The following is a 55,653-nucleotide window of genomic DNA, read 5'->3' on the forward strand; positions in this document are numbered from 1 at the left end:
GGGCGCCGGAACACCGGATCGTCTGACCGGTTCCATGGTTTCCGATTGACTGGATGGCGGCCGCAATGGAGCGGCCGCCTTTTTTGTGCCTTGAAGATATAAAAATGCGCAGGCAGCCATAAAATCATGCAGAAGCTTCCACGCCTATGCGAAATCGTATACGGCCTTAACGGAAAGGTTGGGCGTTAAAGCAATTCGCTTAATTAATTATTATGTTTTGCGCTGCAGCATTGTCCGATCACCTTCGGCCCATCCCATGAAGTCCGCCTCTGGCGGATTTTCCATTTGGATACGCAGATCATGATCCGGCTTCATCTCAGCCTTTCGGCCCGTATTGTTGTTCTTTCCATCCTGTCCATGGCTTTGCTGGCGGCGACATTGCTGCTGGTCAGCCATCGGCTGGTGGATGATTACGCACGGGCCGCAGGGGCCGAACAGCAGGATCAGGCCATGCGCGTCGCCTGGCAGGTGCTGCAAGGGGTGGGTGCCCCCTATCGCCGCGACGGCAATGTGCTTTACGCCGGGGACAAGGCCCTGAACGGCTTTTTCGAGCCGGTGGACAATGTCAGCCGCATCGCCGGCAGCACCGCCACCATCTTCGTGATCGACAAGGGCGAGGCCACGCGCATCGCCACCAATGTGAAGAAGCCGGACGGCAGCCGCGCCGTGGGCACCAATCTGGCCCGCAACCCGGCCTATGAGGCTGTCGTCAATCAGGCGAAGACCTATCGCGGCGAGGCGGAGGTCCTGGGCGTCACCTATCTGACCGCCTATGACCCGATCAAGGACGCACAGGGTACCGTCATCGGCGTGCTTTACACGGGCGTGGAAAAGGCGCGCTTCATGGCACCGGTGGAGGCGCTGAAGCGTACCCTGCTGCTGATCTCCGTCGGTATCGCTGTCCTGTTGGGTGCTGTCTGCTGGTGGCTGATGCGCCGCTGGGCCGGCCGGCCGCTGCTGGCCCTGTCCGACCTGCTGGAGAAGCTGGCGGGGGGTGATGCCGACGCCGTGCCGCCGGAAGCCGGCAACCGCCAGGACGAGATCGGCCGCATGCAGCGCGCCGCCCTGGATTTGCGCACCGCCGTGGTCGAGGCTTTCCGCCTGAAGCAGGTGGTGGATGACATGCCGCTGAATGTCATGCTGGCCGACGCGTCCAAGGATTTCACCATCGTCTATGCCAACAACGCCACGATGGAAGCCCTGCCGACACTGTCCGCATCGCTGCCGGGCAACATCACCGATCCGGTCGGCCGCCATCTCAACATCTTCCAGGCCGACCGGGGTGAGATCGGCCAGGTCGTTACCCGGCCGGAACAGCTGCCATGGCGCGGCCAGATGCAGCTGGGTACCGAATGGCTGGATATCCGCATCGCCGCCGTCCGCGACAATCGCGGCCGCTATCTGGGCCCGATGCTGACCTGGAGCCTGATCACCGCCCAGCGCCGTCTGGCCGACACGTTCGAGGCGGATGTACGCGCACTCGCCACCCGCCTGGGCAAGGCATCACAGGATATGCTGGACGCGTCCGACGCCATGCGCCACACGGCGGAGGATTCCGGCGCCAAGTCCCGCCATGTCGCCACGATGGTGGAACGGGCCACGGCCAGCGTGCAGACCATGGCCGCCGCGGCGGAGGAACTGGCCGCCAGCGTGGCCGAGGTCGACCGTCAGGTGGGCCAGTCCGCCACCATTGCCGGCCGCGCCCGCCAGGAAGCCGACGAGACCGGCCGTTCCATGGCCGAACTGGCCGAAGCCGCCGGCCGCATCGGCAAGGTGGTGGAACTGATCAACGCCATTGCCAGCCAGACCAACCTGCTGGCCCTGAACGCCACGATCGAGGCGGCGCGGGCAGGGGATGCCGGCAAGGGTTTCGCCGTTGTCGCTTCGGAAGTGAAGGCACTGGCCGGCCAGACCGCCAAGGCCACCGAAGAGATCAGCACCCAGATCGGCGCCATCCAGGTCCGCACCGAAAAGGGCGTGGAGGCCATGAACCGGATCGGCGCCACCATCCGCGAGATCAGCGAAGTGTCGGAAATGATCCTGGCCGCCGTGTCCCAGCAGGGCCAGGCCACGCATGAGATCGCCCGCAGCGCGTCAGATGCCGCCCGCAGCACGCAGGAAGTGGCGGACACCATCACTGGCGTGACCCAGGCGGCGGGTGAGACCGGCGGTGCCGCCACCCAGGTGGGCGCCACGGCCGGTGCCCTGGACAGCGATGCCGACCAGCTGGGGCAGGCCATCGACGGCTTCCTGACCCGCCTGCGCGCAGCGTGATTTTTGTTCCCTCAGGCGCCGGGCGCCGCCATCCGGCGGCTTGGCTCGCGCGCCACTTGGCGCAGGCCGGCGGTCGCCGGCCAGTGTCCTTGTTTTCTCAAGCGCCGGGCAGCCGCCGGCCTTGACGTGTCTCCGGGCCGTTCGTGCGCGGTTAACAAAATCTTCCGCCTTCCCCCGGCTTCGATCTATAATCGTGCCGGTGGCCGGGATGGTCGCCGGAGACCGTCAAGCATGCTCGAAAAACTGACCGAAGCCGTGATCGCCTTTTTCGTGATCTCCGGCATCGCCTATCTGTTGGGTTCCGGTATCGCCAGTGCCGCGGAAAGTGCGGTTCGCAACCGGCAGCAGGGTGCGGGCCTGGACGGGCGCATGCAGAAGCTGAACATCCTGGCCCAGCGTCTGCAAGCGCGGAAGGACAAGATGCTGCCCAAGCTGGTGAAGCTGGATGCCGAGGTGAAGTCGGCCCGCCGCCGCCACTACATGGTCAACAAGAAGATCATGGACCTGAAGGTCGCCCGCTCGCAGCTGATGCGCGCGCTGGGGGAGGAGGAGGCATTCCTGCGGGCTGAACGGCCGGCCCGCAAGTTCGTTGCCCAGATCGTGAATCGCCATGTGCAGCGGGCCCAGATGGAGCAGAAGGAACATCCCTTCCTGTCGCGCGGCTGGTCGCGCACGCAGCAGGCCGTGATCTGGGCCCCCACCATCGGCGATGCCAAGATCCTGGCGGAGAAGGCGTTCCCGCCCGCCACCGGCTTTTTCATCGCCGAGATATCCGAACCGCATAGCGGCGGGGAAGAGGATTTGACGGCGCTGGAAAGTGCGGAACTGCATGCCGCCGCGCAGGAACGGGGGCTCACCTGATGCTGGCCAATCTCTTCGACAGTCTGCCACTGTGGTTCGGCGTCCTGGGCGGTGGGGTCGTGGCCCTGCAGATGACCGCCCATACCCGCAAGCGCATGCACCGCGCCCGCAAGATGCATGAGGGTCAGCAGAGCCGGGTGGGCAATGCCAGCAAGGCCGTGCGCGAACGGGCGGCCGCGACCCTGGCGCTGCGGCGCGAGGAGCGGCAGATGCAGGAGGAGTTGGCCCGCCTGAACGGCCAGATCGACGAGGGCGAGGTCCAGGCCGAGCATGACAAGGCCGCCGAGACCCAGATCTATGTGTTCGATGAGCGCAAGAATGTCGGCGACATGGCCTTCGTCATGGCCATCAGCCATCCCGACTTCAACAGCCTAGCCCGCAACGCGCCCGAAGAGGTAACACAGTCCTGGAAATCCGGCCGGCGCTACATGGTCTGGGCGGCCAGTGAGAAGATGGCCATGGCCAAGGCCGGCATGCGGTTCAACCAGGACAAGGGCTATCGCGTCGGCATGCCCGCCCCGTTCGAGGGCGATCCGGAGGCCTTTTGAACAGGCTGCGCAATGTAACGCGGTTACAGAAATCGATACAGGATCGATTTACCGTTACAACATGACCACGCATCGTCAAAATCGGTAACCATCACGGATTTATCGCGGTTGCGGGCTTGTGGGCGGTGGTGGGCATGCTATCAATCGCAGGCAGACCCTCACGCTTCGGCCGGAGAGAACCCCATGTCCGCCCTGACCCGTTCCCCCGCATGGCAGGCCCTGGCCGCCCACCGCAGCGCCCTGGAAGGCACCGCGATGCGCGATCTGTTCGCCACCGATCCCGGCCGCTTCGACCGCTATCGCATCACTGTCGAGGGCATGCTGCTGGATTATGCCAAGAACCGGGTGACGGACGAGACGCTGTCGCTGCTGACCGGTCTGGCCCGGCAGCAGAAGCTGGAAGAGATGCGCGACGCCATGTTCGCCGGCCAGCGCATCAACATCACCGAGGATCGCGCCGTCCTGCATGTGGCCCTGCGCAACCGCATCGACCGCCCCATCCTGGTGGACGGACAGGATGTGATGACGGGCGTGCATGAGGTGCTGGCCCGGCTCTATTCCTTCTGCCACAAGGTGCGCGACGGCGAATGGCGCGGCCATGACGGGCAGCCGATCACCGACATCGTCAATATCGGCATCGGCGGGTCCGACCTGGGTCCGGTGATGGTGACCCAGGCACTGACGCCCTGGCACCACCCGCATCTCCAGGCGCATTTCGTCTCCAACGTCGATGGCACGCATATCGCCGAGGTGCTGCGCCGCGTCGATCCGGCCACCACCCTGTTCATCATCGCGTCCAAGACCTTCACGACACAGGAAACGCTGGCCAACGCCCACACGGCGCGCGACTGGTTCCTGGCCAACGGTGGGGACGAGGCCGGGGTAGCCAGGCATTTCGTGGCCGTGTCCACCAATGCTGTGGAAGTGTCGAAGTTCGGCATTGATACCGACAACATGTTCGGCTTCTGGGATTGGGTTGGCGGACGCTACAGCCTGTGGTCCTCCATCGGCCTGCCCATCGCGCTGATGGTGGGGCCGGAGAAGTTCGGGGAACTGCTGGCCGGCGCCCATGCCATGGACGAGCATTTCCGCACCGCTCCGCTGGCGCAGAACATGCCGGTGATCATGGGCCTGCTGGGCGTGTGGTACGGCAATTTCTGGGGATCGGCGGCCCATGCCGTCCTGCCCTATGACCAATATCTGGCCCGCCTGCCGGCCTATCTCCAGCAGCTGGACATGGAGAGCAACGGCAAGTCGGTCGATCGCGACGGCAACGAAGTGGATTACGCCACCGGCCCCATCATCTTCGGTGAGCCGGGCACCAACGGCCAGCACGCCTTCTACCAGCTGATCCACCAGGGCACGCACCTGATCCCCTGCGATTTCATCGCGCCGGTCAACAGCCAGAACCCGACCGGCCGGCACCATGCCATGCTGCTGTCCAACACGCTGGCCCAGACCGAAGCCCTGATGCGCGGCAAGAACGCAACCGAAGTGCGGGCGGAGCTGGAGAAGGAGGGCAAGGCGGGTGCCGCCCTGGACGCCCTGGCCCCGCACAAGGTGTTCACCGGTAACCGGCCGACCAATACGATCCTGGTCGACCAGCTGGACCCGTACCGCCTGGGCATGCTGGTGGCGCTCTATGAGCACAAGGTGTTCGTGCAGGGCATCGTCTGGAACATCAACAGCTTCGACCAGTGGGGTGTGGAGCTGGGCAAGCAGCTGGCCAAGGTCATTCTGCCGGAACTGGAAGGCGAGGCCCCCAAACCGCACGATGCCAGCACGGCCGGACTGGTCGGCATCGTGAATGCGGGCAAGGTGGGGTGATACCAGTGGCATGAGGCGTGCCGCCGGCTGGACAGGGACGATCCTTGCCCGGCCGGCGGCACGGGAAGCCTGATTATTCCAGCGCATCACCGGCGAGGATCAGGCTCACGATCGCCGGATTGGAGCTGTTGTAGGAAACGCTGTGCTGCGAGGGTGCGTTGCTGATGACCTCCACTTCATATGTATCGCCAGTCGCATCCGTGCTGGTGATATGAAGTGATCCGACAATCTTGAAGGCACCCGCATAGGCATTGATCTGGTACTTGTAGATGACACCATTGATCTGGGTGACACGGTAATTGATCAGTGAGGCCCCGTCCTGGCTGTTCGGGTTGTACCAGAGCGTCAGGTTGGTGGCGCCGTTGACGGACATGAGTGTGCCATCGGGGGAAAGTTTCCCCCCGCCCGCCGACATCATCTGGTTGGGGGCGAACGGGTTGGGCTGGTAGCCGCCGACCGCGACATTGAACGCCCCTCGGCGCGCCGTGCCGCCGCCCGCCAGGATGGCCACCGTCAGCGGGTTGACGTCCAGCTTCTCCCATCCGGAAATGGGCGGCGAGGTATAGATCCAGATCGATCCGTCATTATGCAACTGATAGACGGAGCCGCCGCCGGCGGTGATCGAAACCACGATCGGGTTGTTATCGATCTCCAGCCAGCTGCTGGAGGCACCGGGTGTATATTGCCAGATGCTTCCATTCTGTGCGTAGAGCGGCCCCTTGTTGATGTTCTGCAACTGATAGAGCTGCCCGTTCGACTGGTCGACCGCGATCCCCACGCTGCTGATGGACGTGCCGCTCTGGATGGTGGCCCAGCTGGTGGAACCGGGCCCGCCATTCACCATCACGTCGCCGGTGCCCGTCAGGATATGAACCAGTCCTGACCCGGCCGTCACCGCGAATGCCGGATTGTCCGGGTTCAGCTTGGTCCAGCCGGTCAGCGGCGTTCCATCATACAGCCAGACACTGCCATCATTGTGCTGCTGATACAGATTGCCGTTCGATTGATCGACGGTGATGACGACGGTCAGCGGGTTCGTGTCGATCACGGTCCAGCCGGTACCGTTATAGGACAAGATCATGCCAGTGGTTTGCAGCTGGTAGAGCCCGCCCTTGCCGGCGGTGATGGCAACAGCACCGTTGCTGGCCAGCTGCTTCCAGCCGGTCAGGGGTGTCCCCTCGTAAATGGAAATCGTGCCGTCATTGCCCAGCTGGTACAGCGCCCCGCTGGACTCATCGGTGGCGATCTGCACCGTCTGCGGATTGTCGCCTAGCTTCGTCCATCCGGTGATGGCCGGACCCACATATCCCCAGATCGAACCGTCACTATGCAGCTGATAAAGGTTATAAGTCATGACACCACCTAAAGTTTATAAGCGGATAGGCTGCTATGCTTTGTAAAGTTTATGCGTCTTGTCAATAAAACAATCTAAAGTTTTCAATAAATGTAGGCTCCCCTCCGTACGCCCCCCGTCAGCGCCATCTTTCCGCCGCGCCCGTCTGTCACAAAGCCGCCTCCCTCTTTCCCGACCGGTCCGCCCATGCTGAAACCCCACCCGCCCAGCGGCACAAGCGACTGGCCCCTGCTATCCCGGTTCATCACGCGCGAGGCGGCACTGGGGGATGCCGCCAAGGCGCGGGGACCATGGGTCGCCGGGCTTTATGAATTCCTGCGTTTCGGGGTGAAGCAGGCCTGGGCCTGTCTTTATGGCGGGCTGATGCTGGCGTTGCTGCTGGCCACATACATGTTCTATCCGCGCGACGCGGCTTTGCCCCGGTATGATTTCCTGACCATCGCGGCGCTGGCGCTGCAGGTGGCGCTGATCCGGTTCAGGCTGGAGACCAGGGACGAGGCGCTGGTCATCCTGATCTTCCATCTGGTCGGCACCGGCATGGAAATCTTCAAGACCACCATGGGCTCCTGGGTCTATCCGGAGGACAGTTTACTGCGGATCGGCGGTGTGCCGCTGTTCACCGGCTTCATGTATGCCGCCGTCGGCTCCTACATCGCCCGGGCCTGGCGCCTGTTCGATTTCCGCTTCAGCCACCATCCGCCGCTATGGGCCGTTCTGGCATTTGCCGCCGCCATCTATGCGAACTTCTTCCTGCATCATTTCTGGTGGGATTTGCGCTGGGGCCTGTTCGCGCTGGCGGGGCTGATCTTCGGGCGCTGCTGGATCTATTTCCGGGTGTGGGAGCAGGACCGGCGCATGCCGCTGCTGGTCGGGTTCGCCCTGGTGGCCCTGTTCATCTGGTTCGCGGAAAACCTGGGCACCTTTGCCGGCGCCTGGATCTATCCCAGCCAGAAACAGGGATGGGCGATGGTATCCTTCGCGAAGTTCGGATCCTGGTTCCTGCTGATGCTTATCTCATACGCCCTGGTGGCCCTGGTCCGGCGGCCCGCCGACAGGCAGGTGTGACAAAGCCAAGCCGCACCCCGGATTCACTATTCCTTTGCAACGACCGGCACAGAATGGCTCATGATTGAAACAGAAGAAGCCGGGAGAAGCGGAATTGGCCGATCAGAGGGCCCATTACAAGGCGACACAGGAACAGCTGGATGCCATCCTGAAACGGCATGAGATGTTCCGGAACGCCCGCATGGGCGGGGCCCGCGCCGTGCTGGCCAATTACGACCTGTCCGGACTGAACCTGTCGGGCCGCGATCTCGCCCATGCCGACCTGACCGGCTGCATCCTGCGCCGGGCCAATCTCTCCAATGCCAACCTGGATTGCTGCACCCTGTTCGCCGCCGATCTGCGGGAGGCGAACATGACCGGTGCCTCGCTGGTGAAGGTCGATCTGCGCGGGGCCAGCCTGCGCGGGGCCGATCTGACCGGGGCCAACCTTGTCAGCGCCGATCTGCGCGACGGGTCGCTGGCCGAACGCGCCGCCGATGGCAGCCTGAAGATCGTGGTGGTGGAAAGCGACGCCAGCCCCGCCGACATGCAGGGTGCCAAGCTGGCCAATGCCAACCTGTCCCAGGCCAAGCTGTCGGGGGCGGTGGCCATGCATACCGACTTCACCGACGCTGTAATGCGCGGGACCAAGCTGGTGCGCGCCAATCTGCGCAACGCCACCCTGGATGGCGCCATCCTGGAAGGGGCCGACATGTCGGGCGCCGATGTGCGCGGCGCCAGCCTGAAAGGGGCGGTGCTGACCGGTGCCGTGCTGGTAATGACGGAACTGGCCAATGCCGATATGGCAGGCGCGCTTACCGACAAGCCGGCCGGCAAACCCGCCAGCGCCTTGCCCCGCCCCCTGGACCAGATGCTGAAGCTGCATGCCGAATGGGTGGGCACGGCGGGACAGGCGGGATTGGCCCTGGACCTGACCGGCTATGACCTGCGTGATGCGGGCAGCCTGTCGCATGCCTGCCTGACGCGTCTGCACGCACCGGGCGTCATCCTGTACGGCATGGACCTGTCGGCAGCGCAAATCCAGGTGGGCAATCTGGCTGGTGCCGATCTGCGTGGGGCCAACTTGTCGGGCTGCGACCTGCGCGGCATCAACCTGACCGACGCCATGCTGGGCAATGCCAACCTGTCGGAGGCCAATCTGGGTTTCCTGAAGATCGACGCCACCCGCTTCGTGCGCAGCGAACTGGCCGGCGCCAAGCTGCGCTATGCCAACCTGTCGGGCGCGCGGCTGGTGAAGGCCAATTTCGCCGGTGCCGACCTGTCCTTCGCCAACCTGCTGCTGGCGGATCTGAAGGAGATGGACCTGACCGGGGCGCGGCTGGCCGGCACCAAGGTGCGGCGGGAGCAAATGGCAGAAGTCGTCGGCATTAAGCTGCCCGGTTAGACCCATAACTTGTGGCCGGCTTGGCGGTGGCACCCCATCGGTGCTATGACCGTCCCATGCCGATCATCCGTCGCCTTCCCGATAATCTCGTCAACCAGATCGCCGCCGGCGAGGTGGTGGAGCGTCCTGCCGCTGCCGTGAAGGAGCTGGTGGAGAATGCGCTGGATGCCGGTGCGCGCCGCATCGACGTCACGCTCCGCGATGGCGGCAAGGCGCTGCTGTCCGTGGCCGATGATGGTTGCGGGATGGAGCCGGAACAGCTGGCTTTGTCGGTGGAACGGCATGCCACGTCGAAGCTGCCCGATGGCGACCTGACCGATATCCGTACCCTGGGCTTCCGGGGGGAGGCGCTGCCCAGCATCGGCGCCGTCAGCCGCCTGACCATCACCAGCCGTACCGACGCCGCCGACCATGCCAGCGCCATCCTGGTGGAGGGTGGCACCGTCCATCCGGTGGGTCCGGCGCCGGGTGGGCTGGGCACGCGGGTGGAGGTGCGCGACCTGTTCTTCGCCACGCCGGCCCGCCTGAAATTCCTGAAGGGCAGCCGCACCGAAAGCCAGCATGCCGTCGATGTGGTGGAGCGCCTCGCCATGGCCCATCCCCATGTCGCCTTCACCGTGACGGATGAGGGGCGCACGCCCGTGCGCCTGACATCCTGCACGGGTGAGGAGGAGGTGGCGCGGCTGGGCCGGCTGGGCGCGGTGCTGGGGCGCGAGTTCCAGGAGAATGCCATTCCCGTCGATGCCGAACGCGCCGGCGTGCGGCTGGTCGGGCACATCGGCCTGCCCACCTATAACAAGCCGACATCGGCCGGCCAGTATCTGTTCGTCAATGGGCGGCCGGTGAAGGACCGGCTGATGGTGGGGGCGGTGCGCGGTGCCTATGCCGATTTCCTGGCGCGCGACCGGCATCCGGTGCTGGCCCTGTTCCTGACGCTGAACCCGCATGACGTGGATGTGAATGTCCATCCCGCCAAGACGGAGGTGCGGTTCCGCGATCAGGCGCTGATCCGCGGCCTGATCGTCGGTGCCCTGAAGCACGCCCTGGCCGCCGCCGGCCACCGCGCCAGCACCACGGTGGCCGCCGACACGCTGGCCAGCCTGACCCCGCGCGTGGCGCCGCAGACCAGCCTGTTCTGGGAACCGCAGCGCCCGACGGCACCGCCGCCCTATGCCCAGCAGCACCATGCCCCGCCGCCGGTGAACCGGGAGATGGCGGAGGCCGCCTGGCAGTTCCAGGCGCCGCAGATGCGCACCGCCTCAGCCCCCGCCGATTTCGCCCCGGCGGCGCGGATGGAGGAAGCCGATGCTATCGCGGCCACCGCGCCCAGCTTCCCCTTAGGCGCGGCGCGGGCGCAGCTGCACGCTACCTATATCGTCGCCCAGACCGACAATGGCATCGTCATCGTCGACCAGCACGCCGCCCATGAACGGCTGGTCTATGAGCGGATGAAGAAGGAGATGCTGGGCGATGGGGTGAAGCGCCAGGGGCTGCTGATCCCCGAAGTGGTGGAACTGGACCCCGCCGATGCCGAACGGGTGGGTGAGCGGTCGCACGAGCTGGCGGAAATGGGCCTGGTGCTGGAAAGCTTCGGGTCGGGTGCGGTCGTGGTGCGCGAGGTGCCGGCCATGCTGGGCGCGCGGGCCGATGTGCGCGGCCTGGTGCGCGACATCGCCGACGAACTGGCGGAGATGGGCGATGCCCATGCGCTGAAGGAGAAGCTGGACGCCATCTGCTCCCGCATGGCCTGCCACGGCTCCGTCCGGGCCGGCCGGCCGATGAATGTGGAGGAGATGAATGCGCTGCTGCGCCAGATGGAGGCCACGCCCCATTCCGGCCAGTGCAACCATGGCCGCCCCACCTATGTCGAGTTGAAGCTGGGCGATATCGAGCGGCTGTTCGGCCGGCGGTAGCCTTTTTCAGGTTCCCGTGCCGGTCGGAAATGGCTGAACCGTGCGAAGGCTTTGCCATTGGCGTGTGATCCCACCGGTCGAAATATTCGACCGGTGGGACTTTCCGGGGAAGTTACTTCGGCTGACCCTGCTGCGGCACCATGGCTAGGCAGTTCTCGACGATGCGGTAGCATTGGCCCAGCCGGGCCGACTGTCCGTCGCTGGCGCTGTTATAGACGATGCGCTGCACGACGCCGTCCTTCAGGGTGAAGGTGGCCTGGCAGTCGCGGGTCTCCGTTTCCGGATAATCGTCGAAGCCCATGCCCCAGCCATACCAGGGCGACCAGGGCCGGTAATAGCCGAAGGCGGCGCTGAAGCGCGGGCCGGGGGACGGCGTGGTGACCAGCCGTTCCGACGTGTAGGTGTAATAGTCGACATTGTCGACCGTGGCGCTGCGCGTCGGTACGCCGGCGCAGGTCAGCAGAAACTGCTTGGGCATGCCCACAAAGGCGTTCTGCGCATAGAGCGCCTGATCGGCCTGGGGGTTGGCGCAGGCGGAAAGCCCCAGCAGCGCACCGGCGGCGATCAGGCCCCGGATGGTCGTTTTCGATGTGAACTTCATGACCAACGCTCCTTGACACTTTGCATCACCGGCCCGTCAACGTGCCGCCGGCCGCACCGCCCCTGCATCCTTATACGGTGGCCAAGGGGAAACCCTTCGCCACCGGAACAATGTTCACCGATAAAAATGGCGGATCGGGGGCGATGTTTCAATGCACCTGTGGGTGCGCCATAGCGCCGCTCGGTATTTATGCCGGTTCCCGGTGATCATGGGTGATCACCGGGCGTCAATCGCCGGCGCCGCGTCCGCGGCTTGGCTACGCCGCACGTGCGGCGCGGCGGCGGTCGCCGCCGTACCCGCTCCCGATGAGTTGAACTCAACGGGAGCGGGTCTGAGATGACCTCAGTGGCTCAGCACCTGGCCCAGGAAGGTGCGGGTGCGGTCGTTCTGGGGATTGTCGAAGAACTGGTCGGGCGGTGCGACCTCCACGATCTCGCCCTTGTCCATGAACACCACCCGGTCGGCCATGCGGCGGGCAAAGCCCATCTCGTGCGTGACGACCAGCATGGTCATGCCGGATGCCGCCAGATCGCTCATCACGTCCAGCACCTCCTTGACCATTTCGGGGTCCAAGGCACTGGTCGGCTCGTCGAACAGCATGATGGACGGGTCCATGCACAGCGCCCGGGCGATGGCCACGCGCTGCTGCTGGCCGCCCGACAGCTGGCCCGGGTATTTCAGGGCCTGATCGGGGATGCGCACGCGTTCCAGCAGCTGGCGGGCCTTGGCCTCGGCTTCGGCACGCGGCAGCTTCTTCACCCACATCGGCGCCAAGATGCAGTTCTCCAGCACGGTCAGGTGCGGGAACAGGTTGAACTGCTGGAACACCATGCCGACATCGCGGCGGATGCTTTCCACATGGCGGACGTCATCATCCAGCGGCACGCCCTTGACGATGATCTCACCGGCCTGATGTTCCTCCAGCCGGTTGATGCAGCGGATGGTCGTGGACTTGCCGGACCCCGACGGGCCGCAGATCACGATCCGCTCCCCCTTGTTCACCTGGAGGTTCACGTCGCGCAGCACATGGAAGGCGCCGTACCACTTGTTCAGGCCGCGCAGTTCGATGATGGGCTCAGCGGTCATTCAGAAAACTCCGTGTCGGTATGGCGCGCGGCGTAACGTTCCCGGGCCTTGACGAGCATCTCTTCCAGATTGAGGGGACCGGCGCTGCCACTATCAACCCCTGCCTGAATTGCGCGGCGAAGCGCTTCGAGGCGTTCGTGATCGGTTGCGTGCTGCATATAACCAAGCGCCGCCTGAACGACCCCGCTTTCTGACGGGTATTCCCCGGTTTCCACCTTTTGGCGGATAAACTCTTGCAGAGCGGGAGGGAGCGTGATTTTCACCGCCGCCTCCCCTGCCCAAGGACGGTCTCCAGGTACCGGCTGTAGCGGGACAGGGCGTAGCAGAAGGCCAGATAGATCAGGCCCACGAACAGGTAGGCCTCCTTGTAGAAGCCGCGCCAGGCGGGATCGGTCAGGGCCGACTTGGCGGTGGACAGCAGGTCCAGCAGGCCGATGACGATGACCAGGCTGGTATCCTTGAAGCTGGCGATGAAGGAATTCACCAGCGGCGGGATCACCAGCGACAGGGCTTGGGGCAGGATGATCAGGCGCTGGCGCTGCCAATAGCCCAGGCCCAAAGCTTGTGCCGCCTCCACCTGTCCCTTGGGGATGGCCTGCAAACCCGCACGCACCACCTCCGCCACATAAGCAGCGGAGAACAGGCAGATGCCGATGAGTGCCCGCAGCACCTTGTCGATGGACACGCCCGCCGGCAGGAACAGCGGCAGCATGACGGACGCCATGAACAGGATGGAGATCAGCGGAACGCCGCGCACCAGCTCGATATAGACGACCGACAGGCCGCGCATCACCGGCAGGTCGGATGTGCGGCCCAGGGCCAGCAGCACGCCCAGCGGAAAGCTGGCCACCAGCCCGACGATGGACAGCGTCAAGGTCAGCGGCAGGCCACCCCACAGTTCGGTCGGCACATAATCCATGCCCAGCACGCCGCCGAACATCAGCAGGGCCGACAGACCCAGACCCACGCCCCAGATATAGAGCAGCGGCCGGCCCCACATGCGCCGGTCGGCCGACACGACCAGGGTGGCGATCATCGCCAGGATGGCCAGGGTCGGGCGCCAATGCTGGTCATCCGGAAAGGTGCCGAACAGGATGAAGCGCCATTTCTCCGCCAGGAAAGCCCAGCAGGCACCACCGGCCTCTCGGCACGCCGCCGCGTCGCCCGACCAGCTGGCCTTGACCAGGGCCCAGTCGATGAGACCCGGAATGGCCCGCGCCAGCAGCCAGACGATCGCCAGGGTCAACAGGGCATTGTACCAGGTGGAGAACAGGTTGGCGCGCAGCCACGCGATCAGCCCCTGGTTGGGGCGGATGGGGGCGGCGCGTTCGGTGGGGGTCTCTGTCATGCTCATCTCACCGCTCCACCAGCGCCACGCGGCTGTTGTACCAGTTCATCAGGAAGGACAGGCTGAGGCTGATGATCAGATAGGCCGCCATGATCGACAGCACGCCCTCCACCGCCTGACCGGTCTGGTTGATGGTGGTATTGGCGATGGAGACGAAGTCGGGATAGCCGATGGCGACCGCCAGCGAGCTGTTCTTCGTCAGGTTCAGATACTGGCTGGTGGTGGGCGGGATGATGACGCGCAGCGCCTGCGGCAGGATCACGAGGCGCAGCAGTTGCGCCCTTGTCAGGCCCAGCGCCGTCGCCGCCTCCGTCTGGCCCCTGGGCACGGCCAGGATGCCCGACCGCACGATCTCGCCGATGAAGGCGGCGGTATAGATCACCAGGCCGAACAGCAAGGCGGCGAATTCCGGCGACAGGGTCATGCCGCCGCGGAAATTGAACCCCTGCAGAACCGGCATATCGATGGCCCCGCCGCCACCGGCCAGCAGCACCAGCAGCGGCAGGCCCACGATCAGGCCGGACCCGATGGGCAGCATGGGCAGGCGCTTGCCGGTGGTCGCCTGACGCTTGTTGTTCCAGGCGGCGATGACCAGGGTCAGGATGATGCCCAGGCCGAAGATGGCCGCCACCCAGGCCCAGATCGGATCATCGGCCGGCGCCGGCAGCTTCAGCCCGCGGTTGGACAGGAAGATGCCGGGCAGCGGTTCGAACGCCTGACGCGGGCCCGGCAGCCCCTCGGTCAGCAGCGCGTACCAGAGGAACAACTGCAACAGCAGTGGGACGTTGCGCACCGTTTCCACATAGAAGGATGCGATGCGCGCCACCAGCCAGTTGGACGACAGCCGCGCCACACCCAGCACCACGCCCAGCACCGTGGCCAGCACGATGCCGATGCCGGAGATTTTCAGGGTGTTGAGGATGCCGACCAGGAAGGCCGTGGAATAATGGTCCTGCGGCCCGAATTCGACCAGGCTTTCGCCGATCTGGAATCCGGCCTCCCGGTCCAGGAAGCCGAAGCCCGATGCGATGGACAGGCGGGCCAGATTGTCCATGGTGTTGCCCACCAGGAACCAGCCGACCAGCACCACGGCCAGGCCCAGCACGATCTGCCACAGGATGGCGCGGACCACGGGATTGTTGATGGACAGGTGAAAGGCCGCAGGCCCGGGGGGGGCTGCGGCCTTGGTGGATGCGGGCGCCTGGCGGTCCGTCATATGGGGGCGGGTTCCGGCAGGATCAGCGGACGGGCGGGGCGTACATCAGCCCGCCATTGGTCCACAGCGCGTTCAGGCCGCGGTCCAGCTTCAGCGGCGTCTTCTTGCCGATATTGCGCTCGAAAATCTCGCCATAATTGCCCACGGCCTTGATGGCGCGATAGGCCCAGGCCTTGTCCAGCCCCAGACCCGGCCCCAGGTCGCCCTGCGCGCCCAGCAGGCGCTGCACCGACGGGTCCACGTCCTTCAGCTTGGCATCGACATTGGCCTGGGTAATGCCCTTCTCCTCCGCCTCGATCAGGGCGTAGATGGTCCAAGCCACGATATCGCGCCACTGGTTGTCGCCATGGCGTACCACGGGGGCCAGCGGCTCCTTCGACATCACCTCCGGCAGGATGATGAAATCGTCGGGGTTGGAAGCGACCGACGCACGCACGCCGGCCAGGCCGGAAATATCGGTGGTCAGCACATCGCAGCGACCGGAGAAGAAGGCGGCGTTCACCTCGTCCAGCGCCTCGATCACCACGGGCTTGAAGGACAGGTTGTGGGCGCGGAACCAGTCGGCCAGGTTCAGTTCGGTGGTGGTGCCCGGCTGCACGCAGACGGTGGCGCCGTCCAACTGTTTGGCGCTGGTCACGCCCAGGCTCTTCGCCACCATCAGGCCCTGGCCGTCATAATAGACGACGGGGGCGAAATCCAGTCCCTGGGCATCGCGGGTCAGCGACCAGGTGGTGTTGCGCACCAGCAGATCGATCTCGCCCGATTGCAGGGCGGTCAGGCGCTGCTGCGCCGAGAGCGGTGTGTAGCGGATCTTGCTGGTGTCGTTCAGGATGGCGGCGGCCACGGCCTTGCACACATCCACGTCCAGGCCGGTCCACTTGCCCTGGCTGTCGGGGCTGGAGAATCCTGGAAGGCCGGTATTCACGCCGCAGGTGAGCTGTCCCTTGCTCTTGACCGCGTCCAATGTCGGGCCGGCAATAGCCGGGGCGGCGGTAAAGGCAAGGAGTGCGGCGGCCATGGCGGCCGCCCCCTGGAGGCGAAGGCTCATCGTCTGTAATTCCCCTGTTCAACCAAGGCCGGTGGTCCGAAACCGGCCCCTTTCATGTCAAGCAGTTAAGCATTCATTACCGCGTTGAAACAACCCCGTAAGGGGCACAATCGCGACAATTTTCGAAGATGCCGTAAGGATAGGCAATCCGGTCACAAAACGTCCCGTGCCAGCTGTTCCAGCTGCGTCTCCAGCTTGCCCGACAAGGCCTTGAATTGGGCCAGTTCCCCCTCGTCCAGGCAGTTCAGCCAGCGCTGCTGCCACTCCAACGCCAGGGGGGCGATCCTGTCGTAAAGTGTCCGCCCGGCCGGGGTGAAGGACAGGCGCAGCAGCCGCTGGTCCGACGGGTGCGTGTCGCGCGACAGGAGGCCCGCCTCCACCAGCGAGGTGACGGCCCGGCTGACCTTGGCCTTGTCCATGGCGGAGCGTTCGACGATGTCGTTGGACGACAGGGGCTGTTCGCGCCCCAGGATCGCCATCACGCGCCATTCGGGGATGGAAATGCCGAACTGCGCCTCGTACCGGCGCGCCAGCTCGCGGCTGACGCGCTTGGCCAGGACATTCAGGCGATAGGGCAGGAAATCGTCAAGGTCGAGCATGGCCCAAGGGTGGCCTGTGCAAAGCGGACTTGCAAGGGGCTCTGTGATCAGCCATATTCGTTTCATATGAAACGGTATTCGAACAGAGTGGAGGACGCGCATGCGCCGGTACATCTCTTTCCCCCGGATCGAGGGCGATGCCTCGCGCCAGGCCCATGCCGACCTGCCGCCCGGCACGTTCGAACGCGAACTGGGCCGTGAAGGCTTCTTCGGCCCCGCTACCCACATGTACCATCGCAACGCCCCCACCGGCTGGACCAGCTGGGAAGGCCCGCTGCGCCCCCGCGCCTTCGACCTGAACCAGCTGATCGAGGGCCTGTCGGGGGGACCATGGGCGGCGAAGGAGGTTTTGTTCAACGCCCATTGCCGCATGCGCATGTGGCGGTGTGACAAGCCCATGGACCATCTGGCCCGCAATGGCGACGGCGACGACCTGATCTTCGTGCATGAGGGCGAGGGCGAGCTGTTCTGTGACTATGGCCACCTGAGCGTGACGGCGGGCGATTACGTCGTGCTGCCGCGCGGCAGCATGTGGCGTCTGGTCCCCAGCCGGCCGGTAACGGCGTTGCTGATCGAAGCCACGGGGTCGGTCTATCAGCTGCCCGACCGCGGCATCGTCGGCCCGCATGCGGTGTTCGACCCCGCCATCCTGGACACGCCGAAGATCGACCAAGCCTTCCTGGACCAGCAGACCGACACCGGTCCCGGTGGTTCCTGGCGCGTGCTGGTCAAGCGGCGGGGCGCCATCAGCACGGTGACATATCCATTCAATCCGCTGGACGCCGTGGGCTGGAAGGGTGACTTGGCGCCGGTGCGGCTGAACGTCAAGGATGTGCGGCCGCTGATGAGCCACCGCTATCACCTGCCGCCCAGCGCCCATACGACGTTTGTCGCCAACCGCTTCGTCGTCTGCACCTTCGCCCCGCGCCCGTTCGAGACGGACGAGGGCGCCATCAAGATCCCGTTCTTCCACAATAACGACGATTATGACGAGGTGCTGTTCTACCATGCCGGCGACTTTTTCAGCCGCGACAACATCAAGGCCGGCATGATGACCTTCCACCCGTCGGGCTTCACCCATGGCCCCCACCCCAAGGCGCTGGGCAAGATGCTGGTGCAGCCCAAGGCCGCCACCGACGAGTACGCCGTGATGGTCGATACCCGCGACGCGCTGGAGGTGGCGGGTATGCCCGAAGGCGTGGAAAACCATGCCTATGCCGACAGCTGGCGGGTGAAGCCTTAGGTTTGGTGTTCCTCAAACGCCGGCGCCGCCATCCGGCGGCAGTCGCCGCCGGAGCGTTTCCCTGAAACGCTCTAATCGGCGATGGCGCCAAGCCCGGTGAGCCGCAAGGGTTGCTTGCCGGGGAACTCCACCCGGATTTCCAACGTCCCGCCTGCGGCCTCCACAAAGCGGCGCAGGGTGGACAGGTAGAGATCGGTTTGGCGTTCGATCTTGGAGACGGAAGGTTGGCTGATGCCCAGGGAATCCGCGATCTGCTCCTGCGTCTGGTCCGCCAGCCGCCGCAATTCGCCCAGGCTTTCGACCTCGGCCAGCAGTTCCTCGGCGCGGGCTTCCACACGGGCGCGCTCATCGGGCGGAAGGGCGACCATAATGTCTTCTAACGTCCTTGCCATGGATCGCTCCTGTCTTTCTCTCAATGCCGCTTCAGGCGCTGCAGATGATCATCGAACCGGGCATCCGCCCTGCGGATCAGCCCGGTATAGAACCGGCCCGACACGACACCGGACTTGTCCCCTGCGACAAGCAGGATGGCCTTGCGTTCCGGATCGAATGCGAAGGCCACACGCCAGACCCCATCGCCCGCCCGGAACAGGAGCTCCTTCATGTTCGCGTGCCTGGACCCTTCCAGCGTATCGACCTGCGGACGCCCCAGTTGGGGACCGAACCGTCCAGCAGGCTTACCAACGCCAGGAGTTCGCGGCGGACCACGATTTCCAGCGCATCGAATTCCGGATCGAAATCCGGATGCAGAATGATCGTCCATTCCATCCAGGCTATATAGCCTGAAACGCATATCGCCGCAACCGGCGCCGCTTCAAACCGGAGATCCAGCCCCATGAAACTCGCCTCCCTGCAACAGGGCCGTGACGGCCGCTTGGTCGTGGTGTCCGACGACCTGTCCCGCTATGTGGCCGTGCCTGAGATCGCAACGACCCTGCAACAGGCGCTCGACCATTGGGACAGCGTGGCCCCGGCCTTGGCTGCCGTCGCGGCCAAGCTGAACGGCAATGGGATCGACGGTCAGCCGTTCGATGAGACCGACTGCGCCAGCCCGCTGCCGCGCGCCTATCAATGGGCGGATGGATCGGCCTATGTGAACCATGTCGAGCTGGTGCGGAAGGCCCGCAATGCCGAGATGCCGCCCAGCTTCTGGACTGACCCGCTGATGTACCAGGGCGGGTCCGACAGTTTCCTGTCACCCCACGACCCGATCCTGATGGCGGACGAGGCCTATGGCATCGACCTGGAAGGCGAAGTGGCCGTCATCACCGGCGACGTGCCCATGGGCGTGACGCCGGAACAGGCCAGGGCGCATATCCGGCTGGTGATGCTGGTCAACGATGTGTCGCTTCGCGGCCTGATCCCCAACGAGCTGGGCAAGGGCTTCGGCTTCTTCCAGTCCAAACCCAGCAGCGCCTTCAGCCCCGTGGCGGTGACGCCCGACAGCCTGGGCGACGCCTGGGATGGCGGCAAGCTGCACCTGGCGCTGCTGTCGTCGATCAATGGCCAGCCCTTCGGCCGCCCCAATGCCGGGGTCGACATGACCTTCGATTTCCCCACCCTGGTGGCGCACGCGGCCAAGACGCGCCCCTTGTCGGCCGGCACCATCATCGGGTCGGGGACCGTGTCCAACAAGGACCCGGATGGCGGTGCCGGCCGGCCCGTGGCGGAAGGCGGCCTGGGATACAGCTGCATCGCGGAGATCCGCACCATCGAGACCATCCGCGACGGCAAGCCCGGCACGCCGTTCCTGCGCTTCGGCGACCGGGTGCGGATCGAGATGCAGGACAAGGACGGCCGCTCCGTGTTCGGCGCCATCGATCAGGTGGTGCAGAAATACGAAGGCTAAAGCCCCCGCAACCCGCCGCTGGCCCGAATCACCTCGCCCGTGATCCAGGCCGCGTCGGGGCCGGCCAGCCAAGCCACCACGGCGGCGATATCCTCGGGCTCCCCGATCCGGCGCAGGGCGGTGCGGCTTGTGATCTCCCCCTCACGGGACCGGTCGCCGGACTTGAACCGGTCGGTGGCGGTCACGCCGGGGGCGACCGTGTTGATATTGATGCCCAGCGGCCCCAATTCCTGGGCCAGCACGCCGGTCATGGCATGCACGGCCCCCTTGGACGCGGCATAGACCGCTCGCTGCCCCACGGGCATGTCGGTGATGACGCTGCCGATATTGATGATGCGCCCACCCGGCTTCATCGCCTTCGCCGCTTCGCGCGCCAGCAGCAGCGGCGTGGCGGCGTTTACGGCCAGGACCTGGGCCAGTTCCTGGGCCTTGATCTCCTGGATGGGCGCGAAGCGGCCGGTGCCGGCATTGTTGACGACGATGTCGGGCACGCCCAGCGCCGCCGTGACCGCGGCGAACAGGGCGACGGCCCCGCCCGCATCCGACAGGTCGGCCAGATCCGCCTGGAAGGCCTGGCCCCGTACGCCATGGTCGGTGCGGCAGCGTTCGGCCAGATCTTCCGCCGACTGCCGGTGTGATCCGTAATGCACGGCCACATCCGCCCCGTCACGGGCCAGCCGTTCGGCGATGGCGGAACCGATGCCGCGCGAGGCACCGGTGACCAATGCTATCCTGCCTTCCAACGGACGGGCCATCGCCCACCTCCCCTCGCAAACTCAAGGCTGGTGATACCACGATGATGCAGCTCCACACCTATTTCCGATCATCCGCCGCCTATCGCGTCCGCATCGCGCTGGCGCTGAAGGGCATCCAATGGGACCCGGCCTATGTCCATCTGCTGAAGGATGGCGGGCAGCAGCGCCACGAGGCGTATCGCGACCTGAACCCGCAGGGGCTGGTGCCGACGCTGGTTGATGGCGACGCGGTGATCCCGCAATCGCTGGCGATCCTGGAATATCTGGAGGAGAGGCAGCCGACACCGCCCTTGCTGCCGGCCGATCCGGCAGGTCGCGCCAAGGTGCGGGCCATGGCGCTGGCCGTGGTGGCCGATATCCACCCGTTGAACAATCTGCGGGTGCTGAATTATCTGCGCGGGTCCCTGGGTCTGGGCGATGAGGCGGTGAAGGCCTGGATCGCACATTGGGTCGCGGAAGGGTTCACGGCCCTGGAACAGATGGTGGAAGGGCCGGATTTCTGCCTGGGGCACGCGCCCAGCTTCGCCGACCTGTGTCTGGTTCCGCAGATGTTCAATGCACGGCGATTCGGCGTGGACCTGACGGCCTATCCGAAGCTGGTTGCCATCGATGCCCATTGCCAGACGCTGGACGCGTTCCAGGTGGCGGCACCGGGGCACCAGGGGGATGCGGAGTAGGGAGAACCCTCTCCCTCCCTCTCCCGCAAGCGGGCGAGGGAGGGAAATTTTGGCTGCGAGGTCCTTGTCCTGCCCTCTCCCTCCCACCCGCTAACGCGGGTGGGAGGGAGAGGGTAAACCCCCTCCTCACCGCACCGGCTCGTCCGAGACCTGCAGGGCCAGCTTGCCGGTATTGCCGCCATTGAACAGCTTGGCGAAGGAGGTGAGCGTGTTCTCCAGACCCTGGTCCAGTTCCACCTTCCACTTGATCTGCCCGGCGGCCAGCCAGGGGCCCATCTCGGCATACATCTCCGCCATGCGCGGGGCGTAATCCATCACCAGGAAGCCCTCCATCCGCGCCCGGCGGCTGACCAGGACGGACAGGTTGCGCAGGCCGGTGGGCGGCTCGGTGGCGTTGTACTGGCTGATGGCGCCGCAGAACGGGATGCGGCCGCGCAGGTTCAACAGGCTCAGCGCCGTTTCCGCGATCTCACCGCCGACATTCTCGAAATAGATGTCGATGCCGTTCGGCACAGCATTCTTCAGGGCCTTCTGCCAGCCCTTTTCCTTGTAATTGACGGCGGCGTCATAGCCCAGTTCACCCGTCAGCCAGGCGCATTTATCGGCCGATCCGGCGATGCCGACGGCGCGGCAGCCCTTCAGCTTGGCGATCTGCCCGACCAGGGAGCCCACGGCCCCGGCGGCGGCGGAAACCACGACCGTCTCCCCCTCCTTCGGCCGGCCTACATCCAGCAGGCCGAAATAGGCGGTGGCGCCGGTCATGCCCAGCGGGCCCATATAGGCCAGCAGCGGCAGGCCCGGGATGTTGGGCACCCGCCCGAAGGATGCCCCATCGGCCACGGTGTAATCGGCCCAGCCACCCATGCCGGTGACGATGTCGCCGACCTTGAACTTGGCGTGGTTGGACTGATCCACCACGCCCAGCACCAGGCCGCGCATGATGCTGTTCAGCGGCACGGCCGGCAGATAGCTGTCATACTGCATCCACACCGCATTGGTCGGGTCCAGCGACAGATAGACCGTGCGCACCCGGATCTGGCCCTCGCCGGCATTGGGCGCCGGCGCCTCGCGCAGCGACAGGACCTCGCTGAAATTGCCGCCCTTGGGGCGGTCCAGCAGCAGCCAGTGGCGGTTGATCGCGTCGGACATGTCATCCTCCCTTGAAACGCTTTGGATCGTTGGCGGCCAGCATCATTCAAACGCGCGTTCGATTCAACGGTGATTTTCGAACGATCGGACGAAAATGTTGGGTCGGGATGGCCCTGCAACGGGTTGTCAACCCAAGGGTGTTGGCGCAACATTATCCTACCAGAGAGAAACTGCGAGAAGCCCTTTCAAAGAAGGGCCGGGTGGGGGGATGGGTTTCCTTTTACCGAGTTTCGATGAGGCCACGGAAAAGCGTTTCGACGTTTGGCGGGCCTCGCGCCTGAACGATGCCCTGCTGGCGCCCGTCGCCATCGGCGCGCTGGCCATGTTCAGCTTCCTGCTCTGGGACTGGCTGCTGGACCCCACGCAGTTCCTGGCCTGCCTGACCATCCGCGGCACCGGCACCATCATCATGCTGTGGTGCGCCTGGAAGCTTTTGCGCACAAGGTCGACGCCCGCGGAACTGCGATGGATCGGCATGCTGGCCGTGTCGTCCGGCACCGTCTCCATCGCGCTCAGCCAGTATCTGCTAAAGGACGGGTTCCTTTACGGCCCGGCCGGGCTGGCCCTGTTTCCCACCGTGTCGGCCGTGGTGGTGACGCGGGCGCGGCAGGTGCCTTTGTTGAACCTGCCGGGCTTCACCGTGGTCGTGGCCTTGTTGCTGCTGAAGGGGGTCGAGGGGTTTGCGCTGTTCAATGTGCTGGCCTTCGTCGGCACCGGCGTCTTCGCCTCCTGCATCCTGGCCTTGGCGCTGGAGCGCACGGCCCGGTATGGCTTCCAGCTGGAACTGAAGCTGGAGGAACAGGCGCATGTCGATCCGCTGACCGGTGTCGCCAACCGCCGCCGGCTGGAGGACGAGGCCAAGGGGGAGGTGGAGCGCGCCCGGCGGTTCAACCGGCCCTTGTCGCTGATGATCCTGGACCTGGACCATTTCAAGGGCATCAACGACCGGTATGGTCACCCGTTCGGCGACAAGGTACTGCGCGCGCTGGCCGATCTGGGGCGCACCAGCCTGCGCCAGACCGACCTGTTCGCCCGGGTGGGGGGCGAGGAATTCGTGGTGCTGATGCCGGAAACCAACGCCTATGCCGCCGCCCAGCTGGCCGAACGGCTGCGCGCGCTGCTGGCCGCGACACCGGTGACGGAGGGCGAGCTGTCGGTGACGGCCACCGTCAGTGTCGGCATCGCCACCCACGGGCCGGAGGCGCCGAGTGTGGAGGCGATGATGTCGCTCGCCGACAAGGCGCTTTATGTCGCCAAGGCGCAGGGCCGCGACCGTGTGGTGATCGGTCGCTCCACCATGGACAGGGGAACGGAACCGGCTACTCTCTAGGCCCCTCAACCCGAGCCCGGAGTATCGAACGATGGATTTCGCTACCGCCGATCTGGTCGATGCACATGAAGCCGTGATCGCCAGCTGTTCCCTGCAATTGCGCAATCTGGGCGGCCATTCCCGCTTTGCCGGCCCCATCCGCACGGTGCGCTGCCACCGCGACAACGCCCTGCTGAAATCGATCCTGTCCACCCCCGGAGAGGGTGCCGTGCTGGTGGTGGATGGCGGCGGGTCGCTGGCATCCGCCCTGGTCGGCGACATCATCGCCGCCCTGGCCGTGAAGAATGGCTGGGCCGGGATCATCGTCAATGGCGTGATCCGCGACAGCGTCGCCATCGCCGACCTGCCCCTGGGCCTGAAGGCGCTGGGCACCAACCCGCTGAAAAGTGCCAAGACCGGGGCGGGGGAAGCGGATGGGACGGTCAGCTTCGGCGATTGCACCTTCACGCCGGGCCAGTGGGTCTATAGCGACGAGGATGGCATCGTCGTGCTGCCCACCAAGGTGTGACACCGGCGGTCGAAATATTCGACCGTCGGTACGGCGGCGACCGCCGCCGCGCGCCACGTGGCGCGTAGTCAAGCCCACGGATGTGGGCGCCGGCGATTGAGGGGCAGGAAAGACCGACCGTTGGTCGGTCTTTCCTGCCGACGGCGTAACTACGCCGCCTGGGCCACGGGTGGCAGGGCGATGGCCTGCACCTCGCGCACCAGGAAATCGATCAGGGGCTGGATCGGGCCGCCCTTGGCCCGTTCCTCCCCGAATACCGCGGTTTCCACCGGTTCCAGCGCCGGGAACCCCTCCGCCGGGCCCAGCACGCGCAGGCCCGGCACCAGGGCGCCTGCCCCCAGGCAGGTCACACCCAGCCCGGCCAGCGCCGCCGCCCGCACCGCCATGAACGACCCGCTGGCATAGGTGGTGCGCCAGCCCTGACCCGTCCGGTCCATCGCCGCCACCGCCCGCGTGCGGTAGATGCAGGGATCGGGCATCAGGCACAGGGGCAGCGGCCCGTCGCCGGCTTCCGGCCGCCAGTCGGGGGAGGCCACCCACACCACCGGTTCGCGCCACAGGAACCGGCCCTGCGGCCCCGTCTCGTTGCGCTTGGCGATGACCACGTCCAGCCGGCCTTCCGCGATCTCCTGCACCAGATCGCTGCCCATGCCCACCGACACTTCCAGCCGCACGCGCGGATGAGCGCGGCGGAAACGGGCCAGCAGCAAAGGCAACTGCTCCGGCGCGAAATATTCCGCCACGCCGAACCGCACCAGACCTTCGGCCTCCGGTGCCATCAGGCGTGCCACCATCTCGTCATTGAGCGCCAGCATGCGGCGCGCATAGGACAGCAGCAATTCGCCTTCCGCCGTCAGGGACATGGCCCGGCCGGCGCGGTCGAACAGGGTGCGGCCCAGCATGGTTTCCAGCCGCTTGATCTTCATGCTGATCGCCGACTGCGTGCGGTGCAGCCGCTCTGCCGCCGCCGTGAATCCATCATGGTCGACAATGGCCACGAAGGCGCGCAGCGCGTCGATATCCAGGTCTGTCGCTGGCAGTGGCATCATCAAAATCCTTGATCATCTCGATCAATATAATTCGTTTCACTTATTCATCCGTCAAGCCCATCCTCTGACCATGACAAGGGGCGATGTCCCGCGATCCGATGATGGAGAACATGATGAAGGCGTTGTTGCTGAAGGATTTCGGTGGCGTGGAGAATTTCGAGCTGGCGGATGCACCCACGCCCGTGGCCGGCCCCGGCCAGGTGTTGGTGAAGATCCATGCCGCCAGCGTCAACCCGGTCGATACCAAGATCCGCAGGAATGGCCGCGCCATTGCCCCCGCCCTGCCGGGCATCCTTGGCTGCGACATGGCCGGCACCGTGGCAGCACTGGGCGAGGGGGTGACGGGGTTCGCGGTGGGGCAGGCCGTCTATGGCTGCGTCGGCGGGGTTACCGGTCTCCAGGGCACCTATGCCGAATATGTGGCGGCCGATGCCCGGCTGCTGGCCCCGGCACCGGAAGGCATGTCGCTGCATGATGCCGCAGCATTGCCGCTGGTCACCCTGACGGCGTGGGAGGCCCTGGTGGACCGGGCGCGGGTGCGGCTGGGTGACAAGGTGCTGATCCATGGCGGGGCCGGTGGGGTGGGCCATGTCGCCATCCAGATCGCCAAGGCCCAAGGCGCCCATGTCACCACCACCGTGTCGTCGGATGCCAAGGCCGATCTGGCCCGGTCGCTGGGGGCCGACGAGGTGGTGAATTACAAGACCGAGTCGGTGGAGGCCTATGTGGCCCGCCTGACCGGCGGCGCCGGGTTCGACATCGTGCTGGACGCCACCGGCGGCAGCGACATCGCCACCAGCTTCGTCGCCGCCCGCTTCAACGGCCAGGTGGTGACCATCGTCGCCGGCTATAGCGCCGACCTGTCGCCCATGCATGGCAAGGGCCTGAGCCTGCATGTGGTGTTCATGCTGCTGCCCATGCTGCACGACCATGGCTTCGACATCGACCGGGCGCATCAGGGCAAGGTGCTGCGCGAGGTGGCGGGCAAACTGCGCCCGCTGGTCGATCCCACCCGCTTCACCCTGGCCGATGTCGGCGCCGCCCATACGCGGCTGGAGGAGGGCAAGGCCCAGGGCAAGCTGGTGATCGATATTGTTTGATTGATCGAAATGCCGGGCGGATGAACCTTCCGCCCGGCATTCACCTCACGACCAGACCCGTATCTCCGGCATTGGCACCCGCCGCCGCGCCATGCCGGTCAGCGGTTCCAGTTCGAACCGGAAGCCGGGTCCCGCCGCGTCCAGCACGATCAGGCGCGGCCTCATGCCGGCGAACAGCGCCAGCAGCGCCGCCGCCCGCCGCTTCTTCCAGGCATGGTCCGCCACCTGCCCGTCCGCGTCCAGGATCAGGCCTGGCATGCCTTCATCCTCCCGCGCCGGTGGCAGCGGCCACAGCGTCACGCCCGTGGGCACAGCGCCCTCCGGCGGCGCCATGCCGCCCCAGGCCAGCATCACCGCTTCCCCGCCCGCCGCCAGGCTTTCCGCCATGTCCAGGCGTGCCACCGCTTCCCCCGGCCGCATCGGCTGGGCCCGGAACAGGATGGGGTGGGGGTGATGGGGCAGGGGCATCGGGTGCGGGGGCTGGACAGCGGAGCCTTGTTGTTGCACCACTATGACAACAAGGTGCCAAAACGCAAAACCGGCGCCGCAGGGAGGTGAAACATGATCGCCAGCCTGACCGCGCAGGTCGAGGCGCTCCGGCGCCTGCCCCTGTTCAAGGATGTGGAGACGCCGCAGCTGAAGCTGCTGGCCTTCACCAGCGAAACCGCCTGTTTCAACGATGGCGACGCCCTGTTCCGCCAGGGCGAGGAGTCGGACGCCGCCTATGTGATCCTGGAAGGCCGCGTCGACATGGTGATCGACACGCCCGCCGGCCCCATCGACCTGGGTACCTTCAAGGGCAGCGGCATCATCGGGGAAGTATCCATCCTGTGCGACCGGCCGCGCATGGCCACGGCCTTCGCCGTGGGGCCGGTGGGCACGCTGCGCATCGGCCGCGACGGGTTCTTCCGGCTGATGGACGAATTCCCCCGCATCGCCGTGCCCATGCTGCGCGACGTGGCGCGGCGCCTGGAATTCATGACCGTGGAACTGAGCCGGGCCAAAGGGTAGAGCGGTTTTCCTTGTGTCTGGAAAACCGCTCCGGCGGCGACCGCCGCCGCGCCGCACGTGCGGCGTGAAGCCAAGCCGCGGATGCGGCGCCGGCGATTGAGGAACACGCTCTAACCCCACCGGGTGACTTCCCTTCGCCTGCCCGGCTTTGGCATAAGGACGGTCGCAACCGCCTTGAACGGGAAGGGAAAGCCATGACCCGCCGCCTGCTGCCGCTGCTGCTGCTTTATCTTGCCGCCTGCTCGACCAACCCGGTCACGGGCGACCGGCAGATGACGGGTCTGATGCCGCCGGAGAAGGAAGCCGCCATCGGCGCCCAGCAGCATCCGGAGATGCTGAAGGAATTCGGTGGCCGGTACGAGGATGCCAGGCTGCAATCCTATGTGGACCGGCTGGGCCAGTCGCTGGCGGCGAAGACGGAGATCCCCGGCACCCGCTATACCTTCACCGTGCTGGACAGCCCCATCGTCAACGCCTTCGCCCTGCCCGGCGGCTATGTCTATGTCAGCCGCGGCCTGATGGCGCTGGCCAACAGCGAGGCGGAACTGGCCGGCGTGGTCGGGCACGAGATCGGCCATGTCACCGCCCGCCATTCCGCCGACCGGTACGGACGCGGCGTGCTGGCCCAGGGCGGGGCGGTGCTGGCCGGCATCTTCCTGGGGCAGGGGGCCGGGCAACTGGCGCAGCAAGGGGCGCAGGCAGCATTGGCCAGCTTCTCGCGCGGCCAGGAACTCCAGGCCGACAATCTGGGCATCCGCTACATGACGGCGGCCGGATACGATCCGCGGGAAATGGCGGGGTTCCTGTCCTCCATGGGACGGCATGCGCAGTTGGAGGCGCTGTTGGCCGGGCAGCCGGGCAAGGCCGACCAGTTCAGCTATCTCCAGACCCATCCGCCCACGGGCGACCGGGCGGAACGGGCATCGGCGGCGGCATCGGTGACGCCGGGTGCCAGCTATCTGATCCGCAATGAAGATTACATGCGGGCCATCGACGGCATGATCTATGGCGACAGCCCGTCGCATGGTTTCGTGCGCGGCCGGGTCTTCGCCCATACCGGGCTGGGTATCCGGTTCGAGGTGCCGGACGGGTTCCGCCTGCTGAACAGCGACCAGGCGGTCATCGGCCTGGGCCCGGACGGATCGCAGATCGTGTTCTCCGACGCTCCCACCCAGGGTGCCTACAGCGCGGCCGACTATATCGCCAATGTCTGGGCCAAGGGTGCGCCGCTGGCCGATGCCCGCACCCTGACCATCGATGGACAGCCTGCTGCCACCGCAATCACCAAACTGTCGGGGCAGAACGGCCCGGTCTTCGCCCGGCTGATGGCCATCGCGGGCGGCAGCGGCCGCTATTACCGCTTCCTCCTGACCGTCCCCTGGGATCGGGCCGAGCGGCTGGATGGCGGCTTCATGGCCACGGTCCAGGGTTTCCGCCGCCTGAACGCGACGGAGAGGGCGGCACTGAAGCCCTACCGGATCAAGGTGGTGCAGGTGAAGCAGGGCCAGAATGTCGCCGGCTTCGTGGCCGCCCAGCCGCTGAAGGACCATGGCGAGGAACGGTTCCGTGTCCTGAACAACATCCCGCCCGGTACCGAGCCCCGGCCCGGCCTCTGGGTAAAGACCATTATCGAGGGGTAACGGGGGGCCGGTTGTTGCCGGCCCTTTGATGCTCCTGTACCCTCCGGCGCCGATGAAGAACCTGCTGACCCTTCCCGCCTGTGAAGAGACGACGGCCCGCAAGGGCCGGATGCGCCTGCCCATCGCATTGGTCCTGACCCTGGGTCTGGGCGGGCTGATGCTGGTGGCGGTGGCCAGCGTCTTCTGGCTGGGTGTGCAGACATCTGGCCGCAACACCTACAACCTGCTGGCCGACAAGGCCGAACTGGCCATGAACATGGCCGAGACCCGCGTGCGCGCCCAGCTGGACCCGGCGCGCAGCCAGGTCGATTACCTGACCAATATGCTGGCCACGGGCCAGGTGCCGATCGAGGATACCGAGCGCCTGAAATCGGTCATCCAGGGGGCGCTGGCCGCTACGCCGCAGGTGGCGGGCATCGGCATCGTGCGCGCCGATGACAATGAACGCATGGTCGGTGCTGCGCGAATCCGCGACACCGGCACGTCGCTTTCCATGGATCAGGCCAATGACGCGTCGAAGATCCTGGCGGACGTGCTGCGCACCGGGTCGGCGCATTGGGTCGATCCCGTCTGGGCGGAAGAGATCGAGACGACGGTGATGCCCGTGCAGGGGCCGCTGCGCCGCGATGGGCAGTTCCTGGGCGCCATCGCCTCGGTTGTGGGCTTCAACGGCCTGTCGCGGTTCCTGCGCGATGCCGACCGCGATGACGACCTGACCAGCTTCATCCTGTTCGATGATCATTATGTGCTGGCCCATCCGGCCCTGGCCGAGCGCAAGTTCGACTTTTCCAAGGTCAAGGACCGTCCGCCCCTGCCGACGCTGGAAGAGGTGGGCGATCCCGTGGCCGCCGCCATCTGGTCCGTCGTCGGGCCGGACGGGATGGGCACCAAGCTTGCCAAATGGAACGAGGGCAAAAAGGTCCAGGTGACGCTGGATGAACGGCGCAGCGATTTGCAGTTCCGTCAGGCGGAAGTGGACGGCGTTTCGTATTTCTACCTGCTGCGGTCCATCTCCGATTATGGCGAGCATCCCTTCACCCTGGTCGTGGTGATGCGGGAGGAGGATGTGGACCGCGAGCTGGAGCGGTTCCAGCATCTGCTGGTCGTCGGCTTCGGCATCCTGATCGCCTCGGTCCTGGCCGCCATGCTGGTGGGCAAGATGATCAGCCGGCGTATCCGCCTGCTGTCGGGCGCCGCTGTGGCGCTCCGCGACCTGGATTTCCAGAATGTGCCGCGCCTGCCCGACAGCCGGTTCCGCGAGGTGGCGGACGCCGCCGCCGCCTTCAACGCCATGGTCAGCGGGTTGCGCTGGTTCGAGACCTATGTGCCCAAATCGCTGGTCCTGCGCCTGATCCGCCGCGACGGCACCCAATCCGAAATCCCGTCGGAGGAACGGGAGGTGACGGTGCTGTTCACCGACATCAAGGGCTTCTCCGCCATGGCGGAGCGGATGTCGCCGCAGGATACGGCCGACTGGCTGAACCGCCATTTCACCCGCATCGCCGCCTGTATCGAGGCGGAGGGCGGTACTGTGGACAAGTTCATCGGCGACGCCGTCATGGCCTTCTGGGGGGCACCCGACGACCAGCCCGACCATGCGTCGCGCGCCCTGCGTGCCGCGCTGGCCATCGCGCAGGTGGTGAAGGAAGAGGCGGAGGACGCCCGCGCCGCCGGCCTGCCGCCCGTCTGCCTGCGTGTCGGCGTGCATTCCGGTCCGGTCATCGTCGGCAATATCGGCGCCGCGACCCGCATCAACTACACCATCGTCGGCGACACCGTGAACACGGCCGCACGGCTGGAGGCGCTGGGCGGGGAGATGATGGGCGACGAATGTTATGTCGTGCTGGTCAGCGACGACACGGTGACGGCGGCTGGCAATTGCACCATCGACATGCCGCTGGCCCCCATCGGCGCCTTCTCTCTGCGCGGCCGCGTGTCGCTGGTCGATGTCTGGCGGCTGGTGGTGCCGTCGTAAGGGACATGCCTAGCGCCCGCAGGAAGATCATATCAGGCCGGCGACCGCCGGCCCGCGCCCACGTGGGCGCGTAAGCCAAGCCGCCGGGTGGCGGCGCCCGGCGCCTGAGGGAACACACAATAAGTTGCAGAAGCATAAATTTTACGCGACGAACCCGCTTAACCCATTGAGCTTTTATCGGAATTCGGCCAGCCTGACGTAGGGGAAACCGACTGTCCGGGGGAGCGCATGGGCGCTGGAAGCTGGCGGTTATGGCCGGCGAAGGCCTTGCGCGCGGTGACGGACCTGTTCCTTCCCGCCGCAATGCATGCCCGTGGCTTTGATGAGAAGCAGCTGCTGCGTGCCCGCGCCTTCATCCGTGTCACCCTGCTGATCCTGTCCGGCATCCTGGTGCTCTATGGCATCTGGGCGGTGAATGAGGGGCCGTTCGATCCGGTCAGCCTGACCTGGGCCGTCTATGCGCTGCTGGTCGGCGGCAATCTGGTCACGGTGCGGCTGTCGGGCCGCTTCCATCAGGTGACCATCGCCAACAATCTGGCAGGCCTCAGCTTGATCGCCATCCTGCTGCATTACACGGGCGGCGTGGCCTCGCCCCTGGTGCCCTTGTTCCTGACAGGGGTGGCGACGACGGGCAATTTCGGCGGCAACCGCGCCATCCTGTTCTTCTTCACCGGTTTCACCGCCGTCATTCTCGGCACCTATGTCTGGCAGCTGCATGCCGGCGATCACGTGGAGGATATCCACAGCCGATTCGCCTTCCTGCTGACGGCGCTGGTGCTGCTGGTCCTGGCCAACCTGTCGGCGCAATCGGCCCGCACCAAGACGCGGCGCATGCTGCAACAGGCCCGCGACGCGGCGATCGAGGGGCGGCGACGGGCGGAACTGGCGCAGGCCGCGGCGGAAAAGACCCTGGTCGACCTGCGCGAGACCCAGTCGCAGATGATCCTGCAGGAAAAGATGGCCAGCCTGGGCTCCATGGTGGCCGGCGTGGCGCATGAGGTGAACACGCCCGTGGGCTTGGCCGTCACCGGCGCCTCGCAATTGCGGACGGAGACGGCGCGCATCCTGGCCCTGGCGGCCGACGGGCAGCTGCGGCGGTCGACCTTCGATGAATATCTGTCGGTGGTGGACGAACTGGCCACCCTGATCGAAAAGAACGCCACGCGGGCCGCCGAACTGATCCAGTCCTTCAAGGAAGTGGCGGTGGACCAGTCGTCCGACGCCCGCCGCCCCTATGACCTGCGCGCCTATGTGTCGGAGGTGCTGTCCAGTCTGGCACCCCGCATCCGCCATGCCGGCCACAAGGTGGAAATGGCGGTGCCGGACGGGATCGAGATGGATGGCCATCCCGGCGCCATGGCCCAGATCGTCACCAATCTGGTGATCAATTCCATCATGCACGCCTATCCGGACGAAAGGCGCGACGGCACTCTGCGGCTGGCGGCCCGCATGCTGGACGATGACATGGTGGAACTGGCCTATAGCGACGATGGCCAGGGCATTCCCCGCGACCTCTGGCCCCGCATCTTCGAACCCTTCTTCACCACCCGCCGTGGCACGGGTGGATCGGGCCTGGGCCTGCATCTTCTTTACAATATCGTGACCGTGCGCATGGGCGGTACCGTGCGCGTGGCGGCGGCACCGCAGGGCGGGGCCTTGTTCACGTTGGTCTTCCCGCGCATCAGCCCCGGCAGACCCGATCATGGTGCAGTGCAATAATGCGGTTGTGTCAGGGCTGCGACGGACCCGTTGCTTGCACGCCCCCGCCGCTTCCGCCTAAGCTTCGCGGGTGATGGCGACAAGCCGGGGCCGAAGCCGGACCCGACACGTTCAAGGAGAGGAACCATGGTGGAAGTGGTAATTGCCGGTGCGGCCCGCACCCCGATCGGCGCCTTCAGCGGCGCGCTGGGTTCCGTGCCCGCCCACAAGCTGGGCGAAGTGGCCATCCGCGCCGCCCTGGAGCGCGCCAAGACCGACGCGGCGGAAGTGTCGGAAGTGGTGCTGGGCCATGTGCTGACCGCCGGCTTGGGCCAGAACCCGGCCCGTCAGGCCGCCATCGCCGCCGGCATCCCGGCCGCCCGCACCGCCTATGCCATCAACCAGATCTGCGGCTCCGGCCTGCGCGCGGTCGCGCTGGGCTATCAGTCGCTGCTGCTGGGCGACACCGACGTGGTGGTGGCCGGCGGGCAGGAGAGCATGAGCCTGTCGCCGCACAGCCTGTTCCTGCGCGGCGGCACCAAGATGGGCGACGCCGCCATGGTCGACACCATGATCAAGGATGGTCTGTGGGACGCCTTCAACGGCTATCACATGGGCCAGACGGCGGAGAATGTGGCCGCCAAGTACGGCATCAGCCGCGAGGAACAGGACGCGTTCGCCGCCGGTTCCCAGAACAAGGCCGAGGCCGCCCAGAAGGAAGGCCGCTTCAAGGATGAGATCGCCGCCGTCACCGTCGCCGGCCGCAAGGGCGACGTGATCGTCGACAGCGACGAATATCCCAAGCATGGCACCACGGCCGAGACGCTGGCCAAGCTGCGCCCGGCCTTCAAGAAGGATGGTTCGGTCACCGCCGGCAACGCGTCGGGCATCAATGACGGTGCTGCCGCCCTGGTGCTGATGCGTGGCGACAATGCCGCCAAGCGCGGCGTGGCCCCGCTGGCCCGCATCGCGTCGTGGGCGACGGCCGGTGTCGATCCGTCGATCATGGGCACCGGGCCGATCCCGGCCAGCCGCGAGGCGCTGCGCAAGGCCGGCTGGTCGGTGGACCAGCTGGACCTGATCGAGGCGAACGAGGCCTTCGCCGCCCAGGCCATCGCGGTCAACCGCGACCTGGGCTTCGATCCGGCCAAGGTGAATGTCAATGGCGGCGCCATCGCGCTGGGCCATCCGATCGGTGCATCGGGTGCCCGCGTGCTGGTCACGCTGCTGCATGAGATGATCCGCCGCGATGCCAAGAAGGGTCTGGCGACCCTGTGCATCGGCGGCGGCATGGGCGTCGCGCTCTGCGTCGAGCGGGACTGAGTGTCGGACAGGACGGGGGCGGTTTCGCCCCCGTTCGCTTTTAAACCACCGGGCATGTTTCATGCCCGGTGGAAGACGGCGACGGCCGGCCCGCGACCACATGGTCGCGTAAGCCAAGCCGCCGGATGGCGGCGCCCGGCGCCTGAGGGAACAAAAGGCGGCATCCTGCCGCCGATAATTGGATTTTCAGCAGGCCTGAAGGCCAGACAACGGGGGAAACAATGGCACGAGTGGCATTGGTGACGGGTGGTACGCGCGGCATCGGCGAGGCGATCTCCGTCGCGCTGAAGGATGCCGGCTATATCGTCGCTGCGAACTATGGCGGCAACGACGCGGCCGCCGCCGAATTCACCGAACGCACGGGCATCAAGGCCTACAAGTTCGACGTGTCGGACTTCGAGGCGGTGAAGGCTGCCGTGGCGCAGATCGAGGCCGATCTGGGCCCCGTGGAAGTGCTGGTCAACAATGCCGGCATCACCCGTGACGGCACCATGCACCGCATGAATTTCGAGCAGTGGAACGCCGTCATCCAGACCAACCTGGCCAGCTGCTTCAACACCTGCCGCGCCGTGATCGACGGCATGCGCGACCGCAATTTCGGCCGCATCGTCAATATCGGCTCGATCAACGGTCAGGCCGGCCAGTATGGCCAGGTGAACTATGCCGCGGCCAAGTCGGGCATCCATGGCTTCACCAAGGCCCTGGCCCAGGAAGGGGCCGCCAAGGGCATCACCGTGAACGCCATCGCGCCCGGCTATATCGATACCGACATGGTCCGCGCCGTGCCGGCCGACGTGCTGAAGAAGATCGTGGCCAAGGTGCCGGTGGGCCGCCTGGGCCAGGCGTCGGAAATCGCCCGCGGCGTGCTGTTCCTGGTGGCGGACGAGGGCGGGTTCATCACCGGCTCCACGCTGTCCATCAATGGCGGCCAGCACATGTATTGATCGGGGCCATGGTGGGGTCGCTTCGCGGCCCCACCATGCCTTCTGGGGACCGGCAGCATGGGTTTGGCTGAAGATTACCGCCGTGATGGCTGGGTGAAGGTGCCCGGACTGATCGACAGTGCGCGTGTCGATGCATTGATGGCGGCTTACGCGGATGACCTTCTGAACAGCCCGGCGAAGTTCTTTCGGCAGAACACCAACCGGTATGAGCCGAACCGCGTCGACGCGCACGGCCATGTCATCAATTCCTTTCTGGATCCCCACCATTACAAGCGCGTGCCCCGGGTCCGGGAAGGCGTTCTGCAAATCCTGTTCGACCCCGCCCTGAAGGCGGCGCTGGCGGAGGCGACGGGCCATCCGGGTCTGGACCTGATGCAGTCGATGCTGTTCGACAAGAACGCCGCGACCCCGCCGCATCAGGATTGGTGGTATCTGGACAGCGTGCCCAATGGCCAACTGGCCGCCGCCTGGATCGCCCTGGAGGATATTCCCGCCGAGGCGGGCCGTTTCTACCTGATGAGCGGCACGCACGAGATCGAGTTGCATGACGATCTGCGCTCCCTGCGCCACGATCGCTGGCTGGGCCTGATGAAGGACTATGTCGATACCCATCCCCACGCCGTGGACGCCCCCGCCATGCGCAAGGGCGACGTCATCATCTGGAATTCCCGTACCATCCACGGCGCGTTGGCGACGCAGGACCCGACCCTGTCGCGCAAATCGCTGACGGCGCATTACCTGCCGGAAGGCATGGCTTTCGGCAACCTGTTCGTCCGCAAGGATTGGGTCGCCTTCACCCAGGACGGCCCCTACCGGTATTTCGCCAACCAGCCGGAATACAGCCTGGGGGCGGATATCAAGGCCCGGCTGAAGGTCGCGGTGTATGATAGCCCGGCCTTGATGCGGCTGGCCCGCCTGACCCAGCGAACGCTCGGTCGGGGATGATCGGGTCCCTCAACGCCCCCACCCATCCCCGCGTCGGCGTCGGCTGCCTGGTCTGGAAGGACGGGCAGGTTCTGCTGATCAGGCGCGGCAAGCCGCCCGGCTATGGTGAATGGTCGCTGCCCGGCGGCAGCCAGGAACTGGGCGAGACGCTGTTCGAAGCGGCGGAGCGGGAGGTGCGGGAGGAGACGGGTGTTGTCGCCCGCGCCCGGTCCATCCTGACCGCCGTGGACAATATCGTGCGCGACGGTGACGGTACGCTGCGCTTCCACTACACGATCGTGGACGTTGCGGCGGACTGGCTGTCGGGTGATCCCGTACCGGCCGATGATGCCCTGGATGCGCGCTGGGCGACCTTGGCCGACTGTGAGGCACTGGTGGCGTGGGAGCCGTTGAAACAGGTGCTGCGCGGAGCGTTCCGGGCGGAGTCCGAACAAGCCACCGCGATTTGCGGATGATTATGCCAACGGTCATTATTCATGACCGTTGGAGGCCGGCGACTGCCGGCCCGCCGCACGTGCGGCGTCAAGCCAAGCCGCCGGATGGCGGCGCCCGGCGATTGAGGGAACATGAAAAGACCAGTGGTATTTGATCGGTCACGATCAAATACCACTGGTCTTACACTTCCCCTTCCGGGTGGAACATGTAGCCCGTGCCCCGGATGGTGCGGATGTAACCCGGATGGTTGGGATTGATCTCGATCTTCTTGCGCAGCCTGGTGATGCGCACATCGATGGCGCGGTCGAACGGTTCGGCCCGGCGGGTATGGGCCAGTTGCAGCAGGTCGTCCCGGCTCAGTACCTGGTTCGGCCGCTGCACCATGACCGACAGCAGATCGAATTCCATGGCCGTCAAATCCACCACCCGCTCGTCCGGCACATGCATCAGCACCCGGTCGTCGCGCTTCAACAGCCAGGGGCCGAAACGGATATGCAAGTCCGTGGGGGCCGGCTCCGGCGGGCGGGGGGCCGTGCGGCGCAGGACGGCGCGTACCCGTGACAGCAACTCGCCCATGTCGAACGGCTTGCAGATATAATCATCCGCGCCCAGGTCCAGCCCGGCGCTGCGGTCGCGGGGGCTGGTGGCGCCGGTGACGATGATGATGGGCGGGCTGTCCACCCCGCGGCCGCGCAGCCATTCCATCAGCGTATAGCCATGGTCGTCGGGCAGGCCGATATCCAGGATCACCAGATCCGGCCGCCTTTCCGTCATCTGCGACCGGAAGCTGGCGCCGTCGCGGGCGGTGATGATGCCGAAACCCTGGCCGCCCAGGAATTCGGCCAGCATGTCCCTGACCTCGCCGTCATCCTCGACGATGGCAATCGTCTGCGCACCCATGCCCGATCCAACGTTTGAGATTGGTTAACGGGATTTGCTCTATGACGAGTCCTGGCCGCCGTCAATGGCGATCAATTGTGCGCATGCGAAAAGGCCCACCGAAGGGGCGGGCCGCACCGAACCAGCAATATTGAATATTTTCAGGTCGGCGACTGCCGGCCCGCGACCGCGTGGTCGCGTAAGCCAAGCCCGCGGATGCGGGCGCCCGGCGCCTGAGGGAACACAAAATCAAGGTCGGCGACTGCCGGCCCGCGACCACGTGGTCGCGTAAGCCAAGCCCGCAGATGCGGGCGCCCGGCGCTTGAGGGCGCGCGAAAACGCCTGCCGGGCTTACAGCCCAGCAGGCGGCAGGGTCAGGCAGTTCTGGCCGGATTTGGACAGCTGGGCGCAGGCGCGGCGGGCCGTCTTCTCGTCCAGGCCGGTCAGGCGGGCGCGGTACAGCGTGCCGCGGGCGGTGGACACTTCCATCAGGTGTGGGGTGGCGGCATCCAGCAGTGTGCCGGCCTTCTGCGTCGCCTGGTTCACCGCGCGCTGGCTCTGACCCTTGTCGTTGAAGGCGCCAACCTGGATGGCCCAGCCACCGGTGGCACGCGATGCCGGGACGCTGGCGGCCATGGCGACGGCCGGGGCGGCGTTGGCGGTGCCGATGATGCTGTCCGACACGGCGGCGACCATGGTTTCGGCCGGGGCCGCCGGCTTGCCGCGGGTCTTGGCCTTGGCCGGCTGCTTGGACTGGTTGCTGGCCACCAGCATCGGGGCGCCGCGCTTGCCGGAGAAGGCGTCGTCCAGCAGGTCGGCCATATGGTTGTCGCGCCAGGTACCCGTCTGGCCGCCGAAGACCACGCCGATCAGCCGCCTGCCGTCGCGCGAGGCCGAGGCCGCCAGGTTGAAGCCCGAGGCGCGGATATAGCCGGTCTTCAGCCCATCCATCCCCTCATACCGGGTCATCAGCCGGTTATGGTTGCGATGGACGGCCCCCTTGTAGGTGAAGGAGGCGGCGGAGAAGTAAGGATAATACTTGGCATGATCATAGATCAGGCTCTGCGCCAGCCGCGCGAAATCGCGCGCCGTCGACAGCTGCCCGGCATTGGGCAGACCGGAAGCATTGCGGAAGGTGGTGCGGGTCATGCCCAGCTGTCGGGCCCGGTTGGTCATCATGTTGGCGAACTTCGCCTCCGACCCGCCCAGCGCCTCGGCCAGGACCACGGCGCAATCGTTCGCCGACTTGGTGACCAGGGCCTGGATGCATTGTTCCGTCGTGACGCTGTCGCCCGGACGCAGGCCCAGCTTGCTGGGTTCCATGTTCGACGCGTGCTGGGACACGGAAAGCGGCTGGTTCAGCTTGATGCGGCCGGCATCCAGCGCGTCGAAGACCAGATGCAGGGTCATCATCTTGGTCATGCTGGCGGGGAAATTGCGCGTATCGGCACTGGCCTCGTGCAGTACCTCGCCCGTCTTGGCGTCGATGACGATGGAGGCATATTTGGCCAGGGCCGCGACGGGGGTGGTAACGGCCATGAGGGCCGCGACGGCAACAGCTGTCGCCAGTTTGCGGGAATGGATCGTCGAACGCCGCCAGACCGTCGTGAACGCCATGCCCCAACCCCCTTCGAATACGCCAGATGTCCCGCTTTCCCGACAAGCTAAAGGCGATGATTATCAATGTCTAGCGGGAAGTCGTTGAGAAAATGCCTTTACCCGGGGCAAATTATGGCCGCATTTCAAGTACCTACCCGATCGGCATACCCGGATAGGGTTGCTTTCAGGCCGAGGCGCTGGAACGCGTGCCTATATCCGCCAGCCAGCGCTGGATATTCGGCAATTTCCCGTCGATGACGATGCCGCAAAGACGTGGAAAGAAGCTTAACGTGGTGAAGGCGGTGATGTCGGCGATGGTGAAACGGTCGCCCGCCACGTGATTTGTCACAGCCAGATCACGATCCAACTGCTCCAGCCGCTTCTCCGCCTGCGGCTTCTGCGCCTCGGCATAGGCCGGCACCTGGCATTCCAAGGCCGCCATCTTGGGATGGGTGTGCCGGAACACCCCGGCAAGGGGCAGCAGCAGTTCGAATTCCATCCGCCGCTGCCACATCTCGATGATCGCCCGCTCCTTGGCGTCGCGGCCCATCAGGTTGGGTTCGGGGTGAAGCTCCTCGATATAGCGGCAGATGGCGACGCTTTCGCAGATGATCGTGCCGTCATCCAGTTCCAGCGCCGGTATCCGCCCGCTGGGCACACGGGCCCGGTAATCGGGCGACAGATGCTCCCCCTTGCCGATGGTGACCATGCGGCGGGGGATCTCCACCCCCTTTTCGGCCAGGAACATGCGCACGCGCCGCGGCGTGGGGGCGATGGCATCATCGTAAAGCAGCATGGATCACGCCCCCCAATCGCCGGACCCGGCGCCATACTCGTCAATGGCGGTCAGCATGGCCGACACCATCTCCCGCTCCGCCAGGGTCAGTTCCGGCCGCCAGACATCGAACAGCAGCACGACACGGGTCTGGTCGCTGTCGTTCCAGGCCTCATGCTCGACCGTATCATCGAATACCCAGGCCTTGCCCGTCTGCCATTCCCGCATCTCGTTGCCCACCCGGAACCGGCATTTGCCGGGTACGATCAGCGGCAGGTGGCAGATCAGGCGGGTATTGACGAAGCCGGTATGGGCCGGGATATGCGTGCCGGGCTTCAGCAGGGAAAACAGCACCGATGGCGCCCGGCCCCTGGTGCCGGCCAGCGGTATCCCCTCCAGTGCCGCCACGGTCCGCGGGCAGCGGGCCTGGTTCTCCACCTGCGCCTCCCCGTTCTTCCAGAGATAGAAGGCGCTCCAGTTGCGGCTGCCGCGCAGACCGGATCGGTCCACCTGCGCCCGGTCGGCACTGGCTTCCAGATAGGGCTGGAACGCGTCCGGCCCTTCCATCACCGCCAGCAACTCCTCGCGGATCGCATCGGTCTGGGCCTCCAGCCCCTCCAGCCAGGGGAAGGCGGCGCGATCATAGAACTGCATCTGCGGCAGTTCCGGGAACAGATAGGCTTGGGGCTGCTGGTAATAGACCTGGCGGCGCCCGAACAGGATGTCCAGCGACCGTCCGAACCGCCCTTCACCCATCTCCGCCCCGAACCCGGCCCCCTTCAGGCTGGACAGCAGATGTTCCTCGAACCGGCGGGCGTAATCCTGGGTGGCTTCCTGTACCCGGCGCAGTTCTGCCACCAGATCGGGCGGCAGCTGTGCCGCGGGCGGGGCCGCGCGCAGGGCATTGCGATAGAAGGAGGTGGCGGCCTTATGGTCGCCACCCGCCCCGAAATGGTCCCCCTTCAGGATCAGCGCCCGGACATTGCGCGGATCGATCCCCAGCACCCGGTCCAGCGCCGCCACCATCCCCGCCGCATCGCCCACGCCCCGGCAGCCATAGGCCAGCCCCAGCAGCGTGCCCAGATCGCCCGCCCCCATCGCCACCGCCTGCCCGAACCCCGCCTTGGCCCCGGCGAAATCCCCGCGCTTCAGGGCCTCGGCCCCGGCACGGGCGTGGGGGGTGGGATCGTTGCTGCGGGTGAACATGGGGCGGCAATCCTGGCTGCGGGATGCGGCCATTGGACGGGATTGGTTAAGGTGGCGTCAACCCTGTTCCGGATGGGCCTGTTCAGGATCGGGGTTATTCGGAGGGCGTGGTGGGGTGGCTCCGAATGGGTGGTGCCCATGCAACATCGTGCAACGAAAAAGGGAGTGTTTCAGAGGCCGGGGGCCGCGACCTCCGAATGGCCGGGTCAAATGCAACAATGTGAAACATAAAAACACCCCCTGTTTCAGAGCGCACGGATGGCTGGCTCCGAATGCGGGTGGGGTGGGTACAGAAGGGGGACTTTATGGGGAGAGTATGGCACGGGGAGGGGGAAAAGTCAGCAATCAGGCGAAAGGTTCGCCGCCCTTGTCGTTTCATCTCCCCCGATGCCAGTCCTGGAACCCGCCCGTCGCCGCCACCTGGATGTCCACCGTTACCGCGTCGCCCAAAGCAACCCCGGCGGTCTTTCTCACCGCCACCTTCAGGGGCAGAAGGTAGCCGCCATCCTTGGGGAATAGCGAGGTGGTAAAGGCAGTGCCATTCACCACCGCCTGCACCGGCACCACACCCCAGCCATAGCTGGCCAGCCGGGCGGCGTGGCGCACCGCCGCCACCAGATCGGTCGGCACGGCAATGAAGAAGAAGGGCGCCGGCCCCCGCCATTCGATGATGGTGCCAACAAAGGTGATGTGGGCGAGAGGGGGGCTGTCAGACGGCATGGCGGCAGTCTATGGCAAAGGCGGGAATGGCGACAGGGGGATGGGCTTTTCGCTGTTACTATGGAGGCTCCATCATCGGACATTACGATGAACCTTATGTCCGGAAAGTCGTCCGGCCTACCACCTGTCCGGATTGCCATTGTGGATGCAGATTTTCTGACAGATGCTTGGTTGTCCGACAAACAAAGGTTTGCGGATGGAGCCGGGAGAGTATTCTAGAGGGATGCCTGAAGAAACACTTCACCACCAGGGTAGAAGGTCAGACAGTGGCCGAGGAGTGCTTAGTGCCGCTTGCGGAAGGGGGGCGGGCCAAGGATTACCCGCTTCCAGCGGCGTAGGCGGCAGGCGAGGTCAGGCTGCGCGTGCGGTTCGACAACCATGCCGGCGAGGTGCCGATCTATGAGGTGCGGGTGTTGGCGGGATAAGAAAAGAAGTTACCTCGATTCTTGAAATTGACCAGTGTCGATAAGTACTATTAATCGCTTATTAACGGTTTCATGGTGTTTTCGATAAATTGACTTGGGCGCCAGCCTTTGGCGAGTTTGTCTAGAAAAAAACTGTCCGCCGCTCCTATTGCAATTCCGGAAACGGTGCCTAAGCCTGCTGGCAAGAAAAATTCTGAAGTTATTCCAGCCATGGTGCAAATAGCGAATCTCAAAGACTTACCAGGTAATTTCTCTGCCCACGATGATTTTGTTGCTTCTTTATAATACTCTTGTATTATTTTTGCATCTGGGTGAACCGTGTTCAGCCATCCTTTGAATCTGGACGCTGATTCGACAAGATCCAACGCATCTTTGATATTTATTCTCTTGGTATTTACCGCTTCTCTTATGGCATGTGCGTTTCCAATGATATGATCTTGGAATAACGATATATTACCATGATTTATTTCTCTTCTCCTGACGGTGGATTCCATTTTTGTCTTCATAATGGCCGCCAGACTTGAGCTGGTTGCAATCTCTGCAGCATAGTGTCCAGACATCACAAGGTCACAAGTTGCTGTGTGTATAAGATTTAATAAGTATCCGCTAGTTAGATCAAGGGGGTGTTGATAAATTTCTTTGATTTTTTCAGATAGTTTCTTTAAATCATAGTTTGTTTCTACAATGAATCCCTGATCTGTTGCGTGAGTTAAGAAATGCCACGATCTTGGTATTTTTATGCCCGGAAATCCACTTTCAATGGAGTTGCGAACAGCTTCATTTACATAAGCTTGATCTTCGCAATCTTTTCGAGAAAGTGCGCTCACTCCTTGGGGGTGTGAGACGCAATCATCTATACTTTTTATTGGCAAATTCTCTAAGAATTTTATAGCTGCCTTCTTTGTTTCTTTCGTATTTCCTAAAACATCAGTAAATTGATTTATAACAACTTGCTTTGGTGTGTATCTTTCCTTCAAATATCCCGCCAGTTCGATAAGGCCAAAATCATGATATGCAATAGGGCCGTGATCGTTTGTTTGTACGGCGGGAATAGTTTTTATATAAGTTATATTGGCCATTCCGCTTTTGGCAATACGCTCCAGTGGGTAAGTGCCGAAATTAGATAATATAGATCTTAGACTTGCTTGATCGAGTATTAAGCTTATCTTAGAATAGAAGATCATGGATTCTATTAAGAATCCCATGTCAATTGCGCTCTCAGTGTTTGAGCTTCTCCGGACCAATATGGTTTCAAACATAGCTCGCCTCCAGGGGGCTTAGTTTAGAAGCACGCTGTAAAAACAGTAAAACAAATATATTATATGGTAAGAGCGCTAAAATATAGAGCTTTCCTTGCTTCCTGACCCCTCACCGCACCATCGCCAGTTCCACCGCCGGCCGCATGGCGATGGCGGCGGTGTAACCCAACTGGATCAGTTCCTCCGCCCGTTCGAATTCCAGGATACCGATATGGCCGATGCGGGGCGTGATCAGCACGTCGGGCGGCTCCCCGGCCAGCCGTGAGCGCGTGATGCGGTCCTGCATGATGTCGATGGAACTGGCCATCACCTCCAGGATGCCCGGCGCCGGGGCGCGGGGCGGCTTGGTGAAATGGGTGTGGAAATGGTGACGCGCCGTTTCCCCCACCTCCGACAGTTTGGCGGCCAGCTTGGCCAGCGGCTTGGGCACGGGGCGCGGCGCCGGGGCCGTCTCCGTCTCCACATCGACCGGATGTTCGGGCAGGGAGACATTGACGGGGCCCAGCTGTGCCTTGGACAATCGCGGCATCTGCGACAGGTCGCCGTTCAGGTTGATGGCGATCACCACCTCCGCGCCCAAGGCCCGGCACAGCGACACGGGCACCGGGTTCACCAGGGCGCCATCGGCCAGCCACATGTTCTGATGCGGCACGGCGGGAAACATGCCGGGGATGGCGGCGGATGCCCGCACCACGTCCAGCAGGTGCCCCTCGCGCAGCCAGACCTCCTTGCCCGTCGACAGGTCGGTGGCGACGGCGGCGAACGGGATGGGCAGCGACTCGATGGGCACGTCGGTGCGCTCATTGCGGAACCGGTCATAGGCCTTTTCCACGCTGACCAGCCCGCCGCGCGAGAAGGTGACATCCAGCAGCTTCAGCGCGTCCAGCATGCCGAAGCCCTGGGCATATTCCTGCAATTCGTCCAGCAGGTCGGTCAGGTACGCGGCCCCCACCAGGGCCCCGACCGACGTGCCGGCGATGACGTCGGGCTTCAGCCCGAATTCCGCGAAGGCCCGCAGCACGCCCACATGTGCCCAGCCGCGCGCCGCGCCACTGCCCAATGCCAAACCGATTTTCATGCTATGCCTTTATCCGCCTGCAACCTGCGACCGCGGGGAACCTTGCGCGATGGCGCGGCAACCGGCAATACATCCGTGGCAATACGTCCGTTGTTCTGTGCCAAAAGGAAGATCGATGCGCGCCGTCATCGCCCATCTGCTATGGCCCCTGCTGGTGGCCATCTGCATCGCCGGCTATTGGTATGGCGGGCAGGTGGGACATCCCATCCTGGCCTTCAACATCACCTATTTCGGCCTGGCCATCGCGCTGCTGGTCCTGGAACGGGTGATGCCGTACGAGCGGGAATGGATGAAAAGCGACGGGCAGCTGTGGAACGATATCGCCCATACGGTGCTGAACAAGGGGCTGGGCCAGGTGGTCGCCCTGTCCGTCGCCATGCTGGGGCTGGATCAGGCCGGGCCGGAGGCGGCGTCGGGTTTCTGGCCCGGCGACTGGCCGCTGGCGGCACAGGTGCTGCTGGCCATGATCCTGGGCGAATTCGGCCTCTATTGGGCGCACCGCACGGCGCATGAATTCCGCGCCATCTGGCACTGGCATGCCATCCATCACAGCGTCACCAAGCTGTGGATCGTCAATACCGGCCGCTTCCATTTCCTGGACAGCATGTGGAAGACGGCCTTCGCCATGGCCATCGCCGGTCTGGCGGGCGCGCCCAAGGACGTGATCCTTTGGGTTCTGGCCATCACCACCTATATTGGCTTCCTGACCCACTGCAATGTCGACATGCGCTGCGGCCCGCTGAACTGGGTCTTCTCCACGCCGGAGCTGCACCGCTGGCACCATAACCGCGACCCGATCGAGGGCAATGTCAATTACGGGGAGAATTTCATCCTCTGGGACATGGTCTTCGGCACCCGTCACCTGCCGTCCGACCGCAAGCCGCCGGTCAATATCGGCTGCAAGGACATGGTGCCCGACAGCTTCCTGGGTCAGCTCGCCTACCCGTTCAAGGCTTGGGCGCGGCGGGACTTCTTCAACAAGAAGAAGGTCGCCTGACGGTGGGTGGTTGCGTTCGGATTTCATGGGGTGCATCATTTTGATGATAGGGCGCTAAGTTTGGGAGCTGCCATGGCAACCGTCGAGCTGCACCAGTTCGTCGAACAACTCTCAAATTTCTACACAGACGCCGAAGCACAGCTGTGGTTGCATATGCTTCACCCTATGCTGCCAGGGGCTCGACCTATCGATCTGCTCAATAATGGGCAGGAAGAAGCAGTGCTCGCCTTGATCAAGCGGCTGGAGCACGGCGCTTTCACCTGACTCAGGGTGCTGGAGTGCGATGTCAGCGTTGCACGGGGCCAGCGTCACGCGAACGCCGTGAAAGCGTCACAACGGCGCAAGACCCGGCGGGCCAGTTTGTGCTATGGCGTGACAGGGCTTTGTCCGTAAAGGGGGATTTCCGATGCGCATTGCCGTCATCGGCACCGGCTATGTCGGTCTCGTCTCAGGTGCCTGCTTTTCTGAATTCGGCGTGGATACGGTCTGCGTCGACAAGGACCAGGGCAAGATCGACCGGCTGTTGAAGGGGGAGATCCCCATTTACGAACCCGGCCTGGAAGCCCTGGTGGAAAAGAACGCCAAGGCCGGCCGCCTGTCCTTCACCAACGACCTGCCGACCGCCGTTGCCGGCGCCGACGCCGTGTTCATCGCCGTGGGTACCCCGTCGCGCCGTGGCGACGGCCATGCCGACCTGTCCTATGTCTATGCGGCGGCGGCGGAGATCGCGGCCGCCCTGGACCCCGACGACTACACCGTCATCGTCACCAAGAGCACGGTGCCGGTGGGCACGGGGCGCGAGGTGGCGCGCATCATCCGCAAGACCCGGCCGGAAGCCGATTTCGACGTGGCGTCCAACCCGGAATTCCTGCGCGAAGGCTCGGCCATCGAAGACTTCATGCGCCCCGACCGCGTGGTGATCGGCACCGACAGCGATCGGGCGCGCCAGGTGATGCGGGCGCTGTACCGCCCGCTGTTCCTGATCGAAACGCCGATGGTCTTCACCAGCCTGGAGACGTCGGAACTGATCAAATACGCCGCCAACACCTTCCTGGCCGCCAAGATCACCTTCATCAACGAGGTGGCGGATCTGTGCGAGAAGGTGGGGGCCGACGTGCATGATGTGGCCAAGGGCATCGGCCTGGATAACCGCATCGGCAAGAAGTTCCTGCATCCCGGTCCCGGCTATGGCGGTTCCTGCTTCCCCAAGGACACTTTGGCCCTGGTGAAGACCGCCCAGGATTACGGCTCCCCCCTGCGCATCATCGAAACCGTCGTCGACATCAATGACCGGCGCAAGAAGGCCATGGCGGATCGCGTCATCGCCGCCTGCGGCGGGTCGGTTCAGGGCAAACGCATCGGCGTGCTGGGTGTGACCTTCAAGCCCAATACCGACGACATGCGCGACGCCCCGGCGCTGGACATCATCCCCGCCCTGCAGGCGGCCGGCGCCACCGTGGCGGCCTATGACCCGGCCGGCATGCATGAGGCGGGCAGGATGCTGCCGGGTGTGGAATGGGCGGCCGATACCTATGCCGCGCTGGACGGGGCCGACTGTGCCCTGGTGCTGACGGAATGGAACGAGTTCCGCATGCTGAACCTGTCCCGCGTGCTGAAAGCCATGAAGGCGCCGGTGCTGGTCGATCTGCGCAACATCTTCAATCCGGAAGACGCGGAAATGGCCGGCTTCGCCTATCACAGCGTCGGCCGGCCGGGCCGCGTGAAGAAGGGGAAGGGTGAGGTACATTGAGGGGGTGACGCCCCCTCAAATCCCCTGGCCGCCCGACACCTCGATCCGCTGTGCCGTGACCCAGCGATTGGCGGGCGACAGCAGGGATGCGATCATCGGCCCGATATCGTCGGGCACGCCGACGCGGCCCAGTGCCGTCATGTCGGCGAAGAACTTGTTGAATTCCGGCGTGTCGCGCACGGCCCCGCCGAAGAAATCGGTCTCGATGGCGCCGGGTGCCACGATATTGACGGCAATGCCGCGGCCGCCCAGTTCCTTGGCCATATAGAGCGTCAGCGTCTCCATCGCGCCTTTCACGGCAGCATAGGCACCCCAGCCGGGGGCCGACACCCGCGTCAGGCCCGATGACAGGTTGACGATGCGCCCGCCATCGGCGATCAGGCCCAGCAAGGCTTGGGTCAGGAAGAACGGGCCCTTGAAATGCACATCGACCAGCTTGTCGAACTGCGCTTCGGTCGTCTCGGCGATCAGGGCATGGTCGCCATGGCCGGCATTGTTGACCAGATGGTCGAAACTGTCGCAGCCCCAGGTCCGGGACAGGGCGGTGCGCAGCCGCTCGGCGAATGCGGGGAAACTGGCGGCGGCGCCGACATCCAGCGGCAGGGCGACCGCCTTGCGGCCCAGCGCTTCGATCTCCGCGACGACCTTTTCCGCCTCGTCACTGCGGCTGTGATAGGTGATGATGATGTCGCCGCCGTTGCGGGCGACAGCGAGTGCCGTGTTGCGGCCCAGGCCGCGGCTGGCGCCGGTGATGAGCGTAATCATGATGCAACTCCTTCATTTTCCGGGGCTTTCCGTTGTGGTTCGCCCCGGTTGCCGATGAAGGGATTTATAAATCCGCCTGCCGGTCGCGTCGTTGCCGGAACCTGGGTGTTGTTTGCCTAATCCTCCAAAATTGTCTTTGCGCGAGCCCCGCGGATCGGCCAGGATCGGGGGATGAGTGACGCCCTTCTCCATGCCGTCCGGCACTATGTGGAGGCGCATGCCGACCAGACCGGCATCGCCCGTACCCCCGTTGCCGGCCTGACGACCATCCGGTCCACCACGCCCAGCGGGCTGGTCCATGCCGTCCAGCACCCGATCGTCTGTCTGGTCCTGCAGGGCACCAAGCAGGTGACGATGGGCGCGCGGACCTTCGGTTTCGGGGCCGGCGACAGCCTGCTGATCACTGCCGACGTGCCCATCGTCAGCCAGATCACCACGGCCAGCGCTGAAACCCCGTACATGTCCCTGGTGCTGGACCTGGACTTGGCCATCATCGCCGAACTGGCGGTGCAGATGGGGGCGGTGGGGGAGGGGGACGACGGTCCCGTCCGGGTCGATTCCACCGATGGGGAGGTGGCGGAGGTGGCGCTGCGCCTGATGCGGCTGCTGGACCGGCCGGCATCGGTGCCGGTGCTACACGCGTCCCTGGTGCGCGAACTGCATTACTGGCTGCTGTCCAGCAGCCATGGGCAGGCGATCCGCCGCCTGGGCTGGCCCGACAGCCATGCCAGCCGCGTGGCCCGTGCCGTTTCCCTGCTGCGGTCGGACTATGCGCAGCCGCTGCCGGTGGAAAGGCTGGCGGCGGTGGCGGGGATGAGCCCGTCCTCCTTCCACCAGCATTTCCGCACCGTCACCTCGCTGTCGCCCCTGCAGTTCCAGAAACAGTTGCGCCTGATCGAGGCGCGGCGGCGCATGCTGGCGGAAGGTTTGACGGTCAGCAGCGCCGCCTTTGCCGTGGGTTATGAAAGCGTGTCGCAGTTCACCCGCGAATATCGCCGCATGTTCGGCCAGCCGCCGGCGCGGGAGACGGAGGCGGTAAGGAACAAGACCGCAGCCTGAGGCGTTCTCACGGCTTGGGTGGCTGTCGGTAATGCCGGTGCCGCCACTACCTGCACGTGTTGATCCAGGCTACTCCTTCCGGGCCGTTCAACAGGCTGGCGGGCGGTCGCGGCTTGTGCTTTGCTGCGGCCATAAACCTCTTTAACCAACCCTTCTCAGGTGACGGAAACATGACCCTGGCGCATAATTTCCACCCCACGGTCCTGCGCGAATACGATATCCGCGGCATCATCGGAAAGACGCTGACGACCGACGACGCACGCGCCATCGGCCGCGGATTCGGCACCATGGTGGTGCGCGCCGGGGGCAAGAAGGTCGCCATCGGCTATGATGGCCGCCTGTCCTCGCCCGACCTGGAAGCAGCCGCCGTCGAAGGGCTGAAATCCACCGGCCTGCATGTGGTGCGCATCGGCCTGGGCCCGACGCCCATGCTGTATTTCACCACCCGCCATCTGAAGCTGGATGGCGGCGTGATGATCACCGGGTCGCACAATCCGCCGGATTATAACGGTTTCAAGATGATGCTGGGCAAGGCGCCGTTCTATGGCAGCCAGATCCTGGAAATCGGCAAGATCGCCGCCGCCGGCGATTTCGCCACCGGTGAAGGCACCGAAGAGACGCAGGACGTCCAGGACGCCTATGTCGACCGCCTGGCCCAGGATTATGACGGCACCCGCGACCTGAACGTGGTCTGGGACAATGGCAATGGTGCCGCCGGCGAGATCCTGCGCCGCCTGGTGAAGAAGCTGCCGGGCAAGCACACGCTGCTGTTCGATGATATCGACGGCAATTTCCCCAACCACCATCCCGACCCGACCATCCCGGAAAACCTTGAGGACATCATCCACAAGGTGGCCGAGCTGAAGGCCGACCTGGGCATCGCGTTCGACGGCGATGCCGATCGTATCGGTGCGGTGGATGAGAAGGGCCGTATCGTCTGGGGCGACCAGCTGGTGGCGATTTATTCCAAGGACGTGCTGAAGGCCCATCCCGGCGCCACCATCATCGCCGATGTGAAGGCCAGCCAGACCCTGTTCGACCAGATCACCAAGCTGGGCGGTACGCCGCTGATGTGGAAGACCGGCCATTCGCTGCTGAAGGCCAAGATGGCGGAGACCAACAGCCCGCTGGCCGGCGAGATGTCGGGCCATATCTTCTTCGCCGACAAATATTATGGCTTCGACGACGCGCTTTATTGCGGCGTCCGCCTGCTGGGTCTGGTGTCGCGCCATGGTGAGCTGTCGGCCCTGCGCGACGAGCTGCCCGAGGTGTTGAACACCCCGGAAATCCGTTTCCAGGTCAGCGAGGAGCGCAAGTTCGTCGCCGTGGACGAGATCAAGGCCCGCGCCAAGGAAGACGCCGCGGCGGAAGGGGCGGAGGTCAACGACATCGACGGTGTCCGCGTGAAGACCGCCGATGGCTGGTGGCTGCTGCGCGCGTCCAACACCCAGGACGTGCTGGTGGCCCGCGCCGAGGCCTTCAGTCCGGAAGGGCTGGAGCGCCTGAAGGCCACCATCAAGGGCCAGCTGGCCAAGAGCGGCATCGAAGCGCCGGCCGATTTCTGATGCGTACCGGGCGGGGGATGAGCATCTTGTCCCCCGCCGACCGCGTAGGTCAGGTCGAGCCGCAGGCGAGCCCTGACAGTATTGGCACTGTCGCTTGTCAGGGCTCGCCTGCGGCTCGACCTGACCTACGGTACCCCCCTGGAGATTGGGCCGACCTGCGGCGCGATGCCGAGACGGGGATCGAGAGCATCCGGGCCCATTTCACGGGTCATGCCTATGACATGCACGACCATGACGAATTGCTGCTGGGCGTCACCGAACAGGGTGTGCAGTCCTTCCGCTGCGGAAGGCAACAGGTGGTCAGCATCCCCGGCCGCGCCATCCTGATCGAACCCGGACAGCCCCATGATGGGCACAGCCCGGAACCGGCGGGTTTCACCTATCAGATGCTCTACCTGCCGCTCGCCTGGGTCCAGGCGAGCCGCGATACCCTGTCCGGGCCGCTGGCACCCTTGGGCTTTCGCCAGACGCTATGGGAGGATGCCGGGCTTTGCCACGACATCGCCGCCTCCTTCCGCGCCCTGCACGGGCGGGAGGGGCGGCTGGCCCGCGATCTGGCGCTGGATCGGCTGCTGGGCCGGCTGTGGCAGCCCGACCTGTGGCGCCAGGAACCGCATCCCGCATCCCGCCCCCATCGCGCCGCCCGCCGGGCACGCGACGCACTGCACGACCATATGGCAGATGATATCGGGCTGGAGGAACTGGCCGGTCTCTCCGGCATCGACCGTTTCCGCCTGCACCGGCAGTTCCGCGAGGCCTTCGGCCGCTCCCCGCATGCCTATCTGGTGCAGTTGCGGCTGAAGCGGGCCAAGGCGCTGCTGGCGGCGGGCGGGGCGCCGGCCGATGTTGCGGCATCGGTGGGGTTCGCCGACCAGAGCCATCTGGGCCGATGGTTCCGCCGCGCCTATGGCACGACACCCGCCACCTATCGGCAAATCTGCACAAACATTCCAGACGGCGACGGATTGGTGCCCGCATCCTGATCTCCCATCAACGGAGGGACAAGATGTTCGACACCAAGGTCGCCCTGATCATCCGCGACGATCTTCTGCCCTGGCAGCGGCTGAATGTGGCGGCTTTCCTGGCCAGTGGCATCGCGGCCGGCGCACCCGATGCGCTGGGGGAGCCTTACCGGGATGCGGCCGGCCTGGACTATGGCCGTATGCTGGGCCAGCCCATGCTGGTCTTCCAGGCGGGCCGGGACGGGCTGGCGCAGGCCGCACGGGTGGCACGCGAACGCGGGCTGTTGACCGTGCCCTATGTGGCGGGCATGTTCCGCACCGGCAATGACGCGGACAACCGCGCCTGCTTCCTGGCCGAGGACCCGGACGCTCCCGATTGGGTCGGTATCGGCCTGCTGGGCCCGAAGAAGGGTGTGGAGAAGGCCATCAAGGGCCTGTCGCTGCACCCCTGACGGCGTGCCAGGGTTGCAGGTGGGGCGCCGGAGCGTGGTTGACTCATCGACCCATCGCCACTATAAGCCACGCTTCGTTTTCGAATTCAGTATCCAATCCCGGAGTAAGTACCGTGAAGCGTCCTTTTCAGCCCTCCAAGATCGTGCGCGCCCGCCGTCATGGTTTCCGCGCCCGCATGGCCACTGTCGCGGGCCGTAACATCATCAACAAGCGCCGCGCCCAGGGCCGTAAGAAGCTGAGCGCCTGAGGATACCGGCATGGCGCCCCCCAAGCCTAAGGTGGGGCGCCTGACCAGACGGCCGGAATTCCTGGCCGTCGCGGGCGCCCGTCGCAAATGGGCCACGCCGGGTCTGATCGTTCAGGCCCGTGCCCATGATGAGCGACAGCACCCCAACGCCGGGGAGCCGGCGGTCCGAATCGGCCTGACAGCCAGCAAGAAGGTGGGGGGTGCTGTTGAACGCAACCGCGCCCGTCGTCGCCTGCGCGCGGCATTGGCCGAGGTGCTGGCGCCCAACGCCGCCCCCGGGCACGATCTCGTGCTGATCGCGCGGGCGGAAACGGTGCGCCGGCCCTATGCGGAGCTGAAGGCCGACCTGACCCAGGCGCTGAAGCGACTGAAGGTCTGGAAGGGCCAGAAGCCGGTCGCGGCCGAATCGGTACAGGCATCGGTGCCCAAGAAGGTGGATGAAGCATGAGCCCGGCGGCCTGGCTGCTCCGGGCTCTTGTGCTTTTCTACCGCTGGGTCGTGCGGCCGATGATGGGGCCCCCCCGTTGCAGATACTACCCCTCATGCTCACATTACGCGCTGGAGGCGCTGGCGGTGCATGGGGCTTTGCGGGGCGGTTGGCTGACCTTGCGGCGTCTGGGGCGCTGCCATCCCTGGGGCGGGGACGGGTATGATCCCGTGCCGCCCGCGCGTAACGGTCACGCGCGCGATGAGAAATGTTGCGGCGGGCATTGAACGCCCGCCGTTTTCATGTGACCAACCGGGCGCTCCCCGGTATGTAACGGGCCATTGAATTCGGCGGAACCTGGACCAAGCACCCATGACGGATCAGAAGAACCTTGTCCTGACCATCGTGATCTCCATCGCGATCCTGTTCGGGTTCCACTATTTCTACGAACGCCCGCGCCAGATGGCGTTGCAGGCCGAGGTCCAGCGCCAGCAGGCGCTGCAGGCCGAACAGGCGCCGCCGGCCATTCCCGGCACGGCGCCTGGCATCGGTGCCGATGGCGGCGTGCCCGCCGTGCGCGACCGCGCCGCGGTGCTGGCGGAGACGGGCCGTGTGGCGATCGCCACCCCCAGCCTGCACGGTTCCATCAACCTGCGCGGCGGTCGCGTCGATGACCTGACGCTGGCCAAATACAAGACCACCCCGGACTGGAACAGCCCGGAAGTCGTGCTGCTGGCCCCGGTGGGTACCGAGCATCCCTATTACGCCGAATTCGGCTGGGTCGCCGGCAATGCCGGTGAAGCCATCGCCCTGCCCAAGGCCGACACGGTCTGGACGGCCAGCGCCGACAAGCTGACCCCCGACACGCCCGTCACCCTGACCTGGGACAATGGCGCCGGTCTGGTGTTCGAGCGCACCTTCGCCATCGACACCAACTACATGTTCACGGTGACGCAGCGCGTGCGCAACGAGACGGGCGCGCCGGTGGCACTGAGCCCCTATGGCTTCGTGCAGCGCCGTGGCATGCCGAAGGTGGAGGGCACCTACGTCCTGCATGAGGGCCCGCTGGCCATCGTCGACGGCACCTTGAAGGAATACAAGTACAAGGACCTCAAGGAGGACGGGAAGACCATCGACCTGTCCAGCACCGGCGGCTGGATCGGCATCACCGACAAGTACTGGCTGGTCGGCCTGATCCCGGACCAGTCGGTGAAGACCGACATGCGCGTGCTGCACCAGAATGGCAGCGGCACCGACATCTACCAGATCGACTACAAGGCGCCGGCCGTGACCGTCGCGGCGGGTGCCTCGTCGGAGAGCAGCCACCGCCTGTTCGCGGGCGCCAAGATCGTCGGCCTGCTGAACGAGTATAACGACAAGCTGGGCATCGACAGCCTGGACTATGCCGTCGACTGGGGCTGGTTCTACTTCCTGACCAAGCCGTTCTTCCACGGCCTGGACTGGCTGGGCGTGACCATCGGCAATTTCGGCATCGCCATCCTGGTCTTCACCGTCTTCCTGCGCCTGGCCTTCTTCCCCATCGCGAACAAGCAGTACGAAGCGTTCGCGAAGATGAAGAAGCTCCAGCCGAAGATGGAGGAGCTGAAGAAGAAGTACGGCGACAACCGCGAACAGCTTTCCATGGAGACCATGAAGCTGTACCGGGAGGAGAAGGCCAATCCGCTGGCCGGCTGCTTGCCCATCCTGCTGCAGATCCCGGTGTTCTTCGCGCTGTACAAGGTTCTGTACGTCACCATCGAAATGCGCCATGCGCCCTTCTATGGCTGGATCCATGACCTGTCGGCCGTCGACCCGACCAACCTGTTCAACCTGTTCGGCCTGATCCCCTGGGCGCCGCCGACCTTCCTGCATATCGGTGTCTGGCCGCTGCTGATGGGTGCGACCATGTATTTGCAGCAGAAGATGAACCCGGCCAATCCGGACCCTGTGCAGCAGCGGGTGATGATGCTGCTGCCCTTCATCTTCACCTACATGATGGCCAGCTTCCCCGCCGGTCTGGTGATCTACTGGACCTGGTCGAACCTGCTGTCCATCGCCCAGCAATGGTTCATCATGCGCCGCATGGGTGTGAAGCCGACCTGATACGGTTCCCTCAGGCGCCGGGCGGCGGCTCCGCCGCCTTGGCTCACGCGGGCATGGGCCCGCGGGCCGGCGGTCGCCGGCCTGGGTGATAGGGTTGGTTCGTGTTTGAAGAAACGCTCCCGGCGACGGTCCGGGGGCGTTTCATCGTTTCATACCAACGGCACAAGCCGTTGGCGGCCGGCGACTGCCGGCCCGGCGCTCGTGCGCCGTAAGCCAAGCCGCCGGATGGCGGCGCCCGGCGCTTGAGGGCGCAAGTATAAGGAATTTTTCCATGGCCAAGCCGCTGACCATCACCCCCTCCCTCATGGGCGACCTGTCCGAGGCGGAGATCGAGGCCGGGCGGCTGTTGTTCGCCAAGGAATGCGACTTCTTCTGGGGGGCGGAGGCCGCGACCACCCTGCCGGAGGCCGTGCTGCCGGAAGTCTGCTTCGCCGGCCGGTCCAACGTGGGCAAGTCGTCGCTGGTCAATGCCCTGACCGGCCGCAAGACCCTGGCCCGCACCAGCCAGACACCGGGCCGCACCCAGCAGCTGAATTTCTTCAACCTGGGCCAGCGGCTGGTCATGGTGGACATGCCGGGTTACGGCTATGCCCAGGTGTCGAAGGAACGGTCGGCCGCCTGGGTTGATT

General features: G+C 65.1%; 56 protein-coding genes (1 of these 56 only partly in view). 33 read left to right on the forward strand and 23 right to left on the reverse strand.

Annotation, left to right across the window (positions count from 1 at the left end; all coding sequences use genetic code 11):
• The first annotated feature begins 300 nt into the window (after nt 1–300).
• From ACM9HJ_RS10720 to pgi, 4 genes are all read left to right on the forward strand, one after another.
• The gene (locus tag ACM9HJ_RS10720) at nt 301–2,274 is read left to right on the forward strand and encodes a methyl-accepting chemotaxis protein (RefSeq protein WP_416571719.1); all 1,974 of its coding nucleotides are present in this window, start codon (nt 301–303) and stop codon (nt 2,272–2,274) included.
• Between the two features lie 231 nt (nt 2,275–2,505).
• Entirely contained in the window at nt 2,506–3,135 is a 630-nt protein-coding gene (locus ACM9HJ_RS10725) for a hypothetical protein (protein ID WP_416571720.1), read from the forward strand.
• A complete protein-coding gene (locus tag ACM9HJ_RS10730) occupies nt 3,135–3,683 on the forward strand; it encodes a hypothetical protein (protein ID WP_416571721.1) in 549 nt (182 codons plus the stop codon). Before ACM9HJ_RS10725 ends, ACM9HJ_RS10730 begins: the two co-directional genes overlap by 1 nt.
• Nucleotides 3,684–3,866: 183 nt before the next feature.
• Nucleotides 3,867–5,510, forward strand: a complete 1,644-nt coding sequence (gene pgi / locus ACM9HJ_RS10735) for a glucose-6-phosphate isomerase (RefSeq protein ID WP_416571722.1) — start codon at nt 3,867–3,869, stop codon at nt 5,508–5,510.
• A gap of 73 nt (nt 5,511–5,583) precedes the next feature.
• Here the strand turns inward: pgi and ACM9HJ_RS10740 are convergent, their stop codons facing one another.
• The gene (locus ACM9HJ_RS10740; protein WP_416571723.1) at nt 5,584–6,864 is read right to left on the reverse strand and encodes a hypothetical protein; all 1,281 of its coding nucleotides are present in this window, start codon (nt 6,862–6,864) and stop codon (nt 5,584–5,586) included.
• A gap of 186 nt (nt 6,865–7,050) precedes the next feature.
• Between ACM9HJ_RS10740 and ACM9HJ_RS10745 the strand changes: the two genes are divergently transcribed.
• The 3 genes from ACM9HJ_RS10745 (at nt 7,051) to mutL (ending at nt 11,226) form a co-directional block, all read left to right on the forward strand.
• On the forward strand, nt 7,051–7,929 hold the full coding sequence (locus ACM9HJ_RS10745; RefSeq protein ID WP_416571724.1) for a DUF817 domain-containing protein: 879 nt from the start codon (nt 7,051–7,053) through the stop codon (nt 7,927–7,929).
• Between the two features lie 94 nt (nt 7,930–8,023).
• Nucleotides 8,024–9,313 carry a pentapeptide repeat-containing protein gene (locus ACM9HJ_RS10750; protein WP_416571725.1) on the forward strand — a complete coding sequence of 430 codons (1,290 nt, stop codon included), beginning with the start codon at nt 8,024–8,026 and terminating at the stop codon, nt 9,311–9,313.
• Between the two features lie 56 nt (nt 9,314–9,369).
• Entirely contained in the window at nt 9,370–11,226 is a 1,857-nt protein-coding gene (gene mutL, locus ACM9HJ_RS10755; protein ID WP_416571726.1) for a DNA mismatch repair endonuclease MutL, read from the forward strand.
• Between the two features lie 112 nt (nt 11,227–11,338).
• On the opposite strand, the gene ACM9HJ_RS10760 is transcribed toward mutL, so the two are convergent.
• From ACM9HJ_RS10760 to ACM9HJ_RS10790, 7 genes are all read right to left on the reverse strand, one after another.
• A complete protein-coding gene (locus ACM9HJ_RS10760) occupies nt 11,339–11,827 on the reverse strand; it encodes a hypothetical protein (RefSeq protein ID WP_416571727.1) in 489 nt (162 codons plus the stop codon).
• 342 nt (nt 11,828–12,169) lie between these two features.
• Complete coding sequence (locus ACM9HJ_RS10765; protein ID WP_416571728.1) at nt 12,170–12,913, reverse strand: amino acid ABC transporter ATP-binding protein; 744 nt, start codon at nt 12,911–12,913, stop codon at nt 12,170–12,172.
• Nucleotides 12,910–13,176 (reverse strand): type II toxin-antitoxin system ParD family antitoxin, encoded by a 267-nt coding sequence (locus tag ACM9HJ_RS10770; RefSeq protein WP_416571729.1) that lies wholly within the window; start codon nt 13,174–13,176, stop codon nt 12,910–12,912. Before ACM9HJ_RS10770 ends, ACM9HJ_RS10765 begins: the two co-directional genes overlap by 4 nt.
• Nucleotides 13,173–14,267, reverse strand: a complete 1,095-nt coding sequence (locus ACM9HJ_RS10775) for an amino acid ABC transporter permease (protein ID WP_416571730.1) — start codon at nt 14,265–14,267, stop codon at nt 13,173–13,175. Before ACM9HJ_RS10775 ends, ACM9HJ_RS10770 begins: the two co-directional genes overlap by 4 nt.
• Before the next feature lies 1 nt (nt 14,268).
• Nucleotides 14,269–15,477, reverse strand: coding sequence for an amino acid ABC transporter permease (locus tag ACM9HJ_RS10780; protein WP_416571731.1), 1,209 nt, complete (start codon nt 15,475–15,477; stop codon nt 14,269–14,271).
• Between the two features lie 22 nt (nt 15,478–15,499).
• Entirely contained in the window at nt 15,500–16,525 is a 1,026-nt protein-coding gene (locus ACM9HJ_RS10785; RefSeq protein WP_416571732.1) for an amino acid ABC transporter substrate-binding protein, read from the reverse strand.
• Between the two features lie 152 nt (nt 16,526–16,677).
• Nucleotides 16,678–17,124: a MarR family winged helix-turn-helix transcriptional regulator gene (locus ACM9HJ_RS10790; RefSeq protein WP_416571733.1), complete on the reverse strand. Its 447-nt coding sequence runs from the start codon at nt 17,122–17,124 to the stop codon at nt 16,678–16,680.
• Between the two features lie 100 nt (nt 17,125–17,224).
• Between ACM9HJ_RS10790 and ACM9HJ_RS10795 the strand changes: the two genes are divergently transcribed.
• On the forward strand, nt 17,225–18,367 hold the full coding sequence (locus tag ACM9HJ_RS10795; protein WP_416571734.1) for a homogentisate 1,2-dioxygenase: 1,143 nt from the start codon (nt 17,225–17,227) through the stop codon (nt 18,365–18,367).
• A 71-nt stretch (nt 18,368–18,438) separates the two neighbouring features.
• Here the strand turns inward: ACM9HJ_RS10795 and ACM9HJ_RS10800 are convergent, their stop codons facing one another.
• From ACM9HJ_RS10800 to ACM9HJ_RS10810, 3 genes are read right to left on the reverse strand one after another with little or no spacing between them, the layout of a single operon-like run.
• Nucleotides 18,439–18,759, reverse strand: coding sequence for an XRE family transcriptional regulator (locus ACM9HJ_RS10800; RefSeq protein ID WP_416571735.1), 321 nt, complete (start codon nt 18,757–18,759; stop codon nt 18,439–18,441).
• Between the two features lie 20 nt (nt 18,760–18,779).
• Nucleotides 18,780–19,019 (reverse strand): type II toxin-antitoxin system RelE/ParE family toxin, encoded by a 240-nt coding sequence (locus tag ACM9HJ_RS10805; protein WP_416571980.1) that lies wholly within the window; start codon nt 19,017–19,019, stop codon nt 18,780–18,782.
• The gene (locus ACM9HJ_RS10810; protein ID WP_416571987.1) at nt 18,968–19,204 is read right to left on the reverse strand and encodes a hypothetical protein; all 237 of its coding nucleotides are present in this window, start codon (nt 19,202–19,204) and stop codon (nt 18,968–18,970) included. Before ACM9HJ_RS10810 ends, ACM9HJ_RS10805 begins: the two co-directional genes overlap by 52 nt.
• On the opposite strand from ACM9HJ_RS10810, the gene ACM9HJ_RS10815 reads away from it, so the two are divergent.
• Complete coding sequence (locus tag ACM9HJ_RS10815; RefSeq protein WP_416571736.1) at nt 19,203–20,216, forward strand: fumarylacetoacetate hydrolase family protein; 1,014 nt, start codon at nt 19,203–19,205, stop codon at nt 20,214–20,216. The two genes, ACM9HJ_RS10810 and ACM9HJ_RS10815, sit on opposite strands and share 2 nt — an antisense overlap.
• On the opposite strand, the gene ACM9HJ_RS10820 is transcribed toward ACM9HJ_RS10815, so the two are convergent.
• Nucleotides 20,213–20,971: an SDR family oxidoreductase gene (locus tag ACM9HJ_RS10820; RefSeq protein ID WP_416571737.1), complete on the reverse strand. Its 759-nt coding sequence runs from the start codon at nt 20,969–20,971 to the stop codon at nt 20,213–20,215. The genes ACM9HJ_RS10815 and ACM9HJ_RS10820 overlap by 4 nt on opposite strands.
• Before the next feature lie 41 nt (nt 20,972–21,012).
• Here ACM9HJ_RS10820 and maiA point away from each other — a divergent pair, with 41 nt between their 5' ends.
• Nucleotides 21,013–21,648, forward strand: a complete 636-nt coding sequence (gene maiA, locus ACM9HJ_RS10825) for a maleylacetoacetate isomerase (protein WP_416571738.1) — start codon at nt 21,013–21,015, stop codon at nt 21,646–21,648.
• 126 nt (nt 21,649–21,774) lie between these two features.
• Here maiA and ACM9HJ_RS10830 read toward each other — a convergent pair whose 3' ends face one another.
• Entirely contained in the window at nt 21,775–22,797 is a 1,023-nt protein-coding gene (locus ACM9HJ_RS10830) for an NADP-dependent oxidoreductase (protein WP_416571739.1), read from the reverse strand.
• Nucleotides 22,798–23,005: 208 nt separating this feature from the next.
• Here ACM9HJ_RS10830 and ACM9HJ_RS10835 point away from each other — a divergent pair, with 208 nt between their 5' ends.
• Together ACM9HJ_RS10835 and rraA are read left to right on the forward strand one after the other, a co-directional pair.
• Complete coding sequence (locus ACM9HJ_RS10835) at nt 23,006–24,127, forward strand: GGDEF domain-containing protein (protein ID WP_416571740.1); 1,122 nt, start codon at nt 23,006–23,008, stop codon at nt 24,125–24,127.
• Nucleotides 24,128–24,158: 31 nt separating this feature from the next.
• A complete protein-coding gene (gene rraA, locus ACM9HJ_RS10840) occupies nt 24,159–24,635 on the forward strand; it encodes a ribonuclease E activity regulator RraA (protein WP_416571741.1) in 477 nt (158 codons plus the stop codon).
• A 149-nt stretch (nt 24,636–24,784) separates the two neighbouring features.
• Here rraA and ACM9HJ_RS10845 read toward each other — a convergent pair whose 3' ends face one another.
• Entirely contained in the window at nt 24,785–25,681 is an 897-nt protein-coding gene (locus tag ACM9HJ_RS10845; RefSeq protein ID WP_416571742.1) for a LysR substrate-binding domain-containing protein, read from the reverse strand.
• Nucleotides 25,682–25,767: 86 nt separating this feature from the next.
• On the opposite strand from ACM9HJ_RS10845, the gene ACM9HJ_RS10850 reads away from it, so the two are divergent.
• Nucleotides 25,768–26,784 (forward strand): zinc-dependent alcohol dehydrogenase family protein, encoded by a 1,017-nt coding sequence (locus ACM9HJ_RS10850; protein WP_416571743.1) that lies wholly within the window; start codon nt 25,768–25,770, stop codon nt 26,782–26,784.
• Between the two features lie 45 nt (nt 26,785–26,829).
• Here ACM9HJ_RS10850 and ACM9HJ_RS10855 read toward each other — a convergent pair whose 3' ends face one another.
• Complete coding sequence (locus ACM9HJ_RS10855) at nt 26,830–27,186, reverse strand: hypothetical protein (RefSeq protein ID WP_416571744.1); 357 nt, start codon at nt 27,184–27,186, stop codon at nt 26,830–26,832.
• Between the two features lie 159 nt (nt 27,187–27,345).
• Here ACM9HJ_RS10855 and ACM9HJ_RS10860 point away from each other — a divergent pair, with 159 nt between their 5' ends.
• The 8 genes from ACM9HJ_RS10860 (at nt 27,346) to ACM9HJ_RS10895 (ending at nt 36,775) form a co-directional block, all read left to right on the forward strand.
• A complete protein-coding gene (locus ACM9HJ_RS10860; protein ID WP_416571745.1) occupies nt 27,346–27,795 on the forward strand; it encodes a cyclic nucleotide-binding domain-containing protein in 450 nt (149 codons plus the stop codon).
• A gap of 194 nt (nt 27,796–27,989) precedes the next feature.
• On the forward strand, nt 27,990–29,435 hold the full coding sequence (locus ACM9HJ_RS10865) for a M48 family metalloprotease (protein WP_416571746.1): 1,446 nt from the start codon (nt 27,990–27,992) through the stop codon (nt 29,433–29,435).
• A 28-nt stretch (nt 29,436–29,463) separates the two neighbouring features.
• Nucleotides 29,464–31,410, forward strand: coding sequence for an adenylate/guanylate cyclase domain-containing protein (locus ACM9HJ_RS10870; RefSeq protein WP_416571747.1), 1,947 nt, complete (start codon nt 29,464–29,466; stop codon nt 31,408–31,410).
• 276 nt (nt 31,411–31,686) lie between these two features.
• The gene (locus ACM9HJ_RS10875; RefSeq protein ID WP_416571981.1) at nt 31,687–33,129 is read left to right on the forward strand and encodes a sensor histidine kinase; all 1,443 of its coding nucleotides are present in this window, start codon (nt 31,687–31,689) and stop codon (nt 33,127–33,129) included.
• A gap of 126 nt (nt 33,130–33,255) precedes the next feature.
• On the forward strand, nt 33,256–34,431 hold the full coding sequence (locus ACM9HJ_RS10880; RefSeq protein ID WP_416571748.1) for an acetyl-CoA C-acetyltransferase: 1,176 nt from the start codon (nt 33,256–33,258) through the stop codon (nt 34,429–34,431).
• Nucleotides 34,432–34,652: 221 nt separating this feature from the next.
• Complete coding sequence (gene phbB / locus ACM9HJ_RS10885; RefSeq protein ID WP_416571749.1) at nt 34,653–35,375, forward strand: acetoacetyl-CoA reductase; 723 nt, start codon at nt 34,653–34,655, stop codon at nt 35,373–35,375.
• 57 nt (nt 35,376–35,432) lie between these two features.
• On the forward strand, nt 35,433–36,320 hold the full coding sequence (locus ACM9HJ_RS10890) for a phytanoyl-CoA dioxygenase family protein (RefSeq protein ID WP_416571750.1): 888 nt from the start codon (nt 35,433–35,435) through the stop codon (nt 36,318–36,320).
• Nucleotides 36,317–36,775 (forward strand): NUDIX hydrolase, encoded by a 459-nt coding sequence (locus ACM9HJ_RS10895; protein ID WP_416571751.1) that lies wholly within the window; start codon nt 36,317–36,319, stop codon nt 36,773–36,775. Before ACM9HJ_RS10890 ends, ACM9HJ_RS10895 begins: the two co-directional genes overlap by 4 nt.
• Before the next feature lie 160 nt (nt 36,776–36,935).
• Here the strand turns inward: ACM9HJ_RS10895 and ACM9HJ_RS10900 are convergent, their stop codons facing one another.
• The 7 genes from ACM9HJ_RS10900 to ACM9HJ_RS10930 form a co-directional block, all read right to left on the reverse strand.
• The gene (locus tag ACM9HJ_RS10900) at nt 36,936–37,655 is read right to left on the reverse strand and encodes a response regulator (RefSeq protein WP_416571752.1); all 720 of its coding nucleotides are present in this window, start codon (nt 37,653–37,655) and stop codon (nt 36,936–36,938) included.
• A gap of 330 nt (nt 37,656–37,985) precedes the next feature.
• Nucleotides 37,986–39,251: a D-alanyl-D-alanine carboxypeptidase gene (locus ACM9HJ_RS10905; protein ID WP_416571753.1), complete on the reverse strand. Its 1,266-nt coding sequence runs from the start codon at nt 39,249–39,251 to the stop codon at nt 37,986–37,988.
• 166 nt (nt 39,252–39,417) lie between these two features.
• The gene (locus ACM9HJ_RS10910; protein WP_416571754.1) at nt 39,418–40,029 is read right to left on the reverse strand and encodes a glutathione S-transferase family protein; all 612 of its coding nucleotides are present in this window, start codon (nt 40,027–40,029) and stop codon (nt 39,418–39,420) included.
• A 3-nt stretch (nt 40,030–40,032) separates the two neighbouring features.
• Nucleotides 40,033–41,214: an aspartyl/asparaginyl beta-hydroxylase domain-containing protein gene (locus ACM9HJ_RS10915; protein ID WP_416571755.1), complete on the reverse strand. Its 1,182-nt coding sequence runs from the start codon at nt 41,212–41,214 to the stop codon at nt 40,033–40,035.
• Nucleotides 41,215–41,589: 375 nt separating this feature from the next.
• Complete coding sequence (locus ACM9HJ_RS10920; protein ID WP_416571756.1) at nt 41,590–41,934, reverse strand: DUF1905 domain-containing protein; 345 nt, start codon at nt 41,932–41,934, stop codon at nt 41,590–41,592.
• Between the two features lie 475 nt (nt 41,935–42,409).
• Nucleotides 42,410–43,543 (reverse strand): hypothetical protein, encoded by a 1,134-nt coding sequence (locus ACM9HJ_RS10925; protein ID WP_416571757.1) that lies wholly within the window; start codon nt 43,541–43,543, stop codon nt 42,410–42,412.
• Between the two features lie 184 nt (nt 43,544–43,727).
• On the reverse strand, nt 43,728–44,696 hold the full coding sequence (locus ACM9HJ_RS10930) for a patatin-like phospholipase family protein (protein WP_416571758.1): 969 nt from the start codon (nt 44,694–44,696) through the stop codon (nt 43,728–43,730).
• A gap of 115 nt (nt 44,697–44,811) precedes the next feature.
• Here ACM9HJ_RS10930 and ACM9HJ_RS10935 point away from each other — a divergent pair, with 115 nt between their 5' ends.
• From ACM9HJ_RS10935 to ACM9HJ_RS10945, 3 genes are all read left to right on the forward strand, one after another.
• Nucleotides 44,812–45,693, forward strand: a complete 882-nt coding sequence (locus ACM9HJ_RS10935; protein ID WP_416571759.1) for a sterol desaturase family protein — start codon at nt 44,812–44,814, stop codon at nt 45,691–45,693.
• Between the two features lie 72 nt (nt 45,694–45,765).
• A complete protein-coding gene (locus tag ACM9HJ_RS10940; RefSeq protein WP_416571760.1) occupies nt 45,766–45,957 on the forward strand; it encodes a hypothetical protein in 192 nt (63 codons plus the stop codon).
• 142 nt (nt 45,958–46,099) lie between these two features.
• The gene (locus ACM9HJ_RS10945) at nt 46,100–47,443 is read left to right on the forward strand and encodes a UDP-glucose dehydrogenase family protein (protein ID WP_416571761.1); all 1,344 of its coding nucleotides are present in this window, start codon (nt 46,100–46,102) and stop codon (nt 47,441–47,443) included.
• Nucleotides 47,444–47,458: 15 nt separating this feature from the next.
• On the opposite strand, the gene ACM9HJ_RS10950 is transcribed toward ACM9HJ_RS10945, so the two are convergent.
• Complete coding sequence (locus ACM9HJ_RS10950; protein WP_416571762.1) at nt 47,459–48,208, reverse strand: SDR family NAD(P)-dependent oxidoreductase; 750 nt, start codon at nt 48,206–48,208, stop codon at nt 47,459–47,461.
• A 171-nt stretch (nt 48,209–48,379) separates the two neighbouring features.
• Between ACM9HJ_RS10950 and ACM9HJ_RS10955 the strand changes: the two genes are divergently transcribed.
• The 9 genes from ACM9HJ_RS10955 to yihA form a co-directional block, all read left to right on the forward strand.
• A complete protein-coding gene (locus tag ACM9HJ_RS10955; RefSeq protein ID WP_416571763.1) occupies nt 48,380–49,267 on the forward strand; it encodes an AraC family transcriptional regulator N-terminal domain-containing protein in 888 nt (295 codons plus the stop codon).
• Between the two features lie 170 nt (nt 49,268–49,437).
• Nucleotides 49,438–50,832, forward strand: coding sequence for a phosphoglucomutase/phosphomannomutase PgmG (pgmG, locus tag ACM9HJ_RS10960; RefSeq protein ID WP_416571764.1), 1,395 nt, complete (start codon nt 49,438–49,440; stop codon nt 50,830–50,832).
• A gap of 17 nt (nt 50,833–50,849) precedes the next feature.
• A complete protein-coding gene (locus ACM9HJ_RS10965; RefSeq protein WP_416571765.1) occupies nt 50,850–51,815 on the forward strand; it encodes an AraC family transcriptional regulator in 966 nt (321 codons plus the stop codon).
• Nucleotides 51,816–51,838: 23 nt separating this feature from the next.
• Nucleotides 51,839–52,246, forward strand: coding sequence for a DUF2000 family protein (locus ACM9HJ_RS10970; protein WP_416571766.1), 408 nt, complete (start codon nt 51,839–51,841; stop codon nt 52,244–52,246).
• Nucleotides 52,247–52,359: 113 nt separating this feature from the next.
• The gene (gene rpmH / locus ACM9HJ_RS10975; RefSeq protein WP_029013881.1) at nt 52,360–52,494 is read left to right on the forward strand and encodes a 50S ribosomal protein L34; all 135 of its coding nucleotides are present in this window, start codon (nt 52,360–52,362) and stop codon (nt 52,492–52,494) included.
• A 10-nt stretch (nt 52,495–52,504) separates the two neighbouring features.
• The gene (gene rnpA, locus ACM9HJ_RS10980) at nt 52,505–52,942 is read left to right on the forward strand and encodes a ribonuclease P protein component (protein WP_416571767.1); all 438 of its coding nucleotides are present in this window, start codon (nt 52,505–52,507) and stop codon (nt 52,940–52,942) included.
• Nucleotides 52,939–53,208, forward strand: coding sequence for a membrane protein insertion efficiency factor YidD (gene yidD, locus ACM9HJ_RS10985; protein WP_416571768.1), 270 nt, complete (start codon nt 52,939–52,941; stop codon nt 53,206–53,208). Before rnpA ends, yidD begins: the two co-directional genes overlap by 4 nt.
• Before the next feature lie 85 nt (nt 53,209–53,293).
• Nucleotides 53,294–55,024 carry a membrane protein insertase YidC gene (gene yidC / locus ACM9HJ_RS10990; RefSeq protein WP_416571769.1) on the forward strand — a complete coding sequence of 577 codons (1,731 nt, stop codon included), beginning with the start codon at nt 53,294–53,296 and terminating at the stop codon, nt 55,022–55,024.
• Nucleotides 55,025–55,295: 271 nt separating this feature from the next.
• Nucleotides 55,296–55,653: the 5' portion of a ribosome biogenesis GTP-binding protein YihA/YsxC gene (gene yihA / locus ACM9HJ_RS10995; RefSeq protein ID WP_416571770.1), read on the forward strand. 323 nt of this gene lie beyond the right edge of the window; only the first 358 of its 681 coding nucleotides appear in the window; the start codon lies at nt 55,296–55,298; its stop codon lies off the right edge, out of view.

Source organism: Niveispirillum sp. KHB5.9, from assembly GCF_048066115.1.
GTDB lineage: Bacteria > Pseudomonadota > Alphaproteobacteria > Azospirillales > Azospirillaceae > Niveispirillum.

Excerpts from the sequence above, each read along its gene's own strand:
- ACM9HJ_RS10720 (WP_416571719.1), top strand. The coding sequence starts at position 301 with ATGATCCGGCTTCATCTCAGCCTTTCGGCCCGTATTGTTGTTCTTTCC.
- ACM9HJ_RS10725 (WP_416571720.1), top strand. The coding sequence starts at position 2,506 with ATGCTCGAAAAACTGACCGAAGCCGTGATCGCCTTTTTCGTGATCTCC.
- ACM9HJ_RS10730 (WP_416571721.1), top strand. The coding sequence starts at position 3,135 with ATGCTGGCCAATCTCTTCGACAGTCTGCCACTGTGGTTCGGCGTCCTG.
- pgi (WP_416571722.1), top strand. The coding sequence starts at position 3,867 with ATGTCCGCCCTGACCCGTTCCCCCGCATGGCAGGCCCTGGCCGCCCAC.
- ACM9HJ_RS10740 (WP_416571723.1), bottom strand. The coding sequence starts at position 6,864 with ATGACTTATAACCTTTATCAGCTGCATAGTGACGGTTCGATCTGGGGA.
- ACM9HJ_RS10745 (WP_416571724.1), top strand. The coding sequence starts at position 7,051 with ATGCTGAAACCCCACCCGCCCAGCGGCACAAGCGACTGGCCCCTGCTA.
- mutL (WP_416571726.1), top strand. The coding sequence starts at position 9,370 with ATGCCGATCATCCGTCGCCTTCCCGATAATCTCGTCAACCAGATCGCC.
- ACM9HJ_RS10760 (WP_416571727.1), bottom strand. The coding sequence starts at position 11,827 with ATGAAGTTCACATCGAAAACGACCATCCGGGGCCTGATCGCCGCCGGT.
- ACM9HJ_RS10765 (WP_416571728.1), bottom strand. The coding sequence starts at position 12,913 with ATGACCGCTGAGCCCATCATCGAACTGCGCGGCCTGAACAAGTGGTAC.
- ACM9HJ_RS10775 (WP_416571730.1), bottom strand. The coding sequence starts at position 14,267 with ATGAGCATGACAGAGACCCCCACCGAACGCGCCGCCCCCATCCGCCCC.
- ACM9HJ_RS10780 (WP_416571731.1), bottom strand. The coding sequence starts at position 15,477 with ATGACGGACCGCCAGGCGCCCGCATCCACCAAGGCCGCAGCCCCCCCC.
- ACM9HJ_RS10785 (WP_416571732.1), bottom strand. The coding sequence starts at position 16,525 with ATGAGCCTTCGCCTCCAGGGGGCGGCCGCCATGGCCGCCGCACTCCTT.
- ACM9HJ_RS10790 (WP_416571733.1), bottom strand. The coding sequence starts at position 17,124 with ATGCTCGACCTTGACGATTTCCTGCCCTATCGCCTGAATGTCCTGGCC.
- ACM9HJ_RS10795 (WP_416571734.1), top strand. The coding sequence starts at position 17,225 with ATGCGCCGGTACATCTCTTTCCCCCGGATCGAGGGCGATGCCTCGCGC.
- ACM9HJ_RS10800 (WP_416571735.1), bottom strand. The coding sequence starts at position 18,759 with ATGGCAAGGACGTTAGAAGACATTATGGTCGCCCTTCCGCCCGATGAG.
- ACM9HJ_RS10815 (WP_416571736.1), top strand. The coding sequence starts at position 19,203 with ATGAAACTCGCCTCCCTGCAACAGGGCCGTGACGGCCGCTTGGTCGTG.
- ACM9HJ_RS10810 (WP_416571987.1), bottom strand. The coding sequence starts at position 19,204 with ATGGGGCTGGATCTCCGGTTTGAAGCGGCGCCGGTTGCGGCGATATGC.
- ACM9HJ_RS10820 (WP_416571737.1), bottom strand. The coding sequence starts at position 20,971 with ATGGCCCGTCCGTTGGAAGGCAGGATAGCATTGGTCACCGGTGCCTCG.
- maiA (WP_416571738.1), top strand. The coding sequence starts at position 21,013 with ATGATGCAGCTCCACACCTATTTCCGATCATCCGCCGCCTATCGCGTC.
- ACM9HJ_RS10830 (WP_416571739.1), bottom strand. The coding sequence starts at position 22,797 with ATGTCCGACGCGATCAACCGCCACTGGCTGCTGCTGGACCGCCCCAAG.
- ACM9HJ_RS10835 (WP_416571740.1), top strand. The coding sequence starts at position 23,006 with ATGGGTTTCCTTTTACCGAGTTTCGATGAGGCCACGGAAAAGCGTTTC.
- rraA (WP_416571741.1), top strand. The coding sequence starts at position 24,159 with ATGGATTTCGCTACCGCCGATCTGGTCGATGCACATGAAGCCGTGATC.
- ACM9HJ_RS10845 (WP_416571742.1), bottom strand. The coding sequence starts at position 25,681 with ATGCCACTGCCAGCGACAGACCTGGATATCGACGCGCTGCGCGCCTTC.
- ACM9HJ_RS10850 (WP_416571743.1), top strand. The coding sequence starts at position 25,768 with ATGTCCCGCGATCCGATGATGGAGAACATGATGAAGGCGTTGTTGCTG.
- ACM9HJ_RS10860 (WP_416571745.1), top strand. The coding sequence starts at position 27,346 with ATGATCGCCAGCCTGACCGCGCAGGTCGAGGCGCTCCGGCGCCTGCCC.
- ACM9HJ_RS10865 (WP_416571746.1), top strand. The coding sequence starts at position 27,990 with ATGACCCGCCGCCTGCTGCCGCTGCTGCTGCTTTATCTTGCCGCCTGC.
- ACM9HJ_RS10870 (WP_416571747.1), top strand. The coding sequence starts at position 29,464 with ATGCTCCTGTACCCTCCGGCGCCGATGAAGAACCTGCTGACCCTTCCC.
- ACM9HJ_RS10880 (WP_416571748.1), top strand. The coding sequence starts at position 33,256 with ATGGTGGAAGTGGTAATTGCCGGTGCGGCCCGCACCCCGATCGGCGCC.
- phbB (WP_416571749.1), top strand. The coding sequence starts at position 34,653 with ATGGCACGAGTGGCATTGGTGACGGGTGGTACGCGCGGCATCGGCGAG.
- ACM9HJ_RS10890 (WP_416571750.1), top strand. The coding sequence starts at position 35,433 with ATGGGTTTGGCTGAAGATTACCGCCGTGATGGCTGGGTGAAGGTGCCC.
- ACM9HJ_RS10895 (WP_416571751.1), top strand. The coding sequence starts at position 36,317 with ATGATCGGGTCCCTCAACGCCCCCACCCATCCCCGCGTCGGCGTCGGC.
- ACM9HJ_RS10900 (WP_416571752.1), bottom strand. The coding sequence starts at position 37,655 with ATGGGTGCGCAGACGATTGCCATCGTCGAGGATGACGGCGAGGTCAGG.
- ACM9HJ_RS10905 (WP_416571753.1), bottom strand. The coding sequence starts at position 39,251 with ATGGCGTTCACGACGGTCTGGCGGCGTTCGACGATCCATTCCCGCAAA.
- ACM9HJ_RS10910 (WP_416571754.1), bottom strand. The coding sequence starts at position 40,029 with ATGCTGCTTTACGATGATGCCATCGCCCCCACGCCGCGGCGCGTGCGC.
- ACM9HJ_RS10915 (WP_416571755.1), bottom strand. The coding sequence starts at position 41,214 with ATGTTCACCCGCAGCAACGATCCCACCCCCCACGCCCGTGCCGGGGCC.
- ACM9HJ_RS10920 (WP_416571756.1), bottom strand. The coding sequence starts at position 41,934 with ATGCCGTCTGACAGCCCCCCTCTCGCCCACATCACCTTTGTTGGCACC.
- ACM9HJ_RS10925 (WP_416571757.1), bottom strand. The coding sequence starts at position 43,543 with ATGATCTTCTATTCTAAGATAAGCTTAATACTCGATCAAGCAAGTCTA.
- ACM9HJ_RS10930 (WP_416571758.1), bottom strand. The coding sequence starts at position 44,696 with ATGAAAATCGGTTTGGCATTGGGCAGTGGCGCGGCGCGCGGCTGGGCA.
- ACM9HJ_RS10935 (WP_416571759.1), top strand. The coding sequence starts at position 44,812 with ATGCGCGCCGTCATCGCCCATCTGCTATGGCCCCTGCTGGTGGCCATC.
- ACM9HJ_RS10940 (WP_416571760.1), top strand. The coding sequence starts at position 45,766 with ATGGCAACCGTCGAGCTGCACCAGTTCGTCGAACAACTCTCAAATTTC.
- ACM9HJ_RS10945 (WP_416571761.1), top strand. The coding sequence starts at position 46,100 with ATGCGCATTGCCGTCATCGGCACCGGCTATGTCGGTCTCGTCTCAGGT.
- ACM9HJ_RS10950 (WP_416571762.1), bottom strand. The coding sequence starts at position 48,208 with ATGATTACGCTCATCACCGGCGCCAGCCGCGGCCTGGGCCGCAACACG.
- ACM9HJ_RS10955 (WP_416571763.1), top strand. The coding sequence starts at position 48,380 with ATGAGTGACGCCCTTCTCCATGCCGTCCGGCACTATGTGGAGGCGCAT.
- pgmG (WP_416571764.1), top strand. The coding sequence starts at position 49,438 with ATGACCCTGGCGCATAATTTCCACCCCACGGTCCTGCGCGAATACGAT.
- ACM9HJ_RS10965 (WP_416571765.1), top strand. The coding sequence starts at position 50,850 with ATGAGCATCTTGTCCCCCGCCGACCGCGTAGGTCAGGTCGAGCCGCAG.
- ACM9HJ_RS10970 (WP_416571766.1), top strand. The coding sequence starts at position 51,839 with ATGTTCGACACCAAGGTCGCCCTGATCATCCGCGACGATCTTCTGCCC.
- rnpA (WP_416571767.1), top strand. The coding sequence starts at position 52,505 with ATGGCGCCCCCCAAGCCTAAGGTGGGGCGCCTGACCAGACGGCCGGAA.
- yidD (WP_416571768.1), top strand. The coding sequence starts at position 52,939 with ATGAGCCCGGCGGCCTGGCTGCTCCGGGCTCTTGTGCTTTTCTACCGC.
- yidC (WP_416571769.1), top strand. The coding sequence starts at position 53,294 with ATGACGGATCAGAAGAACCTTGTCCTGACCATCGTGATCTCCATCGCG.